57 protein-coding genes and 1 riboswitch (2 of these 58 running past the window's edge) are annotated in these 57,671 nt (G+C 33.2%); of the genes, 25 read left to right on the top strand and 32 right to left on the bottom strand.

Translation table 11 applies throughout. From position 1 onward, the window contains the following. The 3 genes from GQ47_RS14350 to GQ47_RS14340 all read right to left on the bottom strand — a co-directional run. On the bottom strand, positions 1-27 hold the beginning of the coding sequence (locus GQ47_RS14350) for a RecQ family ATP-dependent DNA helicase (RefSeq protein WP_035649764.1). The gene continues 1,869 nt to the left of window position 1, outside the view; the window shows 27 of its 1,896 coding nt (coding positions 1-27); it begins with the start codon at positions 25-27; its stop codon lies off the left edge, out of view. Positions 28-92: 65 nt separating this feature from the next. Then, complete coding sequence (locus tag GQ47_RS14345) at positions 93-626, bottom strand: AAA family ATPase (protein WP_035649762.1); 534 nt, start codon at positions 624-626, stop codon at positions 93-95. 236 nt (positions 627-862) lie between these two features. Continuing rightward, positions 863-1,780 carry an alpha/beta hydrolase family protein gene (locus GQ47_RS14340; RefSeq protein WP_035649760.1) on the bottom strand — a complete coding sequence of 306 codons (918 nt, stop codon included), beginning with the start codon at positions 1,778-1,780 and terminating at the stop codon, positions 863-865. A 286-nt stretch (positions 1,781-2,066) separates the two neighbouring features. Here GQ47_RS14340 and GQ47_RS14335 point away from each other — a divergent pair, with 286 nt between their 5' ends. From GQ47_RS14335 to GQ47_RS14320, 4 genes are all read left to right on the top strand, one after another. Next, the gene (locus GQ47_RS14335) at positions 2,067-2,363 is read left to right on the top strand and encodes a DUF493 family protein (RefSeq protein WP_035649758.1); all 297 of its coding nucleotides are present in this window, start codon (positions 2,067-2,069) and stop codon (positions 2,361-2,363) included. Positions 2,364-2,366: 3 nt separating this feature from the next. Next, positions 2,367-3,086, top strand: a complete 720-nt coding sequence (locus GQ47_RS14330) for a DUF4290 domain-containing protein (protein ID WP_035649755.1) — start codon at positions 2,367-2,369, stop codon at positions 3,084-3,086. 102 nt (positions 3,087-3,188) lie between these two features. Beyond that, a complete protein-coding gene (gene murA, locus GQ47_RS14325; protein ID WP_035649754.1) occupies positions 3,189-4,502 on the top strand; it encodes a UDP-N-acetylglucosamine 1-carboxyvinyltransferase in 1,314 nt (437 codons plus the stop codon). A gap of 90 nt (positions 4,503-4,592) precedes the next feature. Beyond that, positions 4,593-5,471, top strand: coding sequence for a cation diffusion facilitator family transporter (locus GQ47_RS14320; RefSeq protein ID WP_035649752.1), 879 nt, complete (start codon positions 4,593-4,595; stop codon positions 5,469-5,471). A gap of 145 nt (positions 5,472-5,616) precedes the next feature. Here the strand turns inward: GQ47_RS14320 and GQ47_RS14315 are convergent, their stop codons facing one another. The 3 genes from GQ47_RS14315 to GQ47_RS14305 form a co-directional block, all read right to left on the bottom strand. Then, positions 5,617-8,106, bottom strand: a complete 2,490-nt coding sequence (locus GQ47_RS14315; protein ID WP_035649749.1) for a DUF5686 and carboxypeptidase regulatory-like domain-containing protein — start codon at positions 8,104-8,106, stop codon at positions 5,617-5,619. 69 nt (positions 8,107-8,175) lie between these two features. After that, a complete protein-coding gene (aroQ, locus tag GQ47_RS14310; RefSeq protein ID WP_035649746.1) occupies positions 8,176-8,589 on the bottom strand; it encodes a type II 3-dehydroquinate dehydratase in 414 nt (137 codons plus the stop codon). A 113-nt stretch (positions 8,590-8,702) separates the two neighbouring features. After that, on the bottom strand, positions 8,703-9,263 hold the full coding sequence (locus GQ47_RS14305; protein WP_035649744.1) for a porin family protein: 561 nt from the start codon (positions 9,261-9,263) through the stop codon (positions 8,703-8,705). Positions 9,264-9,504: 241 nt separating this feature from the next. On the opposite strand from GQ47_RS14305, the gene GQ47_RS14300 reads away from it, so the two are divergent. The 5 genes from GQ47_RS14300 to GQ47_RS14280 all read left to right on the top strand — a co-directional run bounded on the left by GQ47_RS14300 (position 9,505) and on the right by GQ47_RS14280 (position 14,312). Further along, positions 9,505-10,083, top strand: coding sequence for a porin family protein (locus GQ47_RS14300; RefSeq protein WP_035649742.1), 579 nt, complete (start codon positions 9,505-9,507; stop codon positions 10,081-10,083). 313 nt (positions 10,084-10,396) lie between these two features. Further along, a complete protein-coding gene (locus GQ47_RS14295; RefSeq protein WP_035649739.1) occupies positions 10,397-10,954 on the top strand; it encodes a porin family protein in 558 nt (185 codons plus the stop codon). An 89-nt stretch (positions 10,955-11,043) separates the two neighbouring features. Beyond that, on the top strand, positions 11,044-11,667 hold the full coding sequence (locus GQ47_RS14290) for a porin family protein (RefSeq protein WP_035649737.1): 624 nt from the start codon (positions 11,044-11,046) through the stop codon (positions 11,665-11,667). Positions 11,668-11,751: 84 nt separating this feature from the next. Beyond that, a complete protein-coding gene (xerD, locus tag GQ47_RS14285) occupies positions 11,752-12,648 on the top strand; it encodes a site-specific tyrosine recombinase XerD (protein WP_035649734.1) in 897 nt (298 codons plus the stop codon). Between the two features lie 143 nt (positions 12,649-12,791). Next, complete coding sequence (locus GQ47_RS14280; protein ID WP_035649732.1) at positions 12,792-14,312, top strand: PAS domain-containing sensor histidine kinase; 1,521 nt, start codon at positions 12,792-12,794, stop codon at positions 14,310-14,312. Positions 14,313-14,390: 78 nt separating this feature from the next. Here the strand turns inward: GQ47_RS14280 and rny are convergent, their stop codons facing one another. The 3 genes from rny to GQ47_RS14265 all read right to left on the bottom strand — a co-directional run bounded on the left by rny (position 14,391) and on the right by GQ47_RS14265 (position 16,750). Then, positions 14,391-15,950, bottom strand: a complete 1,560-nt coding sequence (rny, locus tag GQ47_RS14275) for a ribonuclease Y (protein WP_035649730.1) — start codon at positions 15,948-15,950, stop codon at positions 14,391-14,393. 209 nt (positions 15,951-16,159) lie between these two features. Further along, positions 16,160-16,453, bottom strand: coding sequence for a cell division protein ZapA (locus tag GQ47_RS14270; RefSeq protein ID WP_026727597.1), 294 nt, complete (start codon positions 16,451-16,453; stop codon positions 16,160-16,162). 6 nt (positions 16,454-16,459) lie between these two features. Then, entirely contained in the window at positions 16,460-16,750 is a 291-nt protein-coding gene (locus GQ47_RS14265; protein WP_035649727.1) for a hypothetical protein, read from the bottom strand. A 179-nt stretch (positions 16,751-16,929) separates the two neighbouring features. Here GQ47_RS14265 and GQ47_RS14260 point away from each other — a divergent pair, with 179 nt between their 5' ends. Genes GQ47_RS14260 through GQ47_RS14245 form a run of 4 tightly spaced genes read left to right on the top strand, consistent with a single transcriptional unit; the run spans position 16,930 to position 22,505 of the window. Next, positions 16,930-18,612: a M23 family metallopeptidase gene (locus GQ47_RS14260; protein WP_035649726.1), complete on the top strand. Its 1,683-nt coding sequence runs from the start codon at positions 16,930-16,932 to the stop codon at positions 18,610-18,612. Between the two features lie 11 nt (positions 18,613-18,623). Next, positions 18,624-21,086, top strand: a complete 2,463-nt coding sequence (locus GQ47_RS14255) for a TonB-dependent receptor plug domain-containing protein (RefSeq protein ID WP_035649723.1) — start codon at positions 18,624-18,626, stop codon at positions 21,084-21,086. Continuing rightward, positions 21,083-21,751, top strand: a complete 669-nt coding sequence (locus tag GQ47_RS14250) for a hypothetical protein (RefSeq protein ID WP_035649722.1) — start codon at positions 21,083-21,085, stop codon at positions 21,749-21,751. Before GQ47_RS14255 ends, GQ47_RS14250 begins: the two co-directional genes overlap by 4 nt. 31 nt (positions 21,752-21,782) lie before the next feature. Beyond that, positions 21,783-22,505 (top strand): CREC-EF hand family protein, encoded by a 723-nt coding sequence (locus GQ47_RS14245; RefSeq protein WP_035649720.1) that lies wholly within the window; start codon positions 21,783-21,785, stop codon positions 22,503-22,505. A 177-nt stretch (positions 22,506-22,682) separates the two neighbouring features. On the opposite strand, the gene GQ47_RS14240 is transcribed toward GQ47_RS14245, so the two are convergent. From GQ47_RS14240 to GQ47_RS14220, 5 genes are all read right to left on the bottom strand, one after another. Next, on the bottom strand, positions 22,683-23,384 hold the full coding sequence (locus GQ47_RS14240) for a DUF2971 domain-containing protein (RefSeq protein ID WP_035649718.1): 702 nt from the start codon (positions 23,382-23,384) through the stop codon (positions 22,683-22,685). 120 nt (positions 23,385-23,504) lie between these two features. Continuing rightward, complete coding sequence (locus GQ47_RS14235) at positions 23,505-25,334, bottom strand: ABC transporter ATP-binding protein (protein ID WP_035649716.1); 1,830 nt, start codon at positions 25,332-25,334, stop codon at positions 23,505-23,507. 74 nt (positions 25,335-25,408) lie between these two features. Next, positions 25,409-27,136: a phospho-sugar mutase gene (locus tag GQ47_RS14230; RefSeq protein ID WP_035649714.1), complete on the bottom strand. Its 1,728-nt coding sequence runs from the start codon at positions 27,134-27,136 to the stop codon at positions 25,409-25,411. Positions 27,137-27,269: 133 nt separating this feature from the next. After that, positions 27,270-28,226: a glycosyltransferase family 2 protein gene (locus tag GQ47_RS14225; protein ID WP_035649713.1), complete on the bottom strand. Its 957-nt coding sequence runs from the start codon at positions 28,224-28,226 to the stop codon at positions 27,270-27,272. Positions 28,227-28,235: 9 nt separating this feature from the next. Next, complete coding sequence (locus GQ47_RS14220; protein ID WP_035649711.1) at positions 28,236-28,766, bottom strand: DUF4199 domain-containing protein; 531 nt, start codon at positions 28,764-28,766, stop codon at positions 28,236-28,238. Positions 28,767-29,016: 250 nt separating this feature from the next. Between GQ47_RS14220 and GQ47_RS14215 the strand changes: the two genes are divergently transcribed. Beyond that, a complete protein-coding gene (locus tag GQ47_RS14215) occupies positions 29,017-29,271 on the top strand; it encodes a type B 50S ribosomal protein L31 (protein ID WP_011921626.1) in 255 nt (84 codons plus the stop codon). A gap of 163 nt (positions 29,272-29,434) precedes the next feature. Next, entirely contained in the window at positions 29,435-30,610 is a 1,176-nt protein-coding gene (locus GQ47_RS14210) for a GlmU family protein (RefSeq protein WP_035649709.1), read from the top strand. Positions 30,611-30,905: 295 nt separating this feature from the next. On the opposite strand, the gene GQ47_RS14205 is transcribed toward GQ47_RS14210, so the two are convergent. Beyond that, a complete protein-coding gene (locus tag GQ47_RS14205; RefSeq protein WP_035649707.1) occupies positions 30,906-31,349 on the bottom strand; it encodes a PepSY-like domain-containing protein in 444 nt (147 codons plus the stop codon). Between the two features lie 243 nt (positions 31,350-31,592). Here GQ47_RS14205 and GQ47_RS14200 point away from each other — a divergent pair, with 243 nt between their 5' ends. The 3 genes from GQ47_RS14200 (at position 31,593) to GQ47_RS14190 (ending at position 36,053) form a co-directional block, all read left to right on the top strand. Beyond that, complete coding sequence (locus GQ47_RS14200) at positions 31,593-33,227, top strand: ABC-F family ATP-binding cassette domain-containing protein (protein WP_035649705.1); 1,635 nt, start codon at positions 31,593-31,595, stop codon at positions 33,225-33,227. A gap of 223 nt (positions 33,228-33,450) precedes the next feature. After that, positions 33,451-34,602: a porin gene (locus GQ47_RS14195; protein ID WP_051951546.1), complete on the top strand. Its 1,152-nt coding sequence runs from the start codon at positions 33,451-33,453 to the stop codon at positions 34,600-34,602. 20 nt (positions 34,603-34,622) lie between these two features. Then, positions 34,623-36,053: an anion permease gene (locus tag GQ47_RS14190; protein ID WP_035649702.1), complete on the top strand. Its 1,431-nt coding sequence runs from the start codon at positions 34,623-34,625 to the stop codon at positions 36,051-36,053. On the opposite strand, the gene GQ47_RS14185 is transcribed toward GQ47_RS14190, so the two are convergent. Continuing rightward, positions 36,050-36,355 (bottom strand): GNAT family protein, encoded by a 306-nt coding sequence (locus tag GQ47_RS14185; protein WP_193745228.1) that lies wholly within the window; start codon positions 36,353-36,355, stop codon positions 36,050-36,052. The genes GQ47_RS14190 and GQ47_RS14185 overlap by 4 nt on opposite strands. Before the next feature lie 283 nt (positions 36,356-36,638). Between GQ47_RS14185 and GQ47_RS14180 the strand changes: the two genes are divergently transcribed. After that, positions 36,639-37,298, top strand: coding sequence for an alpha/beta hydrolase family protein (locus tag GQ47_RS14180; RefSeq protein WP_035649700.1), 660 nt, complete (start codon positions 36,639-36,641; stop codon positions 37,296-37,298). A 234-nt stretch (positions 37,299-37,532) separates the two neighbouring features. On the opposite strand, the gene GQ47_RS14175 is transcribed toward GQ47_RS14180, so the two are convergent. Continuing rightward, the gene (locus GQ47_RS14175; RefSeq protein WP_035649699.1) at positions 37,533-38,048 is read right to left on the bottom strand and encodes a hypothetical protein; all 516 of its coding nucleotides are present in this window, start codon (positions 38,046-38,048) and stop codon (positions 37,533-37,535) included. Between the two features lie 168 nt (positions 38,049-38,216). On the opposite strand from GQ47_RS14175, the gene rpmH reads away from it, so the two are divergent. Together rpmH and carB are read left to right on the top strand one after the other, a co-directional pair. Then, positions 38,217-38,378 carry a 50S ribosomal protein L34 gene (gene rpmH / locus GQ47_RS14170; protein WP_008464848.1) on the top strand — a complete coding sequence of 54 codons (162 nt, stop codon included), beginning with the start codon at positions 38,217-38,219 and terminating at the stop codon, positions 38,376-38,378. Between the two features lie 146 nt (positions 38,379-38,524). Next, positions 38,525-41,380 (top strand): carbamoyl-phosphate synthase large subunit, encoded by a 2,856-nt coding sequence (gene carB / locus GQ47_RS14165; RefSeq protein ID WP_035649697.1) that lies wholly within the window; start codon positions 38,525-38,527, stop codon positions 41,378-41,380. Between the two features lie 70 nt (positions 41,381-41,450). Here carB and GQ47_RS14160 read toward each other — a convergent pair whose 3' ends face one another. The 6 genes from GQ47_RS14160 to GQ47_RS14135 all read right to left on the bottom strand — a co-directional run bounded on the left by GQ47_RS14160 (position 41,451) and on the right by GQ47_RS14135 (position 44,792). Beyond that, the gene (locus GQ47_RS14160; protein WP_035649696.1) at positions 41,451-41,999 is read right to left on the bottom strand and encodes a Riean_0653 family protein; all 549 of its coding nucleotides are present in this window, start codon (positions 41,997-41,999) and stop codon (positions 41,451-41,453) included. A gap of 129 nt (positions 42,000-42,128) precedes the next feature. Next, the gene (locus GQ47_RS14155) at positions 42,129-42,650 is read right to left on the bottom strand and encodes a hypothetical protein (RefSeq protein WP_035649695.1); all 522 of its coding nucleotides are present in this window, start codon (positions 42,648-42,650) and stop codon (positions 42,129-42,131) included. 104 nt (positions 42,651-42,754) lie between these two features. Next, on the bottom strand, positions 42,755-43,291 hold the full coding sequence (locus tag GQ47_RS14150; RefSeq protein WP_035649693.1) for a DUF4252 domain-containing protein: 537 nt from the start codon (positions 43,289-43,291) through the stop codon (positions 42,755-42,757). A 2-nt stretch (positions 43,292-43,293) separates the two neighbouring features. Beyond that, positions 43,294-43,821, bottom strand: a complete 528-nt coding sequence (locus GQ47_RS14145; protein WP_035649692.1) for a DUF4252 domain-containing protein — start codon at positions 43,819-43,821, stop codon at positions 43,294-43,296. A gap of 16 nt (positions 43,822-43,837) precedes the next feature. Then, on the bottom strand, positions 43,838-44,296 hold the full coding sequence (locus GQ47_RS14140) for a hypothetical protein (protein WP_035649690.1): 459 nt from the start codon (positions 44,294-44,296) through the stop codon (positions 43,838-43,840). Beyond that, positions 44,283-44,792, bottom strand: a complete 510-nt coding sequence (locus GQ47_RS14135) for an RNA polymerase sigma factor (RefSeq protein ID WP_035649689.1) — start codon at positions 44,790-44,792, stop codon at positions 44,283-44,285. The genes GQ47_RS14140 and GQ47_RS14135 overlap by 14 nt, the downstream gene beginning before the upstream one ends. Before the next feature lie 164 nt (positions 44,793-44,956). On the opposite strand from GQ47_RS14135, the gene GQ47_RS14130 reads away from it, so the two are divergent. Beyond that, the gene (locus GQ47_RS14130; protein ID WP_035649687.1) at positions 44,957-46,429 is read left to right on the top strand and encodes a S41 family peptidase; all 1,473 of its coding nucleotides are present in this window, start codon (positions 44,957-44,959) and stop codon (positions 46,427-46,429) included. Positions 46,430-46,501: 72 nt separating this feature from the next. On the opposite strand, the gene GQ47_RS14125 is transcribed toward GQ47_RS14130, so the two are convergent. The 8 genes from GQ47_RS14125 to GQ47_RS14090 form a co-directional block, all read right to left on the bottom strand. Next, complete coding sequence (locus GQ47_RS14125) at positions 46,502-47,533, bottom strand: DUF5074 domain-containing protein (RefSeq protein WP_035649684.1); 1,032 nt, start codon at positions 47,531-47,533, stop codon at positions 46,502-46,504. Between the two features lie 5 nt (positions 47,534-47,538). After that, positions 47,539-49,392, bottom strand: a complete 1,854-nt coding sequence (locus GQ47_RS14120) for a TonB-dependent receptor plug domain-containing protein (RefSeq protein WP_035649682.1) — start codon at positions 49,390-49,392, stop codon at positions 47,539-47,541. Positions 49,393-49,418: 26 nt separating this feature from the next. Further along, positions 49,419-49,623, bottom strand: a riboswitch (cobalamin riboswitch). Positions 49,624-49,690: 67 nt separating this feature from the next. Next, a complete protein-coding gene (gene cobC / locus GQ47_RS14115; protein ID WP_035649679.1) occupies positions 49,691-50,227 on the bottom strand; it encodes an alpha-ribazole phosphatase in 537 nt (178 codons plus the stop codon). Continuing rightward, positions 50,212-51,009: an adenosylcobinamide-GDP ribazoletransferase gene (locus tag GQ47_RS14110; RefSeq protein ID WP_035649677.1), complete on the bottom strand. Its 798-nt coding sequence runs from the start codon at positions 51,007-51,009 to the stop codon at positions 50,212-50,214. The genes cobC and GQ47_RS14110 overlap by 16 nt, the downstream gene beginning before the upstream one ends. A 180-nt stretch (positions 51,010-51,189) precedes the next feature. Then, entirely contained in the window at positions 51,190-52,869 is a 1,680-nt protein-coding gene (cobT, locus tag GQ47_RS23200) for a nicotinate-nucleotide--dimethylbenzimidazole phosphoribosyltransferase (protein WP_081909356.1), read from the bottom strand. Positions 52,870-52,964: 95 nt separating this feature from the next. Then, positions 52,965-53,489: a bifunctional adenosylcobinamide kinase/adenosylcobinamide-phosphate guanylyltransferase gene (cobU, locus tag GQ47_RS14100; protein ID WP_035649675.1), complete on the bottom strand. Its 525-nt coding sequence runs from the start codon at positions 53,487-53,489 to the stop codon at positions 52,965-52,967. 23 nt (positions 53,490-53,512) lie between these two features. Then, complete coding sequence (locus GQ47_RS14095; RefSeq protein WP_035649673.1) at positions 53,513-53,896, bottom strand: four helix bundle protein; 384 nt, start codon at positions 53,894-53,896, stop codon at positions 53,513-53,515. Between the two features lie 31 nt (positions 53,897-53,927). Beyond that, positions 53,928-54,290, bottom strand: a complete 363-nt coding sequence (locus tag GQ47_RS14090) for a DUF5522 domain-containing protein (protein WP_035649672.1) — start codon at positions 54,288-54,290, stop codon at positions 53,928-53,930. A gap of 95 nt (positions 54,291-54,385) precedes the next feature. Here GQ47_RS14090 and GQ47_RS14085 point away from each other — a divergent pair, with 95 nt between their 5' ends. The 3 genes from GQ47_RS14085 (at position 54,386) to GQ47_RS14075 (ending at position 57,420) form a co-directional block, all read left to right on the top strand. Then, the gene (locus GQ47_RS14085; RefSeq protein ID WP_035649669.1) at positions 54,386-55,528 is read left to right on the top strand and encodes an ABC transporter substrate-binding protein; all 1,143 of its coding nucleotides are present in this window, start codon (positions 54,386-54,388) and stop codon (positions 55,526-55,528) included. A 61-nt stretch (positions 55,529-55,589) separates the two neighbouring features. Then, complete coding sequence (locus GQ47_RS14080; RefSeq protein ID WP_051951595.1) at positions 55,590-56,558, top strand: iron ABC transporter permease; 969 nt, start codon at positions 55,590-55,592, stop codon at positions 56,556-56,558. A gap of 85 nt (positions 56,559-56,643) precedes the next feature. Next, positions 56,644-57,420 carry an ABC transporter ATP-binding protein gene (locus GQ47_RS14075; protein WP_035649666.1) on the top strand — a complete coding sequence of 259 codons (777 nt, stop codon included), beginning with the start codon at positions 56,644-56,646 and terminating at the stop codon, positions 57,418-57,420. Here GQ47_RS14075 and GQ47_RS14070 read toward each other — a convergent pair. After that, positions 57,417-57,671: the 3' portion of a hypothetical protein gene (locus GQ47_RS14070; RefSeq protein WP_035649663.1), read on the bottom strand. It continues 552 nt past the right edge of the window; 255 of the gene's 807 nt are visible here — the last part of the coding sequence; the start codon falls outside the window, past its right edge; the stop codon is at positions 57,417-57,419. The two genes, GQ47_RS14075 and GQ47_RS14070, sit on opposite strands and share 4 nt — an antisense overlap.

Here is a 57,671-nt window from a genome sequence, read left to right as displayed (position 1 = left end):
TAAAAGAATTTCTTGTGCTTCCTGCATGGCCAAAGTGTTAAAGTTAAAAATTTAGAAATCAGTTTCTAGTTTTGCAACTTTAAACTTACTGCCTAAATTTTATCTAAGATATAAAGAATTCTGTTTTCAACCGTATCTTTTGGAACTTCAATTAAATCGTACCCGTATTTTTTATACGTTTCAATTAAATGTTTTTGAATTTCCAATGCCTGTTCAAAATTTTCGTAACGCTCTGTGTCGCTCTGATAAATCTCTTCCCAAGGTGGTAAAATAAAAGTTTTAGAATATTTGTAATCCTCGCAAGCTTTAGTGAAGTTCTCCGGATATTCGTCGCCAATATAATCCATATAAGCTACAACATCAGGAATTCCTCGGTCAATAAAAACTACATTATCAGGTTCTTGCGCAGCGTTTTTAAATTGCTGAATACGTCCTTCTAATAACATTTCGCTAAATAATAATGGCTGTTCCAAGAACAATTGCTCGATGCCTCTTTTTTGAGCTTCGAGTGTAACTTCTCTAGAAATTTCAGGGTAACAACAGTAGCCACGAGCTACTAATTCGTTTATCAGCGTAGATTTTCCTGTACCAGGACCGCCAAGGAGAACTATGATTTCTTTTTGCACTATTCTAAAAATAAAGGGCAAATTTACCTAAACTTATTCATAATTAAAAAGAATATTTATCAGAAGCGAAAAATTTGGCATTTTGGAGGCTATTGTTTTTGGCAACTGGACTGAAGTCCAGCTCTACAATATGTGTCATTCCTGCGGAATTAAATTGTGAAAAGAGCCAAAGGCTCGGTAAATATTGTAGAGCTGGACTTCAGTCCAGTCTGTTTTAAGTTTGAGACGATTGAAGTTTATTCACAAAACAAATACTTCCCAGAATCCTTCCCTTTTTTATTAGAAGTAACAATCAAATGCGATTCAAATCTCTTTCCGTTCAAAACATCATTCACAAAATCCAAAACATATTGTTGTCCTTGATGAAAAAGATAACCAGAGAATTCATGTCCACCGCCACAGAAAGTAATTAGTTTAACATCTTTGTGTAAATCATTCATTTGATTGTAAACAGCATAAGATCCAAAAAGAATCAACCAGCCTGAAGCATTTGTTGGGCAAGAACGATGCGAACCCGCACTGTACGGAACCGTGTCGTCATTATTTCCGTGCGCCAGTAACATCGGAATTGCTTTTTCTTTTGTAATCAAATTAATATCCTGAATCGCGCCCGAACCACCAATGAAACCTTTGTATTTGAAGTTTTCCTGCAAATTGCTTTTATATAAATTCATTAATTTATAATCCCAAAACGAAGCGTGGAAACCAATTTCTGCGCCAGCACTAATTCCGGAAATAAAGATTTTTGAAGTATCAAGATTATATTTGTCAGCGTTTTCAATTAAAAAACCAGTTGCTTGCCACATATCGCTTACACCAATCTGAATTGCTTTTATCTTTTCTGTTAAAGTTCCTTTGCATCCAAAATCTTTTCCTTTCATGTATAAACTGTACGAAATGCTGGCAACCGCATAGCCATTTTGCGCCATAAACATCCCGAATTCTTTTTCGCTGGTACGTTCTCCGCCAGAAAATCCACCACCAAAAGCAAACATAATCAACGGAATTTTTTCGTTAGATTTTTTCTTTGGCAGATATAAATCTAAATCCAGTTTTAAAGTGTCATTTTGGAAATAAGTTAAGGTTTTGATTTCTTGTGCTTGACTATCGTAAAAAGTGAAAAATGTAAAAAGTAAGAAGATGATTTTTTTCATTGTGATCTGTTTTAATCTCGCAATCCCGATAATTATCGGGAGCAAATTGGCAAAGTATTTCAAATATAAACGTTTGCTACGAATTTCACGAATTTATGCGAATTTAAATTTTAGAAACAATCAGAAATTAGTGAAATTTAATGAAGAGATTTACAGCAATATAATTAGCGTTAATTAGTGAAATTCGTGGCGAAAAAACGACTATCTTTTCAATGGAAAAAATCTAAAATCTAAAATCTAAAATCTGAAATCAAAAACGTATATTTGCGTTTATTTTTAATTACGAATGGAGAACGATAAAGAAAAAAATACAGCCGAATTTTACGAAAGATTAAAATTAGAGCTTGACAACGCAAACACTTGGCCTGCAGAATATTTATATAAATTCATTGTGCCATCTGTAGCAGATAATGTAGAGCGTGTTGAAAAAGCTTTTGACAGAATGGGGGCAGTTATTAAAACAACAAAATCTAAAACAGGTAAATTTACCAGCGTTTCTGTTGATGTTACGATGCACAGCTCAGATGATGTGATTAGTAAATACAAAGAAGTTTCTACAATAGAAGGTATAGTTTCATTATAACTTATGATCGAAAAATATAAAAAAGAAGCCGCAAGTGACGTTGTTTATAATTTGGAATATAATTCTGAAAGACAACGTTTGATTATTCCGGAGTATGGTCGTCATTTACAAAAATTGATTGACCAGGCTACTGCAATTGAAGATGATGAAACGCGAAATAAAGCGGCGAAATACATCATTCAGGTTATGGGAAGCTTGAATCCGCATTTGCGTGATGTGCCGGATTTTCAGCATAAATTATGGGATCAGCTTTTTATTATGTCTGATTTCAAATTAAACGTTGAATCTCCATACCCAATTCCATCAAGAGATGTTTTGCAGTTGAAACCAGATGCATTACAGTATCCTCAAAATTTCCCGAAATACAGATTTTACGGAAACAACATCAAATACATGATTGATGTGGCTAATAAATGGGAGGAAGGCGAAATGAAAAATGCCTTGGTTTTAGTTATTGCAAACCACATGAAAAAATCGTTTTTGAGCTGGAATAAAGATACCGTAAAAGACGATGTGATTTTTGAACATTTGTATGAATTGTCAGGAGGGAAAATCAATTTATTACAAAGCACAGAAGAGCTTTTAAATACAACTGATTTAATGCGTACCAACAAACGTGTGTCAAATAAAACGACTCCGGGCGGACAACCAAAAATTCAAAGCAACAAAAACAATAATAAAGGCGGAAAAAAAACTTTTCAAAAAAACAATAATCAAAAATAGAAAAGCTACTAAGATGCTAAGCTACTAAGACACTAAGTTTTTTTTACTTAGAATCTTAGAATCTCAGAAACTTAGAAACTTTGAAGAACCTAAAAAGAATCTATGGGAATTTTTAAAATCGAAGGAGGAACTCCTTTAAAAGGAGAAATCACTCCGCAAGGAGCAAAAAATGAGGCATTACAAATTTTATGTGCCGTGCTTCTAACAGGAGATAAAGTAAAAATTAATAACATTCCTGATATTATAGACATCAATAAATTAATCACTTTGTTGGGTAATTTAGGGGTGAAAATTCAACGCAATGAGCCGGGATCAATTACATTTCAGGCAGATGAGGTTAATGTTGGATATTTAGAAACTGAAGCTTTCAAAAAAGAAGGTGGAGCGCTTCGTGGTTCTATTATGATTGTTGGGCCGCTTTTGGCTCGTTTCGGAAAAGGATATATTCCAAAACCAGGTGGAGATAAAATTGGTCGTCGTAGATTAGATACACACTTTGAAGGTTTTATCAATCTTGGAGCAAAATTCAGATACAACAGAGAAGATCACTTTTACGGAGTAGAATCTCCTGAAGAAGGATTAACTGGAACAGATATGCTTTTAGACGAAGCTTCTGTAACCGGAACTGCAAATATTGTAATGGCTGCAGTTTTAGCAAAAGGTAAAACTACAGTTTACAACGCTGCTTGCGAACCATATTTACAGCAATTGTGTAAAATGTTGAACTCTATGGGAGCAAAAATCACTGGAGTTGGTTCAAACTTATTGACTATTGAAGGTGTTGAAAGCCTTGGAGGATGCGAGCACAGAATTCTTCCTGATATGATCGAAATCGGTTCTTGGATTGGTCTTGCGGCTATGACAAAAAGCGAAATCACAATCAAAAATGTAAGCTGGGAGAACTTAGGTTTGATTCCGAATACTTTCAGAAAATTAGGTATTACAATCGAAAAACGTAACGACGATATTTACATTCCGGCTCATAAAGATGGATATGAAGTAAAAACAGATATCGACGGTTCTATTTTAACTATTGCCGATGCGCCTTGGCCAGGATTTACACCTGACTTATTAAGCATTGTTTTAGTTGTAGCAACACAAGCAAAAGGCGATGTTTTAATTCACCAAAAAATGTTTGAAAGCCGTTTGTTCTTCGTGGATAAATTAATTGATATGGGAGCAAAAATCATGTTATGTGATCCGCATAGAGCTGTGGTTATGGGGCATAATTTTGAATCTCAATTAAAAGCAACAACAATGTCTTCTCCTGATATTCGTGCAGGGATTTCATTATTGATTGCTGCTCTTTCTGCAAAAGGAACAAGTACAATTCAAAACATCGAGCAAATTGACCGTGGATATGAGCGTATCGATGAGCGTTTAAGAGCAATCGGAGCAAAAATTGTGAGAGCGTAAAAAAAAGTTAGCCACGAATTCACGAATTTAAATTTTCAAAGATTGTAAAAAAAAATTCGTGAATTCGTGGCTAAAAAAAAAATAGTCTAAATGACAAACGAACAAAAAGCTATAAAAGCTACTATCTTTAGTATAGCTGGAAATACCTGCCTGGCCCTTATAAAAGGTCTCGCAGGTTTTTTTGGCAATTCATATGCCTTGATTGCAGACGCAATCGAATCGACTACAGACATATTTTCGTCTTGCCTGGTTTTGTTTGGAATTAAATATTCTAATAAACCGGCAGATGAAAATCATCCTTATGGACACGGCCGTGCAGAACCTCTGATAACATTTTTAGTTGTCGGGTTTTTAATTACTTCAGCAACTATTATTGGGTACGAAAGTATTGCTAATATTGGCACTTCTCACGATTTGCCAAAATCTTGGACTTTATATGTTTTGGGAGCAATAATTATTTGGAAAGAATATTCGTTTCGTATCGTAATGAAGCGAAGCAAACAAACCAATAGTTCCTCTTTAGCAGCGGATGCATGGCACCATCGAAGTGATGCTATAACTTCTGTTGCAGCATTTATCGGGATTTCATTTGCCTTGATTATGGGAAAAGGTTATGAATCGGCAGATGATTGGGCAGCGCTTTTTGCAGCATTTTTCATCTTATACAACAGTTATAAAATTTTCAGACCTGCACTTGGTGAAATTATGGACGAAAATCTAAATGACGATTTAGTTGAAGAAATTCGCGTCGTTGCTTTGAAGGTTCCTGGAATTTTGGGAACAGAAAAATGTTTTATTAGAAAAGCTGGAATGCGTTATCACGTTGATCTTCACGCAATAGTTTCGGCAAGTATTTCTGTAAAAGAAGGACATGATTTATCGCATAAACTACAAGACACTTTAAAAGAACAGATTCCGCAGTTAGGAAATGTTTTGATACATATTGAACCGGATGATTATCATTCTTAGAGGTTCTAAGTTTTTTTCTTTGTCAAAGTTTTACTTTGACAAAGATTAATTAAGTAATTAAAAAGAAAAATTTAAATCTGCTAAATCTGTTTAAATCTTCGCGAAACAGAAACTTAGAACCTTAGTATCTTAGCAATTTAGCACCTTAGTCTAATACATTTAAAATTTTCAATCCAAACACGACTCCGTTTTGCTGAGCGCTGCCTTGGAAAGAATGGACATAATCAACTCGGAATAATTTAAATTTTCCGAAACCTAAATTGTCTAAACCAACTGTAAATTCAGAATATGGTTTTCGGTCCGGAATCGCTAAAGTGTGAAATCCAATATTCATTGTCGATTTTAAAAGATTAATCAACGGAATTTTATTGGTGACAAATCCCATGTCATTATGCTCCAAATGCATTTCGAAATAAGCGTCGTTTGTTGAGTTTGAATAATATGGCATTAAATTGAAAACATTCAAATAACGATCTGTTGTGCCAATGTGCGTCTGATTTCCGTTAAAATGTCTATAATCCATAAAAGCGATATTTTCGGCATTATAGAATTTTCCGGCTCTGAAATTTGTTCCGAGAATTCCCTTGTTTCCAAGTGATAAATCGTATTGAACAGAAGCTCCAATTCTTTCAAATTCATACTTTTTCTCACTTGCTGCAAAGGCTTTTTCAAAAATTAAATAAACGGTTGGGTATTTTTCGTTTCTAACATTGAATCTTCCGTCAGGTCTTGAAATGTATTTGTTTCCAAAATTGATTCTGGCACTCAAAGCAGTTTTGAATAAATGATGTGGGTCAAAAGCTGACGTTGTAAAATCATTTGGCGCCAACGGATTATTAGATGAATAAATATCGTCTTGCTTAAAGAAAGAATAATCAGTGGTATTGAAGAGCGGTTTTCGCTGCTCATAGGCAATTTTCGCATTCAGATTGATTCCGTTTGCGACATCCTGGCCGTAATTAATTTGAGCAAATTCCAAATTGTACAACTTCATGTAATTATCTTTAAAAAATAAAGAAGCTATCGAATTGACAAATTTTGTAATAGGCTCGGCTCCATTAAACTGAGCGGTTTTTGTTCCTCCCGAAGCCGAAATGTAGGCATAATTGATATTGTTGAATCTGTGACTGAAGTCTCCCGTTACACGCAAACGATCATCAGAAAAACCATAATTGAAAGTAGTGCTTATTGATGTGCTCTTTCCTTTTTCTTCGTTCCATTTTCTGAAAGAAAAACCAGAATCTAAATTGAAACCCTGAACAGTATTAAAACTTAATGAACTTATATTTAATAAACCCTTATAGTCAAAAGAATAACTTTTAAAAGTGTTTTTATAATCGTAGCCCATTAAAACATCCCAAACTTTGAATTTGTTGTTTTTTGCATCAATAGAATCGGTGTATTTTTTGGATTTTCTGATAGTTTGTAAACTGTCTTTTTTAGTGTAATCTGTACTTTCTTCAATGGTTAAAGGAATGGGACGAATTTGATTCCAGAAAGTATCATCTTTTTTATTTGCATTTGGTTCAAAAGCTACAATTTCATTACCGAAAGTTTTCTTTTCGAATGAAGTTGGAAATTCATAATTAGAATACACATAATTAAATGTTCCTGAGAATTTTATTCCGAAAACACCAGCATTAAAAGAAAGTGATTGCGCGTTTTTTGACCATATTTTGTTAGTCAAATTATAACTGAAACTCTGTTTTAAATTCATAATTTCAGTAAATTCATTTTTCATTCGGTAGCCTTTAATGTCCAAATCAATAGCGTAAATGGCAAAACTGTCATCTACAATATAAATGTAACCTTCAAAAACGGGTTCTTTATCACGTTTTGGGATTACTTTTATTTTAAAGATTTGATGTTTATTGTCATCATAAAAGCTTCCTTCAAGTTTGTATTTATAATAACTGAAAGCATTATCAGCAATAGGAGAGATGAGTTTGATATCGAAATCTAAAGTGTTATCATAAAAATCATAAGTTGATAACGCTGCAGTATTATAACTGTATCCTCGGTTGTTTCCGGAGATTTTAGAAGCGATTATTTTCTCTTTTAATTTGTCTGGTTTTTCAAAAGTAATTTTTGAAACTGTTTCAGATAAATATAAAATTCCGGTTCCGGTAGAATCTAAATTAGATGCCATATCAGCACCAAGGTCAACTTTTTTGCCTAAAATTTTCTTTGGGAGATCTTTGACTTTAAACATCCCTTTTGAGTAGAAATCGGCCGTATAGCGTCCTGTTTTGCTGGAATTGTCTTGTTTGTTTGCAATTGCACTTTTTATGATTGCATCCGCAGGATTGTTTTTTGGATCAATAATGACTTCGTTTAATGCAAAACTTTCTTCAAGCATTTTTACATCAAGAGTGATCGTTTTTGAATCTGAAGCGACAGCCAGTTTTTGAGTTTTGAAGCCTAGATACTGAAAAATGATTTTATTTTTACCGGGCTCTTTTACATTTAACTGATATTTTCCTTGTTCGTTTGAAGTTGTTCCAGTATAGGTGTTTTCTTCAAAAACGGATACAAAGGGTAACGGATTCCCTTTTTCATCGGTAATAGTTCCTTTGATTTGGGCAAAATTTGAAACTGAAAAAAATAAGAAGGCAGATAAAATAAAGTTTTTCATGTAAGTGGTTTATCTTACAAAAATAGAATAACTTGAATCTGAGCTTATTAATAATTTGTTAAAAATGTTTTACAAAAAAGATTGAATAGCTAATTCATAACTTTTAAGTCCGAATCCTAAAATAACACCTTTTGCATTTCCAGATAAATACGACTGATGTCTGAAACTTTCGCGTGCATAAGTATTCGAAATATGAACTTCGATTACAGGAGTTGTAACCGCTTTCATCGCATCGCCCAAGCCTATAGAAGTGTGCGTGTAAGCGCCAGCGTTCAGAATAATTCCATCAAATGAAAATCCAACTTCCTGAATTTTGCCAATCAATTCGCCTTCAATATTGCTTTGATAATAAGAAAGTTCAACGTTTGGAAATTTTTCTTTCAACGTTTCAAAATAATCTTCAAAAGTTTGGCTTCCATAAACTTCTGGTTCTCTTTTTCCTAAAAGATTTAAATTGGGTCCGTTGATAATGCAGATTTTCATATTTAAAATTATTTCCAATGAATATTAATATTGCAATTGAGATTGAATTTTGTAAAAATAAAAAAACCGCACTAATTAATAGAGCGGTTTTTATAAAAGTATGTGAAATATTTTTAGAACATGAATCCAGCAGAAAGCTGAAATACTGAGTTTTTAAGATCTGCGTGAGTAGAAACTTCTGTAAGTCCTAAACCATAACGCGCCTGAACAAAAAGGCCTTCAGTGATTTTTAATCCAAGTCCGGCGTTAACTGCAAAGTCAAAAGTTTTAGGATCCTGAACATCAAATTCTTTTTTATTGCTCAATAAAAATGATGCTTGCGGACCAACTTCTAAACTTAAAGATTTAGTCATGTAGAATTTAGCCATTACTGGAATAGATAAATACCCAAGTTCATTTTTAAATTCATCAACAGCATTTTTATAAGTTGCTCCTTGTGTTGAATACAAAAGCTCTGGCTGAATAGAAAATTTTTCTAACAATTTTAATTCTGCTACTAAACCTGCATGATAGCTTGTCAAGCCTTCTTTGTCAACAGAAATTCCATCAAAACTAGCATCACCATGCTGATTAGCAAAGTTAACCCCAGCTTTTACCCCGATTTTTAATAATTGTGCGTGTATTGCAGTTGATGCTGTTAATAACATTACAGCTGCTAAAAATAGTTTTTTCATAAAAATGTCTTTTAAAAATTGGTATTTATTATGTTATCTACAATTCAAAACTACATTATTTGGCTTTTATTGTTTTTACATCCTGTTTTTAAAAGTTATCAAAATTCTCACGTATATGATGTCTTTTAATTTTTTATGGTTCTAATTAAGAGTACTAATTTATTTGTTAAAAACCTATTTTATTTTTAATAGGTAAATTTTTATATTTGTGTCATTAAATTTTAACCCAAAATAAATCAGAATGAAAAAACTTATTTTATCTGCCATTGCACTAATGGCTTTTGCATTTAGTAATGCTCAGGAAACTAAATTTGGAGTAAAAGGAGGTCTTAATATCACAACTTTTGCTGGCGGAGATTATTGGGATGCCAAATCTCTAGTAGGCTTTCAGGTTGGAGGTTTTGCTGAGATTAAAATTATTGACAGATTATCTATTCAGCCAGAGGTTTTGTACTCAGCACAAGGTGCAAAAATTGAATTTGCTGGTGGCGATTCTGATATCAAATTAGGCTATATCAATGTTCCGGTTTTGGCTAAATTTTATATTACAAAACAGTTTACAGCTGAAGCAGGTCCACAACTTGGTTTCTTGGTTTCTGCCAAAAATGAAGGAGAGGATGTAAAAGATAATTTTAAATCTGTCGATACAGGATTTAACTTTGGACTTGGTTATAACTTTACTGATAATTTTTCAGCAGGAATTCGTTACACAGTTGGTTTATCAAACATTGCTGATTATGATGTTGATGATATTGATGAGTACTATGACAGTCCAAAAAACAGTGTTTTGGCATTGACTTTAGCATATAAATTCAAATAATTTTTCTAATTATATTTAAAAAGCCTCCTAATCAGGAGGCTTTTTTTATTCGTATTATATTATTTATTGTTAATTAATTTAATCAAAGAAAAAAGTCATAAGAATAAAAAAAGATGTTTTTTATATGCTTATGTAGCTGTAGCATTTGTATTTATGAATGCTTAGGAAGTTAAATTTGGAGTAAAATGAGGCTCGAATTGTAATCAAATTTTTAAAAAATCATAAAGAAATTTTGCTTTTACGCTTTTCCGTAAGGTTTTTCGTTATGGTGCTTCTATATTTGGCCCATTAATTTTAACCAAAATAAATTAGAATGAAAAAAATTATTTTATCTGCAGTTGCAGTTATGGCATTTGGTTTTGCAAATGCTCAAGATGTTAAATTTGGAGTAAAAGGAGGTTTGAACTTTGCTAGTCTTGGCGGTGATTTAGATGGCGACGGTGTAACAAGCTTTCACGTTGGCGCTTTAGCTGAAATTAAACTAAGTGACAAATTTGCAGTGCAGCCAGAGGTTTTGTTTTCTGGGCAAGGAGCAGATTTTAGTGAGGATGGTTTTGACTCTACGTTGAAACTTTCTTATTTGAATGTTCCAGTTATGGCAAAATATTACGTAATCGAAAAATTAAGCATTGAAGCTGGACCTCAAGTAGGATTTTTATTATCTGCAAAAAGTGAAGATGAAGATGTTAAAGATTCTTTTAAAAGCGTAGATTTTGGAGTTAATTTCGGAGCAGGTTACGACTTTACAGAACACTTTTTTGCTGGAGTACGTTACAATGTAGGTTTGTCAAATATTGCTGATGTTCCAGACGAAGCAGATTTCAAAACTAACAACGGTGTTTTCTCTGTATCTGTAGGATATAAATTCTAATAAAATAAAAGAAAAAAATGGCCTTTCGTTTAAATAACGGAAGGCTTTTTTTTGAAAAAAAATAATCAAAAAACAAAGAAATCAAAAAAATGAAAAAACTTATTTTATCTGCAGTTGCAGTTATGGCATTTGGTTTTGCAAATGCACAAGATGTTAAATTTGGATTAAAAGGAGGTTTCAATCTTTCGAATATTTCAGGTGATACAGAAGGTCTTAATTTTAAATCTAAAGCAGGGTTTAATGTTGGAGGATTTGCAGAAATAAAGCTTTCTGATAAGTTTGCTATCCAGCCAGAGATTCTCTATTCAACGCAAGGAGCAAAAGTAAAAAATCAAGAAGTTGAGCTTCCTAGTGGAACTTATACTACAGATGTGAATTTTAATCTTTCATACATTAACATTCCTGTGATGTTTAAATATTATGTTGCAGAACAATTTAATATTCAGGCTGGTCCTCAAATTGGGTTTTTAACTTCGGCTAAAATGAAAGCAAAAGTTGATGGTTTTAATGGTTCAAGCGAGATGGATGCTAAAGATTTTTTTGAGTCACTTGACTTTGGTTTAAACCTTGGAGCGGGTTATGATTTTACAGATCATTTTTCGGCAGATATTAGATACAATCTTGGATTAGCAAATATTGCAAAAACGCAAGATGGTGATGATTCAAAACTTCATAACGGTGTTTTCTCATTATCTGTAGGATACAAATTCTAATTTTGAAAAGAATTATATTTTTAAAACCTTCCTCTTAACTTCAGGAAGGTTTTTTTATTTCTAAAAAGTATTTACTTTGTAATTATGAATTGGGACCGATATATAAAAGATTATCAATCGTATTTGCGAATCGAAAGAGGCTTGTCTAAAAACACAATCGAAAACTATGGGTTTGATATTGAGCGGTTATGCCTTTTTTTAGAACAAAATAAAATTGAGATTTCGCCAGTAAAAATTTCAGATGAAACTTTACAGCAGTTTATTTATTCGGTTGCGAAAGAAGTAAATCCGCGCTCACAGGCCAGAATAATTTCTGGATTGAAGAGCTTTTTTAATTATTTGATTTTTGAAGATTATAGAAATGATAATCCGCTGGAATTAATCGAGAGTCCAAAAACTGGGAGAAAATTACCTGATACTTTATCTGTTGAAGAAATAGACGCTTTAATTGCAGCAATTGATCTAAGTTCGAATGAAGGAGAACGAAACCGGGCTATACTTGAAACGTTATATGGCTGCGGTCTTCGTGTTTCAGAATTAACCACATTAAAAATATCGGATTTATATTTTGATGAAGGATTTATAAAAATAACAGGAAAAGGAAATAAAGAACGTTTTGTGCCGATTGGGAAGTTAACCAAAAAATATATTGAGATTTATAAAGATGAAGTGCGCCCTAATCTGATTATCAAAAAAGGATTTGAAGATACATTGTTTTTGAACCGACGAGGAAATCAGCTTACTCGTGCAATGATCTTTACCATTATAAAAGATTTGGCTGTGAGAGTTGGTTTGCATAAAAATATTAGTCCGCATACATTGCGTCATTCCTTTGCCACACATCTTTTAGAAAATGGCGCCGACTTACGATCAATTCAATTAATGCTCGGGCACGAGTCGATTACAACAACCGAAATTTATGTGCATTTGGATCGAAGTTTTTTAAAGGAAGTAATGCATACTTTTCATCCAAGAAAGTGATTTTTTTTGCTTTAAAGCTAATTTTTATTTCAAAAATTAATATATTGTATGATAATTTCTACTAAAAGTAAATAAAATCGACGAACTGCACGTTTAATGATTTAAGAGGTAAAAACGACCCAATTTTGCATAAATGTTATTATATGGTTTTTGATTTGTATGGAAATGAAGATTGTCTGGAAGTAAATAATTTTTACAAAAAATTGTTGGCTGAAATGCCTGATTTGCTTTTTCAATTTGTAATCGATAACAATAACAACTATTCTTTTCCCCTTGTCAGCAAATCGGCTGATGATATTTTTGAGATTTCTGCAAAAGAATTTACAAACGATATTAAGTTTATTGTCTACGATAGAATTTTTCAGCAGGATCGGGATTTGTTTTTTCAGTCTTTAGTTAAAGCGCGAAAAGAAATTAAACCTTGGGAAGTTGAGTTTAGAGCAGTTTTGCCCAAAAAAGGACTTCGCTGGTTTAAAGTAGCTTCAAAAACGGAATTATCTCCAGATGGAAACGTGAGTTTTTTTGGTCATGTTTCTGATATTACAGATTTAAAAGATAAAGAAGAAAGGCTTCGAATATCCGAAGAACGTTTTCAATTTGCCTTAGACGCTTCTACAGTTGGAATTTGGGATTGGGATATGGTGACCAATCGGGTTTTTTATTCTTCGCTTTCGCTTAAAATTTTAGAAGTAGAATCGACAGATGTTTTTGATGATCCGGAACGCTGGGATAAAATTGTTCATCCTGACGATCTTCCAAAATATTATTCAGACATTCATGAGCATTTTGATAACAAAATTCCATATTACGAAAATTACCATCGTGTAATGACTTCAAGCGGGAATTATAAATGGATTCTCGATCGCGGAAAAGTGATAAAACGCGATGAAAATGGCAAGCCTTTGCGAGTAATCGGAACACATACGGATGTTTCTCAGCAAAAAGAAAAAGAGCTGGAGCTTTTAAAAACAATGAAGCTATACAGTGATCAAAATAGCCGGTTGCTAAATTTCTCGCATATTGTTTCACACAATCTAAATACTCAGGCAGGGAATATAAAATCAATTTTGGACTTTATAGATGCCGATGTTGATAAACAAACCATAAGTGAAATGCTCGTTCATTTAAGAACCGTTTCGAATGATTTGAATGACACAATTTCAAATTTAACCCAAATTGTAAAAACCCAAAGCAATATCAATATTGCAGTTGTTCCCTTGAAACTTTGTGAATATATTGAAAAAACAATTGCAGCCATAAATGGTTATGATAAGCGAAAAAATGTTACGATAGTAAACAATGTGCCCAATTATTTGACAATTAATTTTAATCCGGCGTATCTTGAAAGTGTTTTGCTGAATTTTACAACAAATGCAATTAAATATGCGCATCCTGATCGTGACCCTTTAATTGTTTTTGATTTTGCGATTGAGCCTGATGGTTATAAATCGTTGAAGATTACAGATAATGGTTTAGGAATCGATTTGGCTATTCATGGCGATCTTTTATTCGGAATGTATAAGACATTCCATAAACACGAAGATGCGCGTGGAATTGGCCTTTATATCACTCGAAATCAAATCGAAGCGATGAAAGGGAGTATTTGTGTTGAAAGTGAAGTAGGAGTTGGGACAAGTTTTAAAATTATATTTGGCGATCTGTAATTTTATTTTTTCAAATAATTATAAAATAAAAAAGGCTATCTGTTTAGATAGCCTTTTTTATTTATGTTTAAAAGAGAATTATTTCGCAATGTTAACTGCTCTTGTTTCTCTAATTACGGTTACTTTCACCTGACCTGGATAAGTCATTTCAGTTTGTATTTTTTGTGAAATCTCAAATGATAAATTTGCTGCATTGTCATCCGAAACTTTTTCGCTTTCTACAATTACACGAAGTTCTCTACCTGCCTGAATTGCATAAGCATTTTTAACTCCACTAAATCCGTAAGCCACTTCTTCAAGGTCTTTCAAACGCTGAATGTATGAATCAAGAACCTGGCGTCTTGCACCTGGTCTTGCTCCTGAAATAGCATCACAAACCTGAATAATTGGAGATAATAATGATTTCATTTCGATCTCGTCGTGGTGTGCTCCAATTGCGTTGCAAACCTCTTCTTTTTCACCATATTTTTCAGCCCATTGCATTCCTAAAAGTGCGTGAGGTAAATCACTTTCTGTATCTGGAACTTTACCAATATCATGAAGCAAACCAGCTCTTTTTGCCAGTTTTACATTTAAGCCTAATTCGGCAGCCATGATACCGCAAAGTTTAGAAACTTCTCTAGAGTGCTGTAATAAGTTTTGTCCATAAGAAGAACGGTATTTCATTCTTCCCACAACTTTAATCAATTCAGGGTGTAATCCGTGAATTCCTAAGTCGATTACAGTACGTTTACCAACTTCAATAATTTCGTCGTCGATTTGTTTTGCTGTTTTGGCAACAACTTCTTCGATTCTTGCTGGGTGAATACGTCCGTCAGTTACTAATTTGTGCAATGACAAACGAGCAATTTCTCTACGAACTGGATCAAAACAAGAAAGGATAATAGCTTCCGGAGTATCATCAACAATAATTTCTACACCTGTTGCAGATTCTAAAGCTCTAATGTTACGTCCTTCACGACCAATAATTCTACCTTTTACATCATCAGATTCAATGTTGAAAACAGAAACACAGTTTTCAACCGCCTCTTCAGTTCCAACTCTTTGAATAGTATTGATAATGATTTTTTTAGCTTCCTGTTGTGCAGTAAGTTTAGCTTCTTCAATAGTATCCTGAATATGCGACATAGCTTTGCTCTTAGCTTCAGCTTTTAAGCCTTCAACTAATTGCTCTTTTGCTTCTTCGGCAGATAATCCTGAAATTACTTCAAGCTGCTGTAATTGACTTTTGTGTAATTTGTCGACTTCAGCTTGTTTTTTGTCTAGGATCTCAATTTTATTAATGTATTCCTGAGTTTTAGCTTCAAAATCGTCGTTTACTTTTTTAGCTTTCGAAAGTTCATTTGAAACCTGAGATTCTTTATCGCGCACGCGTTTTTCTACTTCAGCAACTTTTTTGTCTCTTGCTAAAATAACTTGTTCGTGCTCAGATTTTAATTCGATAAAACGTTCTTTTGCCTGAAGGATTTTATCTTTTTTAATATTTTCAGCTTCTAAATTAGCATCTTTTAAAATGGAAGCTGCCTCTTTTTTAGCGTTTTTGATTAGATTAGAAATATTACTTTTTTCGATGATTTTAGCAATTGCAAAACCTGCTGCAATTCCTACAATACCAATAATGATCGTTATGATGTCCATGTTTGTTAGGGTTTATATATAAAAAAAGCCTACATTAATTGCTTGTATAAACTCGTAAAGACAAGTTTTGAGCTAACTCACTGTTCAAGTTTCCCAGCCAAAAGGAGGGCGTACTATAGTAGCGACGATTTGCTCATTCTAAATTGTTAGTGTTGAGTTTACCAATTGTGAACTAATGTAGGCAGTATCTTAGTTTCTGTAAAGAACGTTTATTTTTCGAGATATTGATCTAATAGCGAATTTAATTTCTTAATTCTTTCGATGGTTTCTTCTCCATCGATTGCGTTATCAATTTGTTTTTGTTCAACTTGTGATGCAAATTGCAATGCACACATAGCTAATACATCTTGTTTGTCGCGAACTGCGTAATTCTCTTCGAACTGCTTTATCATCGCATCAATTTTTTTAGAAGCACTTCTAAGTCCTTCTTCCTGAGATGGCTCAACCGTTAATGGATAAACACGATCTGCAATTGATATTTTGATTCTAAGCTTTCCGTCCATGTTTTACTAATCTGATAGTTGTGCTATACAGTAATCAATTTCGCGAATTAATGAATTTATTTTAAGCTTTGTCTCTCTCTTGTTATTGTCGCTGCCGAGCAACGAATTGGCTATTTTAAGTGTCTCATATTGCTTCTTCAAAGCTTCAATTTCTTCAGATTGTTTCTGGATGATTTGCTCAGCTTTGGCTAATTCTAATTGTAAATCCTGATTGTTTTTCTCCAAACCTTTTGATTTTTCAAAAAGCTTCTCGACTTTATATTCAAGAGTATCAATTATTTCGGCAATTACACTCATTATAAATCCTATTCATTACTTAATCATACAAAGTTAGTATTCCTTTTTATTAATGCAATTTTTTATCGATTTTTTTGTAGTTAAAATAGACAAAGTGATGAAATTCAGTTAATTGTATTTTTGTAGCCAAATCCTCGGATTTCGGTTCTTATTTTTTTATCTTAGCAAAAATGTTGCTTATGAGATTTTCGATATTGACCCTGTTATTCTGCCAATTTATTTGTGCTCAGACTCAATACCCTACAGATTATTTTCGCGCCCCGCTTGATATTCCGATGCAGCTTTCCGGAAATTTTGGAGAGTTGAGACCAAACCATTTTCATGCTGGTTTTGACTTGAAAACAAATCAAAGAGAAGGATTGAATGTTTATGCTGTGGCTGATGGTTATATTTCGAGAATCAAAATTTCTACTTTTGGCAACGGAAAATGTATTTATATCACGCATCCTAATGGTTATACTTCTGTTTATGGACATTTGCAGACTGCAATTGGGCCTGTTCAGGACTATATTCAAAAAACACATTATAAAGAAAAAGCTTTTGAGATTGAAATGTTCCCAAAGCCTGATGAATTGCCTGTAACTAAAGGTCAGTTAATTGCGCTTTCTGGTAACACGGGATCTTCTGAAGGACCGCATCTCCATTTTGAAATTCGGGATACCAAAACGGAATTTGTAATTAATCCGATATTTTTTGGGTTTGATAAAAATTTAATGGATACCAAAAAGCCATCGGTTTCGAATCTTTATGTTTATCCAATGGAAAACACAGCGGCTAATCAGTCGAAACAGCCGTTGATGCTGAATTTGTCGCTTCAAAAAGATGGTACCTATTTGGCTGGAAAAGTAAAAGCGAATGGGAAAATCGGTTTCGGAATAACAGCTGTTGATTTTGATGATGTTTCAGGAAATAAAAATGGCGTTTTTAATGTTTCAACTTTTTTAAACGGAAATCAAAATTATAATTATCAGTTCAATACTTATTCGTTTGATGAAATGCGTTACATCAATGCTTTTATTGATTATCCGAAATATAAAAAATCAGGTCAGCGCGTGCAGAAGCTTTTTATGAAAACGCCTTTTGCTTTAAGCATTATTAAAACCGATTCGTTACGTGGAATTATTCCGGTCGAGCCGAATTTAGCTTCAATGTATCGAATTGAAGTTTCGGATTTTTTTGGAAATATGACTACGATTAATGTTCCTGTTGAATATGATACTGCAACTCCTGTTGTTGCTGAAACACCTGCAACTTCGCCCTATTTTATCAAAGCAAACAGAGATGCTAATTTTGAAAAAGATAATATGTCGGTATTTTTTCCGGCTGGAACTTTTTACGATGATTTCAATCTGAATTTTGATGTAAAAAACAATAAAATTTATGTTCACGAAGATGTAATTCCGGTACATTCCAATTTTACAGTTACTATTAAAGATGATTCATATGATGAAGCTTTGCGTGATAAACTTTTTATTGGAAGAAGTGGAAGTTATAATGCAACTTCCAGAAAAGGAGATGTTTTTACAGCAAAATCAAAAACGCTGGGGCAATTTGGGTTAGTTCTCGATACAATTGCTCCGAAAATTGCGATCACTAAATCAATTCAGGATAAATGGATTAGTGATGTAAAGAAAATTCAATTAACAATTAGCGATGCTGCATCTGGAATTAAATCGTATAATGGCTATTTAAACGGAAATTGGATTTTATTTGAATATGATAATAAAACCAGAAAAATTACACATACTTTTGATGATACATTAGTGGCTGAAGGAGCAAATGATTTAAAAGTCGAAGTGACTGATAATGTTGGAAATGTCGCTGTTTTTGAAACTCATTTTTTTAGAAGCCAACAAAAATAAAATCACAACGTTTGAATACTTATAAGCTAATACTTGTTTTCTTTTTTGCATGCCTTGGCCACGCGACATTTGCTCAAAACGCTCATGTTAAAGGTGTTATTTTAGATACTGAAAATCGTCCGGTTGCCGACGTGAATGTTTCGTGTTTGGGAAATGTCGTTCAGTCTGATTCGAATGGTGTTTTTGATATTGAACTGCCTTCAAACAAAAAAGTTTCTCTGATTTTTACTCATATTTCTTTAAAAATGCTGAGTTTGTCAGTAAGTTTAAAACCTGGGGAGGTTTTTCTTTTTAATCCGGTGATGAACAATTCTGCGGAACAAATGGGGGAAGTTTTTGTTTCTTCTAAGAATAAAAAACGCGTTCAGGGAATTGTAACGGTTGAGCCGGAAACGATTAAAAAGATTCCAGGTGCAAATGCCGGAATCGAAAATATTCTAAAAACATTGCCCGGGGTAAATTCGAATAATGAATTGAGTACACAATATGCAGTTCGTGGCGGAAACTATGACGAAAATTTAGTGTATGTAAACGAAGTCGAAGTCTATCGTCCGTTTTTGATTCGTTCAGGCCAACAGGAAGGTTTGAGTTTTACCAATATTGATCTGGTTCAGAATGTCGATTTTTCGGCTGGAGGATTTCAGGCAAAATTTGGAGATAAATTATCCTCTGTTTTAGATATTACGTACCGAAAACCAACTCAATTTGGTGCAGCTTTTGAAGCTAGTTTTTTAGGTGGAAGCGCAGCTGTTGATCTCGTTTCTAAAAATAAAAAATGGTCAGCGGTCACAGGAATTCGTTATCGAAACAATAGTCTTTTGGTAAATAGCCAAGATACAGAAACGAATTATACTCCGGTTTTTGCAGACATTCAGACGAATATTAATTATGATATTTCAGAAAAATGGCAAATGAGTTTTCTTGGAAATATTTCGCAGAACAAATATTCCTACCAGCCATTAACACGTCAGACAAACTTTGGAACAATAGATCAGCCAATGGCTTTGACGGTTTATTATGAAGGTCAGGAAAAAGATAAATACGAGACTTATTTTGGTGCTTTTAAAACAACCTATAAAGCCTCGCCAAGTTTAACTTTTAAATTGATTGGTTCACTTTTTCATACCACAGAGCAGGAACATTTTGATATTTTGGCACAATATCGTTTAGGAAATGTCGATGAAGAAGGAAATATTGAAAATATCGATTTTACGCGCGGCATAGGTTCTCAGTTAAATCATGCTAGAAACGATCTTGACGCTTTAATCGCAAATGCTGAAATTAAAGGATTTAAAGAGTGGATGAATGACAGTCAGCTTGAATTTGGTTTAAAATACACAAGAGAATCGATTCGTGATCGTGTAGTAGAGTGGGAAGTGATTGATTCTGCAGGATTTTCAATTAATCCACCTTTGGTAATTTTGCCAAAAAACAATCAGCCGTATCAACCCTATACTGGTCCATTATTACCATATCAAGATATTCGGGCAACAAATTTTAACACTATAAACAGGCTAGCGGGTTATGCTCAATTTAATAAAAAAACAGCAATTGGATCAAGTCAGGTTTGGTATCATCTTGGTGCACGTTTTCAAAGTTGGAATGTTCAAGGGGCATCGGTTGAGGGGAAAAATCAAATTGTTGTGAGTCCGCGTGCGCAATTTGCTATTCAGCCCGATTGGGATATGGATATGGTTTTCAGAATTTCTGGAGGATTGTATCATCAACCGCCATTTTATAGGGAACTTCGCGATTTAGACGGAGTTGTAAATCCGAATGTCAAAGCGCAGGAATCAGTACATATCGTTTTAGGAAATGATTACAATTTTAAAATGTGGAATCGACCTTTTAAATGGGTAACGGAGGTGTATTACAAATCACTTTCAGATGTAAATGTGTATTCGATTGATAATGTTAGAATTCGATATATCGCCAATAATAATGCGAAAGCTTACGCTCAAGGTTTTGATTTCAGATTAAACGGAGAATTTGTTCCAGGAACCGAATCGTGGGTGAGTTTTGGATATATGAAAACGGAAGAAAATTACGAAAACAAAGGATATATTGCCAGGCCAACAGATCAGCGCTTAAAATTTGCCATGTTGTTTCAGGATTATATGCCCAATATTCCAAGTGTAAAATTGTATCTAAATCTGGTTTATAACACAGGTTTACCTGGCGGTGCTCCGGCATATTCAGATCCTTATTTATATCAAAACAGATTGAATGATTACAGAAGGGCAGATGTAGGCTTTGCTAAAGTTTTTGTGGACAGCAGTACAAAAGTTGCTAAAGCGAAATGGCTGAAGGATTTTAAAGAATTATCAGTTGGATTGGAAATTTTTAATCTTTTCAATAATCAAAATGCAATTACAAATACTTGGGTTCGCGATGTATATTCTAAAAACCAATATGCGATTCCAAATTACATGACTTCGAGAGTTTTTAACATTAAGTTAAATGCAAGATTATGATCGAGAAACGTGAAAAAAGAAAAAGAATTTTTTACGTTCCGGGAATGATTTCCTTGGTTTTTATTCCGTTATTCTGTTTTTATCATTTTTATAAAGTTGATGCTTTTAGGGTTTATAATGCTATAGGATTAGGAATGCCTAATAAAAATGATTTTGAAAAGTATAAGGTTGCTACTTTACGGAATTATAAAGTGTTTCGTTTTGATGGAAGTAATCTAGATGGAAATACAAAATTAAATGAAGTGAAGCTTTATCTTAGAAAGCTGGCAGTTGATAAAGATACTGTAAATGGAGTGAAAATACATTTTGGACCAAAAACATATTATGAAACTTTTATTAGAATTATAGATATTATTTATGAGGAGAAGGCTCCAACTTGGACTATAAATAATAATGATATTTATATTTTAGCAAGCAGTAATAGTTCTAAAAAAGTTAAAGACACTACTAAGTATCATAGAATGAATTGTGATACCGGAGCTATTATGGCACAACAAAGACTCTGGATGCGAAAAAATGAAAGAGAAGAACAAGAACGTAATTTTCAAGTTTCTTTTTTTAAACAAAAATGGAGATCACTTTCTTTAGGTTATTTAGGACTTGTGATTTTAAATATCATCGTTTTAGTTAAATTGAATAAAACCAAAATTTACAATCAAAAATAGTATATTTGATATTCTAATATAATTGCCGTAAATGAAAAATTATCTAAAATATATCGCCTTAGTAATTATCGGAACTACAGTGAGTTGTAAGGACGAAGTGCAGAAGCCGAAAGTAATTTATGATGCTTCAAACAAAACAAGTGTAGTAGCCAAAACAGATTCTACGCAGATTGAGATTGCCGATCTTCCTATACAGATGGAAGGAACGAATTATTTAATTCACCCAGTTGGCGATCTGCGAGTATATGAAAGAGGTTCAAAAGCGCGCTATGGTTCTTCAAGTGTAAATGATGTTAGTTTTACGATTTCTAATTTGGGCGAATATGAAATCACTGGTTATTTGCAAAATTTAAAATTCCAGAAAGTTGATTCAGATTCTATCCGACCTTTATCGGATAAACCAGTTTTGATTTTAACAGCAACCTATTTAAAAACGGTTGCAGATAAAACACAAAATAAAGTAATGGTATATACTTTAACAGATTCGGATACTAATAAAGATGGGAAAATTGATACCGGAGATATTAAAACGTTGTATTTGAGTGATATTAGTGGAGAAAACTTCACGAAAATTTCTCCAGATCTTCAGGAATTAGTAGACTGGAGTTTAATCGAATCAAAAAATCGAATTTACTTCAGAACAATTGAAGATACCAACCAAAATGGTCAATTCGATAAAAACGATGTTCTTCATTATAATTATATTGATTTAGCTTCTAAAAAATGGGAAGTTAAGGCTTATAAACCTATTTAAAGTTGATAAGATTCTAAGATGCTAAGCTTCTAAGGTTTTTAATCTTCGACATAAAGAAAGCCTGTTAAATTTTTTTTTTAACAGGCTTTCTTTATAATGACATTGTAATAAAATCCTTTTAATCTGCGCAATCTGTGGAAAAAACTTAGAACCTTAGAATCTTAGAGTCTTAGAGTCTTAGATTAAAATATCACTTTCTAAATCTGATTTTTCAATTTCAAAACCAAAATCCAGACGTTCAACCAATTCGATTACCAATTTTTTATACCAGTTTTCAGATTTTGGATGAATGTAAATTTTCTCAATCAGTTGATTGATATCGACATTGATTTTTAAACCATCATTTAATTTTATTGTGCTTTTTGAAGTATCGGTAATAATGCGGACTTCGCGTTCATATTGAAAGCTTTTTCTTTTAAATAAAAACGGAAAGAACAAATCATCAAACGGAATATATTCTTTTTTGTAATCGATATAATTTACTTCGCCTATATATTGATCAAAATTGTTTTCAGGATTCAAAGCTTTTTGCAATCTTCCAATTGTAGATTGAATAGCAAGACCTTCACTGTTTTGAGTGAAAATCTGCCACATTGCAAACGATTCATATTCATTGATATGCCAACTGCTTATGGCAACTTGTTCACGATGTGTTTTGTAATAATTCAAAAAGTCAGGGTTATCAACGGCCAGTTTTTTGATTTCTTCGTAAGTAGGTTCGCTAAAAGTACCCTCGTATTGATCTTCAAATTTATCTGAACGCGACATAAATAATTTCTTCGAAAGTAATAAATCCAAGAATTTAGATAAGTCCAGATATTTCCAAACTATAGTTTCGGGATCTTCGGGCAGTTTTATATTCGGGTTATTAAGGTACATTTTTAGGGGATTAGTCAAAAGCTACCTAAAGTTATAAAAATAAAAACAGATTAAAGAAATTAAATATAGATTTAATATTTCTTTAATCTGTAATAAATTAATCTGGTTTTAAGCTTGATCTTAAGACTCGAAAGATTGCATGGTTACCAGTTTGTTGTAAGTTCCGTCAAGAGCAATTAATTCTTCATGCGTTCCTTGTTCTACAATTCTTCCTTTTTGCATCACAATAATGACATCTGCTTTTTGAATAGTTGAAAGTCTGTGTGCAATTACTATTGAAGTTCTGTTCTGCATCATATTTTCAAGAGCAACCTGAACGAATTTTTCGCTTTCAGTATCCAATGCTGATGTTGCTTCATCCAAAATCATAATCGGAGGGTTTTTCAAAACAGCTCTTGCTATCGATAAACGCTGTTTTTGTCCGCCTGAAAGTTTGTTTCCACTATCTCCAATATTAGTATAAATTCCTTGTGGAAGATCTTTTACAAATTCATATGCGTTGGCAATTTTTAATGCTTCTATAATTTCATCGTCAGTTGCATCAAGTTTTCCTAATGAAATGTTTGCTTTGATTGTATCATTGAATAAAATACTGTCCTGAGTAACCAATCCCATCAAACTACGAAGCGATTGTAGATTCATGTCTTTAATATCAATTCCATCAATCGAAATCGTTCCGTCATTAACATCATAAAAACGAGTTAGCAAGTTGGCAATTGTACTTTTTCCGCTTCCAGACTGACCAACAAGTGCAACAGTTTGGCCTTTTTTAATTTGAAGAGAAAAGTCTTTTAAAACCGTTTCACTTTCATATTTAAAGTTAATGTTTTGAATGTTGATGTTGCTGTCAAAAGTTGTTTTTTCAATGGCATTTTCTTTAGAAACAATAGTGTTTTCTTGCTCTAAAATTTCAAGAACACGCTCAGCTGCAGCATTTCCTCTTTTTACTCCGTATGAAGCTTTAGAGATGGCTTTTGCTGGCGTAAGAATGTTATAGGCTAGTCCCATGTAGGCAATAAATGTAGCCCCTTCTAATTTTTTATCGATTAAACCCTTTTGACCGCCATACCAAAGTAAAATGGCAATTACAGTAATTCCCATAAACTCACTTGCAGGTGAAGCTAAGTTTTGACGGTTCCCAATGCTGTTTGATAAATTAAAGAAACGTTGAGTAGAGTTCTGAAAAACAGTATTGAAATAGTTTTCAGAATTATATCCTTTTACTACTTTCAAACCACCAATAGTTTCTTCAATAGTAGATAAAAAAGCACCTTGTTCCTGTTGTGCTTTTGAAGATTGTTTTTTAAGCTGTTTTCCAATTAACGAAATGATATATCCTGAAATCGGAATGAAAATAAAAACAAATATGGTTAGTTTTGCGCTTAAAATCAGCATCATAATTATAGTGAAAATTATCGTAAGAGGTTCTTTTACGATAAGTTCCAGTATAGCTAAAAATGAGTTTTGTACCTCGTTCACATCGGCAGATATTCTTGAGATAACATCTCCTTTTCTTTTTTCAGAATAAAAGGCCAAAGGCAATTCTAGTGTTTTTTTGTATAATGCATTTCGCATATCTCTTAAAACACCATTTCTTAAAAAGTTAATAAAAAACATTGCCAGATAATCGGATAGGTTTTTTAATAAAAAGATCGAAATAATTATGGCAACCATTACAAATAAAATAAAACCAGGGTCATGGTTTCCTTTTGATGTAGTGATATAATAGCTTAAATAATCTTCTCCATATTTTTGGAGTTTTAAAATGCCATGATATACGGGTTCTGTTTTAATCTCTTTTGTTTTGTCAAATAAAACCTGAAGCATCGGAATTAGAGCAACAAATGAAAGCGTGCTAAAAAGCGCATACAAAATATTGAAAAAGATATTTAAGAATGCGTATTTTTTGTACGGATATATAAAAGGAATTATTTTTTTGAAATTACTCATTTAGGTGTTTTTTACCATTAAAACCCGATAGCTTAAAAGTTATCGGGTTTTTAAAAAATGTGTTTGTATTTTAATTATTTCAATTGCATGTCAGCAATGATATTCTGTATTTTCTCGTCTAAGAATTTTTCGGCTTCCTCAAAATCAGAAACCGATTCGATTTCTGCATTTACGCTGATATAGAATTTGATTTTTGGCTCAGTTCCACTTGGTCTTGCGCAAATTTTAGATCCGTCTTCTGTGTAATAAATCAATACATTTGATTTTGGAATATCCATTGTAGATTCTTCGCCGGTTAATAAATTTAAAGCAATTGATGAATCGTAATCTTCAACCATAATCACTCTTTGTCCGTTGATTTCTTTCAAAGGATTCTGACGTAAATTGATCATCATTTGGTTGATTTCTTCTAAACCTTCCATTCCTTTTTTAGTTAAAGAAACCAAATATTCTTTGTAAAAACCATTTTCAACATAAAGTTGTAAAAGTTCTTTGTAAACAGAAGATCCTGCAGCTTTCGCCTGTGCGGCAACTTCACATATTAATAGGGTTGCAGCAACGGCATCTTTATCTCTAACAGCGTCACCAACCATGAAACCAAAGCTTTCTTCACCACCTCCAATAAATTGAAGCTCTGGAAAATCTTTGATCATTTTTGCAATCCATTTAAAACCAGTCAATCCAACTTTGCATTCAACACCATAGCTTGTTGCTAATTCCATCATCATTGGAGTTGAAACAATTGTAGAGCCTACGAATTGTTTTCCGTTGATTTTTCCAGCTTTTTTCCATTGTTTCAATAAGAAAGAAGTCATCAAAATCATCGTTTGATTTCCGTTCAATAAAATCATTTTACCGTCGTTATTGCGAACAGCAACACCTAAACGGTCACAATCTGGATCTGTTCCAACAACAATATCAGAATTTGTTTTGTCTGCCAAAGCTAAAGCCATTGTTAAAGCTTCAGGTTCTTCAGGATTTGGAGATTTTACTGTTGGAAAATCCCCATCAGGAATTGCTTGTTCCGGAACAATGTGAACATTTTTGTAACCTGCCTGTGATAAAGTGTCAGGGACCGATTTTATAGAAGTTCCGTGCAATGAAGTGAACACAATTTGTAAGTTGTCTTTGGCTTCAGCTGGAGTATTAAAACTTGCATTTTCGATAGACGATTTTACAAAAGCTTTGTCAATATCAGTGTCTATATATTTAATCAAGCTTTCGTTTGCGTCAAATTTAATTTTGTCGTAGCCTAAATTTTCAATTACATTGATAATGGCTTTGTCTTGCGGAGGAACAATTTGCCCGCCATCTTGCCAGTATACTTTGTAACCGTTATATTCTGGTGGATTGTGAGAAGCAGTCAAAACAATTCCGCATTGACATCCTAAATATTTAAGTGCAAAAGATAATTCTGGAGTTGGTCTTAGGTCTGAGAATAGATAAACCTGAATTCCGTTTGCAGAGAAAACATCAGCAACCACTTTTGCTAAAGTGTTGCTATTATGACGGCAGTCATAAGCAATAACCACTTTTAAAGGTTCATTTGGGAAAACTTCATGTAAATAATCAGATAATCCCTGAGTGTTTTTTCCAAGTGTATATTTATTGATTCTGTTGTCTCCAACTCCCATTACACCGCGCATTCCGCCAGTTCCAAATTCCAGATTTTTATAAAAACTTTCCTCAAGTTCTTTTGGAGAAGTTGTCATTAATTCCTTAACTGCTGCTTGCGTTTCCTTGTCAAATGTTGGTGTTAACCATTCATTTACTGCGCTTAATATATTAGGTGCTATATTCATGTCAATATTTTTTATGTAAATTTTAATTTAAAGATAAGTTTTTTCAGGAGCTGATTCCTGCTGTCCACTATATCTTTTGTGTTGAACCCCAACACAAAAGGATGCCGTTCCAATCAGGGCTAGGGCTTTTACGTTAAAAATTAACTTCTCGGGCTACTTTATAACGTGCTTCGTTACTTTTGGTTCTTAAGATAATTTCGCCTAAGAATCCTGCCAGGAATAATTGAGTTCCCAAAATCATCGTGGTCAAGGCAATGTAAAACCAAGGATTGTTTGTAACTAAGCTATATTTCATTCCGGTATACATATGGTACAGTTTCGAAACTCCAATGTATCCCGCAGATAAAAATCCAATAATAAACATCAAAGAGCCAATCGCTCCAAATAAGTGCATTGGTCTTTTTCCGAATCTTGACAAAAACCAAATCGTAATCAAATCCAGAAAACCGTTTATAAAACGTTCCATTCCAAATTTAGTTTCACCATATTTTCTAGCTTGGTGAATTACTACTTTTTCGCCAATTTTATTGAAACCTGCATTTTTTGCCAAAACCGGAATGTATCGGTGCATTTCGCCAGATACTTCGATATTCTTAACAACAGTATTTTTGTATGCTTTTAATCCGCAGTTAAAATCATTTAATTCAACGCCCGAAGTTTTTCTGGCCGCCCAGTTAAATAATTTTGAAGGCAGATTTTTTGCTACAACTGAGTCATAGCGTTTCTTTTTCCAACCAGAAACCAAATCGTATTTCTGAGCTGTGATCATTTCGTATAAACCTGGAATTTCATCGGGACTGTCTTGCAAATCAGCATCCATTGTAATGATGACATCACCCTGAGCTTTTGCAAAACCAGCATGCAGCGCCTGAGATTTTCCGAAGTTTTTCATGAAACGAATTCCTTTTACATTAGGATTTTCATTTGAAAAGCTTTCAATAATATTCCAAGAATCATCTGTACTTCCATCATCTACAAAAATGATTTCATAAGAGTAATTGTTAGATTGCATCACTTTAATAATCCACGAATAGAGTTCTTTAAGCGATTCCTCCTCGTTTAGAAGCGGTATAAGTATAGATAAATTCATTTATATTTTTTATTCTTGAGTAGTTTTGCTTTTGAAAAATGCTGCGAAAATTAATCCAAAAATGGCACTGATTACTATTGCAAAAGCAGATCCTTTTAATAATTCGAAAGTCGAGTATGGACTGCTTGCTTTCATTTTTTCAATTGCTTCATTGATAGACGAAGCCGGAGCTCCAAATTTCTGCATCATGTTTGCAGTATATTTGATCATTATTTCGTTTAAAGTGTCTTTTGCACCTGGATCAATAACGTTAAATAAAAGAATGTTAAAAGTTGTAGAAATCACAACGCCAATCACGGCAGCTATAAAATAAGTGGTAAAAGCATCTTTAAACGGAAAAACACCTTTTAATTCTTTCTTAGTTTTAGAAAGCAAAATAATACTTATCGTAATACTTATTGCTATACCTATTATACCCATCCACCATGCAGTGAATAAATTTAAATCAACAGCATAGATAGTTGCAGTGAATAATGCAGATGCAATTCCAATCATTACACCATAAGTAATACCATTCTTTTTTATAACTTCATTAATCATATTTCTATATGTTTTAAAATTAATCCACAAATATAGTAATTCCCACTATAATCGTAGATAAAAAAAGCTTTTCGAAATAAACTAAAAAAAAGTGAGTTAAGTATTTGTTTATTAAAAAAGAATTGTAAATTTGCACACTCAAAAATAATTAAATTTTTAAACAAAAAAGAGTGTCGCTTGTTTATACCTTTTTCTAACCATGAAAAAGCTTCAAAATAAAGAATGCTCCAAACAATAAATAAAAAGAAAGATGAAAAAAGGAATTCACCCAGAAAATTACAGATTAGTTGCATTTAAAGACATGTCAAATGATGACGTTTTTATCACTAAATCTACTGCAGATACAAAAGAAACAATTGAAGTTGACGGAGTTGAGTATCCAGTTGTAAAAATGGAGATTTCTAGAACATCTCACCCTTTTTATACTGGTAAATCTAAACTTATCGATACTGCAGGACGTATTGATAAATTCAAAACTAAATATGCTAAACACGCTAAAAAATAATAGCTGTTTTAAATTATACAAAAGCCTTCCAATCGGGAGGCTTTTTTTATGCGTTAAATTATGCTTATCATTAAAATGGCTTTTTATGAAACCAGATAAATATTTGTAACTTTGATCCCGATAACCAAATCAAAATTTTAACAAGTACCAAATTTTTTTATTTATGAATTACATTCTTTTTGACGGTCCCGTTCGGAATGCTTTATTACCTTTTACTTTTACAAGGCCTGTGGCTGATATTCTTATCGGAATTACGACAATTCGTCAAAAATGGGAAATGCGCCTTGGTTCAACTATAACAACAATTACTGAAGAATATTTATCTGAAAAATTTCCCATGGTGGAAATGGAGGAAAACGTAATGATCAACGCCGCTTATTTGCCAAATGATAAGCTTGCTGAAATGGTTTCTGATTTAAAGGCAAATCAAGCCATTTTTAAAGGTGATGATGTAATTGCTTTTTTTGCTTCAGAAAATCAAGAAGAAGTTGATTTTGATTCGTATGAAATCATTCAGTATAACGAAGATTGTTTGACAGTTGAACATACCTGGGATATTTTTTCAAAAAATGACGCAGCAATTCGCGCCGATTTTGCTTTTTTGACCGAAGACAGAAAATCACAGCCAATTCCTAAAAGTGTAAATGTTATTGCGCCTGAAAATATTTTTATCGAAGAAGGTGCAAAATTAGAGTTTGTGACTTTAAACGCTTCGACAGGACCAATATATATAGGTAAGAATGCCGAAATTATGGAAGGAACTGTAATTCGCGGACCTTTTGCTTTATGCGAAAATGCAATGGTGAAAATGTCAGCAAAGGTTTATGGCGCAACAACTGTAGGGCCTGGATCTCGAATAGGTGGTGAGGTTAAGAACTCAGTTCTTTTTGCTAATTCAAATAAAGGTCATGAGGGGTTTTTAGGTGATTCGGTTTTAGGTGAATGGTGTAATATTGGCGCGGATTCAAATAATTCAAACCTAAAAAACAATTACGAAGAAGTGAAATTATGGAGCTACGAAACAGAAGGTTTTGCAAAAACAGGACTTCAATTTTGCGGCTTAATGATGGGAGATCACAGTAAATGCGGAATCAATACCATGTTTAATACCGGAACTGTAGTTGGTGTAAGTGCCAATATTTTTGGTTCTGGCTTTCCTCGTAATTTTGTGCCAAGTTTTTCTTGGGGCGGTGCTGCTGGATTTACAACTTATGTAACTAAAAAAGCTTTTGAAACGGCTAAATTGGTTATGGGAAGAAGAAATATTGAATTCGACGAAGTTGAAGCTTCAATCTTAGAACACATTTTTGAGGAAACAAAAAAATGGAGAAAAGATTAATTAGATAATTAGTCAATTTGAAAATTAGATAATTTTTACAAACCCGACAGGTTTTAAAACCTGTCGGGTTTTGTTTTGTTGTATGTTTGCATGTTAAACTGGACTGAAGTCCAGCTCTACAACATAGCCCGAGCCCATAGGCTCTCTTGTTGTTCTGCAGGAACCTATTATATTGTAGGGCTGGACTTCAGTCCAGTTTAGGGACAGAGTGTAGTTTTTTAGGATTTAGAAATTATCTAATTGGCACATTTTCAAAATTATCTAATTATCTAATTGACACATTTTTAAATTTAACTTATTTGTCAATCTTAATAAAATCTTCTTTTAAGTTGAATTTTAATTCTAAGCCGTTGGTTAGTTTTGTTTCATAACCTGAAGATCCGATTTCTATTTTGGTTACTTTTTCCTTAGGAAAATTTGTTTTTATGTAAGAAGCAATTTTTTTCGGAATAATAGATTTTGGAATTTTATCATTTTTACCATCAACTTCTTTCCAGTTTCCTTTTTTGTCAAATTCAATTTCGAGTTGTTTGTCAAATTGAACTTTATATTCTGTAGAGAGTATTTCTTTGTCTTGTAATATATAACTTGGCTTTTTAGATCCAAAATGTGTTTTTAAAAATGTTTGTGCATTTGCCGGTAACGCTTCTTTTTTAATTACCGTTTTTTGCGCATTTGCAGAAAATCCAAATAATAATCCTGCAATCAGATAAGCCGTCAGTTTTAATTTCGTTCTCATATTTTACTGATTTTTAAATTCTTATACAAGATAAGGTTAAAATTTTGAAATATGAAAAGACTATTAAGCTTTCGTTTGTTACAGTTTAAGCATTATTCAATTAGAATATTGTCTAATTGGCACATTTTCAAAATTATCTAATTATCAAATTGGCACATTATCTAATTAAATCTATCTTTGCACCACGAAAAAAATGGGTAGTCAAATAAACGATTAACCGATTAAACAAATTAACAAAGACAAATGATTACAGTTAACGATATTTCGGTTCAGTTTGGCGGAACTACACTTTTTAGCGATGTTTCTTTTGCTATAAATGAAAATGATAAAATTGCCCTTATGGGTAAAAATGGTGCGGGAAAATCGACACTTTTAAAAATTATTGCAGGAGAAAACAAACCTTCAACTGGAAGTATTTCAACTCCAAAAGATGCTGTTGTGGCTTATTTACCTCAGCATTTATTGACTAAAGATGGTTCGACTGTAATGGAAGAAGCTTCAAAAGCTTTTGGCGAAATTTTCAAAATGAAAGCCGAAATTGATGAAATCAATGAGCAATTGACTGTTCGTACTGATTATGAAAGTGATGAGTATATGAAATTGATTGAAAGAGTTTCGGACTTAAGCGAGAAATTTTATGCAATTGAAGAAATAAATTACGAAGCTGAAGTTGAAAAGATTTTAGTTGGTTTAGGTTTTGAGCGTGAAGATTTTGGACGTCAGACTTCTGAATTTTCTGGAGGATGGAGAATGCGTATCGAGCTTGCAAAGATTTTATTGCAAAAACCAGATTTGATTTTGTTAGATGAGCCAACAAACCATATGGATATCGAAAGTATTCAGTGGTTAGAAGAGTTTTTATTGACTTCTGCGAAAGCAGTTGTGGTAATTTCGCACGATAGAGCGTTTGTAGATAATATTACAAACAGAACTATCGAAGTAACAATGGGAAGAATTTACGACTATAAAGCTAAATATTCTCATTATTTAGAATTGAGAAAAGACCGTCGTATTCATCAGCAAAAGGCATATGACGAGCAACAAAAAATGATTGCTGATAACAGAGCTTTCATCGATCGTTTTAAGGGAACTTTCTCTAAAACAGATGCTGTTCAGTCACGTGTAAAAATGCTTGAAAAATTGGAAATCGTTCAAGTTGATGAAGTGGATACATCTGCTTTGCGTTTGAAATTTCCTCCAGCACCGCGTTCAGGACAATATCCTGTTATTGTAAAAGAAATGTCTAAATCATATGGTGATCATGTGGTTTTCAAAGATGCCAATATTGTAATCGAAAGAGGTCAAAAGGTTGCTTTTGTTGGGAAAAATGGAGAAGGAAAATCAACAATGATTAAAGCGATTATGAAAGAAATCGGCGTTGATGAAGGAAGTGTTGAAATTGGTCATAATTCTCAAATTGGATATTTTGCTCAAAATCAGGCTTCTTTATTAGATGAAAATGCTACGATTTTTGAAACTATCGATAATATTGCAGTTGGCGATATCAGAACTCAGATCAAAAATATTCTTGGAGCGTTTATGTTTCAAGGTGATGATATTACTAAAAAAGTAAAAGTGCTTTCTGGAGGAGAAAAAACACGTTTGGCAATGATTAAATTATTGCTTGAACCAGTTAATTTGCTGATTCTGGATGAGCCTTCGAATCACTTGGATATGAAAACTAAAGACATTATCAAAGATGCTTTACGTGATTTTGATGGTACTTTAATCTTGGTTTCTCACGATCGTGATTTCCTTGACGGATTAGCAACGAAGGTGTTTGAATTCGGAAATAAAAGAGTTAAAGAGCATTTTGAAGATGTTGCTGGTTTCTTGGCACATAAAAAAATGGATTCGATGAGAGAAATCGAAAAGTAAAAATCTTATAAAATAGTAAAAAGGCGCAAGTTAATTCTTGCGCCTTTTTTATTTTGTTAAAATTGATAATCAAATTTTAATGCAACTATTTTTACAAGTTATTGATTTTTTATTATATTTATAACTGTTTTTACGTTGATTCATAAGTGTTTGCGTTTTTTTATATGCCCCAAATATGAAAAAATAATTCTGAACCTTTTATAAAAGTTTAATTTATATGCCTATGAAAAAGACTTTACTTCTTCAAATTATTCTTGTTTTATTTCTAATGCCGTTGTTTTCGATTGCGCAAACTGCACAAACTCAACCTGCGACTGATTCTGAAAGTGATATCAAATATCCAACATTTCAGTTTAAAGGACTTATACAAGCCAGATATTTGGAAAGCTTTGAGGATAATGTCGATGTTTTGGGAGCGCATCATTCAACAGGAAATGTCACTCAGAGTTCATTTGATATTAAAAGAATGCGTGTTGGACTTAATACAAAGCTTAGTAAAGAAACCGAAGTTGTAATATTAGTAAACTTAGCCGATTTTAAATCAGATACTAAAGGCAAAGTTCTTGAAAATGCCTACGGAAAATATACTTTTAATAAATATATAGCGTTAACCGGCGGGCAGTTCAGACCAGCTTTTGGTATTGAGGAATTGGTTCCGGTAGATATCATTAAATCGTTCGATTTTTCTAATCAATATTATGAATTTGGAAAAAATGGCTGGACAAGTTTTCAAATTGGAGCCTCGGCAACGGGTGCTTTTGATATTGGAAAAATACCTGTTGACTATGCTTTTTCTGTTTTGAATGGAAACGGAAAAAATGCCGAGATGGATAAAGATAACGGCAAACAATTTTCAACAAGATGGGTTTTGGGATTGTCGAAAAAACACGAAATTAATTTAGGGTTAAACGGAGGTTTTGGAAAAGTTTTTAAAGAAGATGTTTTTGCAATTGGCGCCGATATCACAAGTGATTTTAAACTGACCGACAAATTGAGTTTTGATTTGCAAATTGAATACAAGCAGGGGACAAATCATAATTTGTATTTTTCTCTGCCAGTTGCTTCAAGAACTCCAGATGTTGCAGATTATCAAATGCGCGGAATTTATTTTTTGCCTAATTTCAGATATGTTGTCGATTATAATAAATTAACCTCATTAGAGATTTCGTGTCGTTATGAAAGATTTGATCCGAGTTATAAGATTGATTCAAACTTAAGACAAACATACACGCCAATGGTGAGTCTTGAATTCGGGAAAGCATATAGAGGTCGAATTGAAGCAGGATTTCAAATTGACAGATTTGATCAAAATGTTCCAGATACAACGACATACGATAATAACCTGTTCTTAATACAGCTCCAGCTTAGACTTTAATTAATTTAAATCTTGTTTTTATGAAAGAAGTACAAATTCCCCAAACTATAATCACACTTGCTGTGGGAGTTGCAATTTGGTTAATTCCTGCTCCAAACGGTGTTGTTGTCGAAGCATGGCATTTGTTCGCCATTTTTGTTGCTACTATTTTAGGAATTATTCTAAAAGCAGCTCCAATGGGAACTATGTGTATGATTGCTATTGCATTAACAGCTTTTTCACAGGTTTTGGCGCCTGGTGATGCTGGGAAATCTATAACATTGGCACTGAAAGGTTTTGGCGATAAAGTAATCTGGCTTATCGGGATTTCATTTTTTATTGCGAGAGGATTTATAAAAACAGGTTTAGGAAACCGAATTGCTTTTTTATTTATTCGAATATTTGGCAAAAGTTCGCTCGGACTTGCTTATGGTTTAGGACTTGCTGATTTGGTTTTGGCTCCTGCAGTTCCAAGTAATACAGCTCGTGGAGGTGGAATTATTTATCCGATTATGAAGTCTATGTCAATGAGTTTTGGTTCGATGCCAGATAAGCCAGAAACGCATCGAAAATTAGGAGCATATCTAACCTTGAATAGTTATAATGCAAATTTAATAGCTTCGTCTATGTTTTTGACTGGAACGGCAAGCAATCCGATGTGTCAAAAATTTGCATTAAATCTCGGAATTAAAATCAGCTGGATTTCTTGGGCAACTGCAGCCATTGTTCCTGGTTTGGTTTCGTTTTTTGTAATTCCGTTTGTGCTTTATAAAATTTATCCGCCAGAATTGAAGAAAACAGGAGATGCGCCTCAAATTGCAGCTCAAAAACTTAAAGAAATGGGAGCAATTACTCGTAACGAATGGATGATGTTGTTGACTTTTTTTATTTTGCTGTTTTTATGGATGACAGGGGATTTGTTTTCAATAGATGCTACAACAACAGCGTTTATTGGTTTGGTGATTTTGCTATTGACTTCAGTTTTAACTTGGGATGATGTAAAAGCCGAAAAAGGCGCTTGGGATACCATTGTTTGGTTTTCAGTTTTAGTAATGATGGCAAGTTCATTAAATGAGTTAGGCTTTATTGCATGGTTTAGTGATTTGGTAAAAGCCGAAATTGGAGGGTTGAGCTGGCAAATGGCTTTTCCTATCATTGTATTGGTGTACTTTTTTAGCCACTATCTTTTTGCAAGCGCAACAGCGCACGTTGCGGCAATGTATGCAGCTTTATTAGGAGTTGGAGTTTCACTTGGAATTCCGGGCTTGCTTCTTGCTTTTATGCTTGGTTTTGTGGGATCGATATACGGAACTTTAACGCATTACGGACATGGACCGGCACCAGTCTTTTTCGGAAGTGGTTATGTCGACCTAAAAAGCTGGTGGGTCAAAGGCCTGATAACTGGATTAGTTATGCTTTTTATTTATATGGTAATAGGAGGTTTGTGGCTCCGATTAATTGGTGATTTTTAAATCCTTATTCCTGGAGGAAGCAATTCTTTGTATTTTGGATTTTTTTTGAAAAAAGTAACAATCTTTGGGTGAATAGGAACAACTCTGAATTTTTTCTCTGTATTTAATTCCATGATGTTTTTCAGCATGTTGTCAAGTACGGCTTGATTATCATAGCCTTCAGGTGTGTTGATTTTGGTTAGGAAAATTTTCTTTTCTTGAAATGAATATTCAACAGTAAGCATTCCTTCTGGAGCTAAAGTTTCAAATTGTCTCGCAAAAGTGTTGTCTTTAATTGCCAATGTAGTTTCAATAGATTCCATAATTTGTCATTTTTTAGCAGGTTTAAAATATAAAATAGATTTAGGGCGTTATTCTGTTTAAATACTTATGCAAGAATGTTAAACATGAATGATTTGGAAATACAAAGTTAATCATTTGATTTTCAATATGAAATTATTTTTTTAGAACGCCTTTTTTTTTGAATATTTTGTAATTTTATTTGTTTTAATATGGATTATGGTGCAAGATTTGCTGTGCATATTGTTAAAAAAAGTAAATTTATCTTGAAATTGAGATTTGTAATTAAAATACCTTTTTTGACAAATGAGTAAAATTCCTGTTTATTTTATGCCTGGCTTGGCGGCTAGTCCTGCTATTTTTGAAAGAATAAAGTTAGATGAATCTGTTTTTGAAACTCATTTGCTTGAATGGGAGATTCCGAAGCCGAAAGAATCTTTATCTGATTATGCAGTTCGAATTGCAAAGAATATCAAACATGAAAATCCGGTTTTGATTGGCGTTTCTTTTGGAGGTATTTTGGTTCAGGAGATTTCAAAACATATTAAGGCTCAAAAGGTAATTATTATTTCAAGTGTCAGAAGCAATGTTGAATTTCCGAGAAGAATGAAAATTGGAAAAACAACAAAAGCCTACAAATTAATTCCGATGAAGCTGATTTTGAATATCGAAAATCTGGCTAAATACTCTTTCGGAGAAAAAGTAAATAAACGCATTAAATTATACGAGAAATTTTTAGCTGTACGAGACCTTAATTATCTGCAGTGGGCTGTAGAATCAGTTATTTTATGGGATCGAAATGAAGTTGATGATAACGTAATTCATATTCACGGCGATCAGGATGATGTTTTTCCTATAAAATATATCAATAAATGTATTGTCGTAAAAGGCGGAACACATATTATGATTCTCAATAAATATAAATGGCTGAATGAGAATTTGCCTTCGATTATATTGGAGGATTAAATATTTTAAATTCCAATTTTTTGAGCGTGTAGTTTGTCATCCTGAGGAACGAAGGATCACACTCGTAACTCGACAAAGATTGGCGAAATACTGTATGGAATTTCTAGTGTGATCCTTCGTTCCTCAGGATGACAAAACTATCCGGAAAATCTGCGGACAGAAAAAATCTAAAATAAAAAAAATCCCAAACTCTTTTTTAGAATTTGGGATTTTAAATATTATGATTTGAAAAAATTAGATTTTCTTCATTTGTTCTTTCATCATAGAAATCTGTTCTTTCAGCATTCCTTGTTTGTCTAGTTTTTTAGCTTCAGCTAATAAATTTGTAGCTTCCAATTTTCTTCTTCTTGACATTGCAACTCCCGCAAGGTTTAATTTTGCTACTGCCAAATCCATATCCATAGATAAACCAAGTTCAATTGCTTTTTTGAAATGTTTCTCAGCCTGAATAAGATTGGTTTGAGATAACATGATTCCGTGTAGGTAATTAAAATAACCTTGCTGTTTTCTTACTAATGCCGCTTCAGGATTTTTGATATATGCCAACCAGCTTTTAGCACCTTCGAAGTCTTGTTTTCTTAATTTAAGGAAGGCTAAAAGGATAAATTCATTTTTAAAGTAAAGAAAAATTGGAATTGCAGTCAATAATATAAGAAAGATTCCATTTCCGATATTACTTTCTGTAAATTGCCAAATGCCAGCTACAACAAGAAGTCCGGCTAAAATTAGTTTAATATTTTTGTGAAACATAATTAATGTAAATTTGTGATTGCAAATATAGTAAAATGAATTAAAAATATTTTTATTAAAGTGCTTGCCAGAAAAAAAAGTCTTTGTATATTTGCACTCGGTTTTTGAGCAACGATATTCAAAACCAAGAACGAGTTAATTAGATACCATTTTTAAAGATACAAAGCAATGAGCAAAAGAACATTTCAACCATCGAAAAGAAAAAGAAGAAATAAGCACGGATTTATGGACAGAATGGCTTCTGCGAATGGAAGAAAAGTTCTAGCGCGTAGAAGAGCAAAAGGAAGACATAAATTAACTGTTTCTAGCGAGCCTAGACACAAAAAATAATGTTTGTATAAACATACATAAGGCGATTACTTTTTTAGTATCGCCTTTTTTTATACCTTGTCGGTAAAAATTTTCTCAACTTTCTAGTTTTTAGCATACTAGAAAAGTTTTTTAAAGTACTTATATAACTACACAATACATACAAAATGCCTAAAGACACATCAATAAAATCAGTTTTAATAATAGGTTCAGGACCTATTGTTATTGGTCAAGCTTGCGAATTCGATTATGCAGGATCACAATCTGCACGTTCGATTCGTGAAGAAGGAATTGAAGTTATCTTGATTAACTCGAACCCAGCAACGATTATGACCGACCCATCGATGGCCGATCATATTTATTTGAAACCTTTAACTACGAAATCGATTATTGAAATTCTGAAGGAACATCCACAAATTGATGCTGTTTTGCCAACTATGGGAGGACAAACAGCCTTAAACTTGTGTTTGGAAGCTGAGGAAAAAGGAATCTGGCAGGATTTCGGAGTAAGATTAATCGGAGTTGACGTAAACGCAATTAATATTACAGAAGACAGAGAGCAGTTTAAACAGCTTTTAGAAAGAATAAATGTACCAACTGCACCTGCAAAAACGGCTACTTCATATTTAGAAGGAAAAGAAATCGCTCAGGAATTTGGTTTCCCACTTGTAATTCGTCCTTCGTTTACACTTGGAGGAACTGGAGCAGCAGTTGTTTACAAAAAAGAAGATTTTGATGAGCTTTTAACTCGCGGACTTGAAGCTTCTCCAATTCACGAAGTTTTGATCGACAAAGCTTTGATGGGATGGAAAGAATATGAGTTAGAACTTTTAAGAGATAAAAATGACAATGTTGTAATTATCTGTTCAATTGAAAACATGGATCCAATGGGAATCCACACTGGAGATTCGATTACAGTTGCTCCGGCAATGACATTATCGGATACAACTTTCCAAAAATTACGTGACTACGCTATCTTAATGATGAGAAGTATCGGAAATTTTGCTGGAGGATGTAACGTACAATTCGCAGTTTCTCCAGATGAAAAAGAAGATATCGTAGCAATCGAGATCAACCCTCGTGTATCTCGTTCTTCTGCTTTAGCATCAAAAGCGACTGGTTATCCAATTGCAAAAATCGCTTCTAAACTAGCTTTAGGATATAACTTAGATGAATTACAAAACCAAATTACAAAATCGACTTCGGCTCTTTTTGAACCAACTTTAGATTATGTAATCGTAAAAATCCCACGTTGGAACTTCGATAAATTTGAAGGATCAGACAGAACTTTAGGTCTTCAGATGAAATCTGTAGGTGAGGTTATGGGAATTGGACGTTCTTTCCAGGAAGCACTTCACAAAGCAACTCAATCTTTAGAGATTAAGAGAAACGGAATTGGTGCTGACGGAAAAGGATACAAAAACTACGAACAAATTATCGAGAAACTGACTTACGCAAGTTGGGATCGTGTTTTTGTAATTTATGATGCAATCGCAATGGGAATTCCGTTGAGCCGTATTCATGAAATTACAAGAATCGATATGTGGTTCTTAAAACAATACGAAGAACTTTATACTTTAGAAAAAGAAATTTCTAACTATAAGGTTTCAAATCTTCCAAAAGAATTATTGCTTGAAGCGAAACAAAAAGGTTTTGCTGACAGACAATTAGCTCACATGATGAATTGTCTGGAAAGCGAAGTGCATGCTTTGCGTATGGATCAAAATATTAACCGTGTGTTTAAACTGGTTGATACTTGTGCGGCAGAATTCAAAGCAAAGACTCCTTATTACTACTCGACTTTTGAAGCTGAAATTGAAAAAGCAGATGGTAAGCGTTATGTAGATAATGAAAGTGTTGTAACGGAGAAAAAGAAAATCATCGTTTTAGGTTCAGGACCAAACAGAATTGGTCAGGGAATTGAGTTTGATTATTCTTGTGTACACGGAGTTTTGGCAGCAAAAGAATGTGGTTACGAAACGATCATGATTAACTGTAATCCAGAAACGGTTTCGACTGATTTTGATACAGCTGATAAATTATATTTTGAACCAGTTTTCTGGGAGCATATTTATGACATCATTCAGCATGAAAAACCTGAAGGTGTAATTGTACAGCTTGGTGGTCAGACAGCATTGAAATTGGCTGATAAACTTTCTAAATACGGAGTGAAAATCATCGGAACTAGTTTTGATGCACTTGATTTAGCGGAAGACAGAGGGCGTTTCTCAGATTTATTGACTGAATTACATATTCCTTTCCCTAAATTCGGAATTGCTGAAACTGCTGATGAAGCTTCTGCACTTGCAGATACATTAGATTTTCCATTATTGATTCGTCCTTCTTATGTATTAGGGGGTCAGGGAATGAAAATTGTAATTAACAAAAAAGAATTAGAGGAGCATGTTATCAATTTATTGAAAACGATTCCAGGAAATAAATTGCTTTTAGATCACTATTTAGCTGGAGCAATCGAAGCTGAGGCTGATGCAATCTGTGACGCTGATGGAAATGTTTACATCATCGGAATTATGGAGCATATCGAGCCTTGTGGAGTTCACTCTGGAGATAGTAATGCTACTTTGCCTCCTTTCAACTTAGGAGAGTTTGTAATGCAGCAAATTAAAGATCATACGCACAAAATTGCAAGAGCTTTAAAAACGATTGGTTTAATCAATATTCAGTTTGCAATTAAAGATGATACAGTTTACATCATCGAGGCAAACCCAAGAGCTTCAAGAACGGTTCCGTTTATTGCAAAAGCTTACGGAGAGCCTTATGTAAACTACGCTACAAAAGTAATGTTAGGTCATAATAAAGTAACTGACTTTGATTTCAATCCGCAATTAAAAGGATACGCAATCAAACAGCCGGTTTTCTCTTTTAGCAAATTCCCGAACGTAAACAAAGCGTTAGGACCAGAGATGAAATCAACAGGAGAAAGCATCTTGTTTATTGATGATTTAAAAGACGATCAATTCTACGAATTGTACTCTAGAAGAAAAATGTATTTGAGTAAATAATCTCAGATTTTATTATAAAAGAAAAGCTCCAATGAAAATTGGAGCTTTTTTATATAGAAATACATCAGAATTATTTCCCTGCTACATCATATCTGTAATTAAAAGTACCTTCTGTTACTTTTGTTGTAATAGGATTAGTTGCGCTAATTGGTTTAGCGTCATCATCTACACAATTAAATGAAAATGTTCCAGTTACTTTTTTAGCACTTAAGTCAATTGCTGTAATTGATACTGAACCATTAACAGGATATTGACTTTTTCCTTTAGTATTGAATGAGATTTCAACTTGTGTTTTAGATGCATCAAAAGTATTTTTTGTTATAGGATAGGTTCCAACTTTTAGATCGCTTCTCTTAATGTAAAGTCTGATTTCATCTACAAAATTACTGTTTCTTCCTTGTAAAAGAATATATTGTTCTGCTGGATACATATCAAATAATGTTTTTGTAGCATAATCTGAACCAAACGGATTTTGCATTTCCCATAATGTACCATCAACTTTTGCTGTCATTGCGAATGTTGATGTTGGCGTAGTTTCGTCTGGAGTTGAGTTGTCGCTTGAACAGCTGTTTAAAGCAAGAATTAGAGAAAGAAAAAGGAAAATTTTTGGTGTTTTCATTAGGTTGATTTTTGGATTAAAATCCAAAAGTAGTTAAACGATTGTAATCTATTTTACGGTAAAACGTAATGGGTATAAAAAAAGCTCCAAATAACTTTGGGGCTTTTTTTGTTTAATGGATTTTAAAAATTAGATGATATTTTCGTTATACACTTCTTTGGCATTATTGTAATTAAAATATCTCTTTTCATTTGCGATCCATGAAAAATTTAAGCCGATGATATTATTGTATTTTTCTCGATTATTATAATTTTCAATATATTTATCATCTTCAAGTACAATCGAATCTTTTTTTATTTCTCCATTTATGATTGCAATATAAAAATCATCGTCAGGAATATCTGCCCATTCTGTATAATATCGAATTGAAAAGTTTTTTAATTCATAAGTTTCAATAATATTAACTACTGATGTAATATTATGATCATAATCGGTTGAATATGTTTGAGTGTCGTAAATTGGAAGTGTCTTTAAATATTGTAAATATTCTTTTATAGTATTAAAATTATCAGCTTCTTTAATGAAATATTCAATTGTACTTCCGTTCAAATCTAAAGGTATAATTACTATATTCTCTTCAAAAAAATGAACTAACTCTTTGTCGTATTGACACTTTTTATCAGTTATAATTGCGCAAATTTTTTGTCCCATGAATTTTTACTTATTTAAATTAAGTATTGATTTTGTAGTTGCAATATAAAAAAAGCTCCGAACAATTTCGGAGCTTTTTCTGATTATAAAAGTAAGATTGATGATTATTTGATCAATTGCTGCAAAGGCTTCAATTGTTCCATATCGATTTTTGATTTTTGCAGAACCGACATAATTGTCATAATGTTATTCGGATTCATGTTTTTTCCTAAAACGCGGACAACAGCAAAACCATTTTCTTTTCTGTTGGCAAAAACTACAAATTCTTCGATGTTTTCATCTGTGCCAACATAGCTTATTGAAGCGCCGTCTTTGCCAGAACCCACTTTCATCAATTGCTGATACTTTGGATTTTTTAAAATGGCATTTACTTTTGTGCGTTCTGTTTCAAATTCGGCTTGATTTTTATCTGTCGCTTTGAAAGCTAGAATGTTCATTTTGTCAAATGACTTTAAGGCTTCTGCTTGCTCGGCTGATAATTTGGCTTTGTCTATATTTAAAATATTAGACGAAACATCAATTGCAATAAAGTCCTTTTTCTCATTATTTTCGACAAAATACTTTTGCAATGAAGGTTCAGAATTGCAGCTTATCAAAGTTAGCAATGCTATAAGGGCTGAGGTAAAAACACGACTTTTCATGATTATTTTTTGCCTTTAGAGGCTTTTTTTAAGTCAGTTCCACCAGGAAGCTGCATTTTGTCTGTCAATACTGAAATTTCATTTAAGTCAAAATTACCTGTTAGCGATAATAAAACAGTTTCGTCATTTTTTGCACCGTCAACAAACATCAGTAATTCTTTGATTTGTGTGTCGCTTGCTCCGGATTTTACCATTATTTTGACATTTTTTCCGCTATCGTTTACACGCATTAATTCTTCAAGACCTGCAGTTTTGATGTATTTGTCTGCAGAAGCTTTCATATCGGCTTCGATTTTAGGATTTTTTGTTGTAAACACTTTTAGGTAATCTAATTTTTTAATCAGATTGATGTATTGCTGCGTTTCTTTATCAGAAGCATCAACTTTTACCTTGCTCATTAAATCGAACATTTTTTTGTTTACAATTACTGATGTTACATCGTCTTGACCATCAAATTTGTCAAAAGCGCCTTGTGCGTAGAATGAATGTGTGAAAAAGGCGAAAACTAGAGTTATAATAAGATTTTTCATTTTTGATTGAATTTAATTACTGTTTAAAAATTTTGTTTTTTGATTGTTCATATTCGTTAATGTATTGCACACTTTCAATACCTACATTAACATTGTTTGATAATAGTGCCAAAGCTTTTTGCGTTGCTGCGAGAGCTTCTTCTGGATTATCATAGGTTCCTAATTCTGACTGCGCTACAGCTGGAGCTGTATCTTTTTCGCTTGCAAAGAAATAAGTCCCAATTCCGAGTAAAACAACCGCCGACGCTGCAATCGATAACCACGCCACATTTCGTTTCTTAGTTTGTAGTGGAATCTCCTGCGTTGATTTTTGTTGTTTTACCTGAGAGAAATATCCAAACATTGGCTGATATTGCTCTAAATGCTGCGCAACATTTGGAGACGAAAAATAGTCTTTTAATTCTTTTTCTTCAGCAATAGTAGTTTCTCCCTGAAAGTATTTTTCTAATATATTTTCTATTCTATCTAATTCCATAACTGTGTGTGTTAACCATTGATTCTCTAATTTTTTTTCTCGCTCTCGAAAGGGCTACTCTAATAGCCGTTTCATTCATGTTGACAATTTTCGCAATTTCATCAAATTCATATTGTTCAACATCGCGAAGCTGAATTAATATTTGGAGCTGCTCTGGCAGCTGATTTATAATTTTTTCGACCCATTCCAAACTGTCAGAATCTTCTAATTTTTTGTCCAATTGAGGTTCCCGGTCTGTAAAATTGTTGTGCACAATTTTTAGATTTCCGGCTCTTTTAGATTTTAATTGATCCAGACAATAATTTTTTGTCATTGTCATGGCTACTGCTTCGATATTATTATAGGAATCCAAATTGTCTTTTTTGTTCCATAATTTTACCATCACTTCCTGAGTGGCATCTTCAGCCTCTTCAGTACTTGTTAGCAATCTTTTTGCCAGACGAAAAACTTTGTCTTTAAAAGGATTAATTAATTCTATAAACACATTCTGATTCATAAAATTTGGTTGGTTATTCGTTAGCTTATATAGTCAAGACGAGGCACTATTATTTTTGTTACAGCCACTTTTAAAAAAAAAATGATGAAAAAATGAAATAAACTTGATAGAGTTAAAACTAAAGGTAGTATTTTTACGTTAATAGATTACCAAGAACATTTTTTATGAAAACAATATTAAAGAGTTTACTACTAATTTTTTTGCTTGCCTTTACTTTACAGTCCTGTGAAGATCAGGATGATGTAGAAGCTCCGGCAACTTTACAAGTAAATGATTTTATCTGGAAAGGATTAAATGAAGTTTATTTGTGGCAGGCTGATGTGCCAAATTTAGCTGATGATAGATTTAGCAGTCAAGCAGAATTAAACTCGTATTTATCTGGATATTCAGATCCAAAAGAATTGTTTCAAGATTTATTAAATAAGCCAATCAGTAAATATCCTGCTACAGCAATTGACCGTTTTAGCTGGATTGTTGATGATTATACGGTATTGGAACAAGAACTTAACGGAATCACAAAAAATAATGGCGTAGATTTTAAACTCTCGAGAGTTGCTGACGGCTCAAATGATGTGGTTGGTTATGTTCGTTATATTATTCCAAATTCTGATGCTTCAACTAAAGCCATAAAAAGAGGCGATTTATTTACGGCAGTGAATGGTACAAAACTTACAGTTTCTAATTATCAGTCATTGTTGTTAGCTCCAGATAGTTATACTTTAAATCTTGCCGATTATAATGGTTCTGCTTTTGTTTTGAATGGAAAAACAGTTGCTTTGACTAAAACAGTTTTAGAAGAAAATCCAATTTTAATTAATAAAGTAATTACATCTGGTGGTCGTAAAATTGGCTATTTAATGTACAATGGTTTTTATTCGGATTATGATGTTAAACTGAATCAGGCTTTTGGCGAATTAAAAGCACAGGGTGTTACAGATTTAGTTTTGGATTTGAGATATAACGGAGGCGGTTCTGTACGTACATCAACTCGTTTAGCGAGCATGATAACAGGGCAATTTAACGGAAAAATATTTTCGAAACAGCAATATAACTTGAAATTAATGGCTACAATGACTACAGATGATCTGGAGACTTTGAACCAAAGATTTGTCAATAATATTGACGGTACGGCTTTAAACAGTTTGAATTTATCAAAGGTTTATATTTTAACAACTTCGAGCACGGCATCGGCAAGTGAATTAGTTATTAATGGTTTAAAGCCTTATATTGATGTTGTTCAAATTGGAGAAACAACCATTGGAAAAAATGTTGGTTCATTTACCGTTTATGATTCACCGACTTTCACGAAATCTAATGTAAATCCAAATCATAAATATGCAATGCAGCCGTTGGTTTTTAAAATTACCAATGCTCAGGATTTTGGAGATTATACTTCTGGTTTAGTGCCTACATATGTACAGTTAGAATATGTGAGCAGTTACGGAGTACTTGGAGATCCAGCGGAACCATTATTAAATTTGGCAATTTCTAAAATTACCGGAGCAACAGCTAAAAAGCTTCAAACCGACAAAAGCCTTATTTTGCCTTATATAGACGATTCGAAAAAAATAAACGGATTACGAAATGATATGTATTTAGAAACTGTTCCAAAAGGGTTTTCAAAATCATTAAAATAAAAAAAAGGCTTTCAGAAATGAAAGCCTTTTTTTCAAAAAAAATCCAAAAACTAATTTAAAAATAAAGGTATATTAATTGTTGAAGTAAAAACCATTTGGTCCAACTCCTACAGTTAATTCTTTTTGTGATACACCACTTAAGTTGTAGATATAAGCTTTGCTGTTTGATCCGAAATCACCACCATCAGCAATATAAATTTTATCATTGTTTACGGCAAATCCATAAATATAACCGTCTTTTGACAATGTTGTTGTTACGATTGGAGTGGTTGCAGCTGCTGTCGCATTAGTATTGATTGCATATGTTGAAGCGTTTACAGTGTAGTAGATTTTATCATTGTACACATCTAAGTAACCTGCACTTCCTTGAGCTTGTGGAATTGTAATTTTTGAAGTTGATTTATCAGCAAGTTTCACTTTTATAATTTCGCTGCTTGCTGCTGAAGGATTTCTTAAGATATACAATATTCCATCTTTTGCTTCCATAGTATCAGCATTATATCCAATAGTTAAAGGTGCTTCCAACGCTTTTGTAGTTGGATTTACGACTAATAATTTATCGTTTGAATATGGCTCAGTAACGTATAATTTACCATTTTCCAACAAAATTCTGTTTGCCGTTGCATTCAATTCAATTTTAGATTCAAATTTGTTTGTTGCTAAATCAATTACTGCAATATAATCGTCAGTAATGCTAGAAAAACTATTTGCATTAGTTACATATGCTTTTCCGTCTTTTACAACGCCATATCTTGGGTTTGCAAGGCCACTATCAATTTTTGCAACTAATTTAAAAGTGTAACGGTTTACCACGTTAATTACTTTTGATCCACCAGCAATTATATAAGCGTTGTCTCCGTCAAAAAAGATATTTTGAAGATATACTCCAGCGAAATCTCCAGCATTTGCAGTTTTGTAAACATCAGCTGTAAAATTGGCTAAATCATCACTTGCAAAAGAAACTGATCCACCACCAGAATTTCCTTCGTTTAAGATGAAAAATCCTTTATCATAAACTCCCTTTGGGTCATTATCATCATCGTTAGAACAAGAAACAAAAAGCGATGCGCTTATTGCTAATAAAAATAATCTAGTTAGTTTCATTATATTTAAAATTTAAGGTTTATGTACAAATTAAAATTTCTTCCGGGCATTGGTCTATTTTCAAGGCTTTCATAATTTTCGTTCCAAAGATTTAACACTTGAAATCCAAGTTTGAAAGAACTCAAAAATTTAAAATCATAATCGATTCCGATATTTGAAACCGTATAAGCATCAACTATTTCATTCGGATCATTATCTGCCTGCGTATAAACAAAACCATTGTAAAGGAATTGGTAGTAAGCTGAAATTCGGTTTCTTGAATACGACACAGCGGCCGTTACTTTATTAAATGGAACAAAAAACAACTGTTTGTCAGTTTCTGTGTTTTCTGATACCGTATAGGCGTAAGTGGCATTCGCTCCAAAGTAATTTTTACCATATTGTTTTTTCCAACTTAACAAAGTTTCAGCGCCATAACTGTTTACTTTGTCTGTGTTTTCTGGTCTCCAGATGCCCCCGCTTCCTGGAACCCATCGTAATAAATCGGTAATTTTGATATAGTAAACTGTTTGCGTAAGCGAAATGTTTTTGAAAGTAAAAACATTTCCAATTTCCGCCTGATATGAACTTTCTGGTTTCAAATCTGGATTTCCACCTTCTTCCCAATATAAATCGTTGAAAGTTGGGATTCTGAAATTTCGAGACAAATTCAATTTTAAATTATACAGTTTTCCAAATTGATAAGAAGAACCTAAATTGAATAAAACTGGCGATTTATAATTGTCTGTGAATTCTTTTCGAATACCAAATTCATTTTTCCAGTCTTTCGAAAAATCTTGTTTTACTAATAATGCCGCAGAACTGATTTCTCTTGTATTATCTCCAAAATCGCTTCCATAGCCTTTGGTTCGGTTATAATCTAAAATTCCGTTTATCTGTGTTGATTTGAAAATTGTATATCCCAAATCAGCCTTTGTAATAAGACTTTCTGTTTTTCCGTAAGTATACTGATTAAGAGAGTTGTCAGGATAATATTGGTAGTTTTCAAAAATGTATGCCGTTTTGAAATTGGCTTTAAACTTGCCAAAATCACCATCATATTCCAGTAAGTTTCTATTGAAACCGTTTATGTATTTGCTTGGAGTTTCCGTCTCAGTTATTAAAGAAGTATTTCGGTCAGTGTTTGAAGTCTGAGTATATAATTTCAAACTGTTTTTTGCATCAAATTTATAACCCAAATTGGCGCTCATTGTGATAATGTCGTATTGTCCGTTTTGGTTCCAGCGTTGTTCGCCTTTCCAAGTATATCGGTTCAAATATTTATAATCGTTTGTTGAGCTGTTTTTTGAGAAACCAATTTGTGCGCTCCATTTTTCGTTCGAAATATTGGTTTTATAATTAATTCCAATTGTATTGAAACTTCCGTAATCAAGTTTTAAATTATTCTCAAAACGATTATAAAATGCCAAATCGTTGTTTAAATGAACAGTTCCTCCTACGGCACCGCTTCCATAAATAACACTTCCGCCACCCGCTTTTACACTAATAGAGTTATAATCAGAACCAGAAATAGTGTTGAAATCTGTACTTCCATTCATTTGCGAATTGATATTGATTCCATTCCAAATCACTGCTGTTTGTGACGAAGTTGTTCCTCTAAAAGCAACTGTCGAAAGCATTCCACGACCATATTCTTTAAAATAAATAGTGGAATTGAAATTCAATAAATCAGTCAATAAAGCTTCATTTTTATTGATAACAGAATCATTGAGTTTTAAAACTGATTGCGAAGCAGAGTATTTTTTAAGATTTGAATCGGAAACCAAAACTTCTTTCAGACTGGTAATAGAATCTTTCTGCGCCCAAATAAATTGGCACAACAACAATAAACTAAAAGCGAAATATTTTTTTAAAGTCATAATTTCTACACTCTTTTTCCCGAGAGTTCGATCTTTGTTTCAAAGGCAGGTCTCCTGGCTTGCGTCTTGTTGTTTGCCTTCCCATCACGCAAGGCGTGACAGTGGTTTGTAGATAACAACAAGCATTCTTTTCAGAATTAAGCTTACAGTTGCGGGTACAGCTCAAGATTTTACTTGATTCCCTTTTAATGTGTTTTTTATTAAAACACAACCTTAATTTTGCGCAAAGATAAAGTTAAAATTATTGAATTTTCAAATTTGTTTTACCTTTTCTGATAAATTCTGAACAAAAGCGTTGTCAAAGCTCAATTTTAATGACTTGACCAAAATCAACTTTATTTTGAAAAGCTTCTTTCAAAGGCAATGAAGTTTGATGACATAAGATACTTCTGATGATTCCGGCATGTGCAACAATAATAATGGGATGTTTTATGTTCTTCGAAATTTCGTTCAACAAAAAGTCGCCAACCCGATCATGCAATTCCACAAAAGATTCTCCGTTTGAAACCTTGATATTCACGAAATCTTCCATCCAGGGATTGAGTTGTTCAGACGGAATTTCGTTCCAGTTTTTGAGTTCCCAATCGCCAAAGTTCATCTCTTTTAATCGGTCATCTTCGTGATAGGAAATGCTTTTGATGTTATTTTGAATGTGTTTTGCCAAAGTCGCACAACGCTTTAACGGACTAGAATAAATAATTGCTTCAGAAGGCAATTGTGAAACAATTTCATCAAAAATGATATTAAAAGGAGCTGCAATATCAACATCTGATTGTCCGTAGCAAATTCCTTTTTCACAAACTGTTTCGGTGTGGCGAACTAGATAAATTTCCATATAAAAAGAAGACTTAAATAAAAAATAACTTCGCAGACTTGTTGTGTTGCGCCAAGACAATCGCCCGTATAGCCATCAATCCATTTTTGAAAATATCTTGCTAAAAAATATCTAGTCAAAAAAACAGGAATTAAAATCAAAATTGTTTTTATCTCAAAAGAGAAATAGGAGAGTGCCAGCAACGGAAGCAATCCGAAGAAAAAAGATCCAAAAATTTCTTTCCAAGTATGTTGTTTTGCAATCGGTTTACTTTTGCTTGAAGCATCATCTCTTGAATATTCATGAGTAAAAATAATACTGATTGCAGCCAAACGGCTTAAAGAATGAGCTGAAATAAATAACAAGAATAGTAGAAAATAGTTATTGTCATTTTTGAAAATTAGAAGAGATTCTGAAAGCAATTTGAATTTGGCCAAAAACAATAAAACAAGTCCAATTGCTCCATAAGCTCCAATTGCACTGTCTTTCATAATCATCAGGATTTTTTCCTTGGTCCAGCCGCCGCCAAAACCATCACAAACATCTGCAAAACCATCTTCATGAAATGCTCCGGTTGTTAGAATAGACGCGATAATTGCAAAAATTACAGCGGTTTCTATAGAAAGAAATAACGAAAAAAGGTAAAAAGCCAGAAATGAGATGCTTCCGACAATCCAACCGATAAAAGGAAAATATCGTGTGGCTTTGTTTAAATAATCAGGATGATGCGTAATGTTTTTTGGACATGGAATTCGGGTGTAAAACATTAAACAGGTAAAGAAGATGTGGAGTTCTTTTTTCATTAATTATTGTTTTTCTATTTAGTATGTCATTTCGACGAAGGAGAAATCTCCGCGAGTAGCTCGACAAAGATTGGCGATATGCATTGAGGAGTTACTTGTGGAGATTTCTCCTTCGTCGAAATGACAAAAATGAGAATAAATCATCATTAAAGCAGCATAATTATTTTATAAAACAGAATATTATTTGCGACTAACCCCAGCGCTTTCAAAACTAGCCATTTCATTCAAAAAAGCCTCTGCTGATTTTAAAATTGGAAAAGCAATTGCACAGCCGGTTCCTTCTCCCAAACGCAAATCCAGATTTAAAATAGGTTTTGCATTCAAGTATTGAAGCAATTTTTGATGCGCATTCTCAGCAGAGCAATGACAAAAAACGGCATTTTGTATAATTTCAGGATTCATTTTGGTTGCAATTAAAAATGCGGTACTGCAAATAAACCCGTCAACTAGAATCAGCATTTTATTTTCGAAGGCAGTCAGCATTCCGCTTGCCATTTGTAGAATTTCGAAACCGCCAAAGAAAGCCAATTGTTCTTTCAATTCGGCTTGACCGGAATAATTTTCAATTGCTTTTTTTAGAAGATTTTGTTTCTGAATTAATTTTTCATCGACAACTCCTGTGCCTTTTCCAACACATTCCTCAATAGGAAAACCGGTCAAAAGACTCATTAAAACCGAAGCTGTTGAAGTGTTTCCAATTCCCATTTCACCAAAACCAATGCAGTTTGAACCTGTTTTGGCAATTTCTTCAACGATTGATTTTCCTTTCTCAAAACACAATTGAAGTTCCGTTTGGCTCATGGCGGGTACATGCAGGAAAGATTGTGTTCCTTTAGCAATTTTAGCGTCAATCAGTTTTGCATTTGTTGGGAAATCATAATTGACACCAGCATCTACAATTGATAATTGAATATTGTTTTGTTTGCAAAAAACATTTATTGCCGCGCCTCCGTCTAGAAAATTATTCACCATTTGTCGTGTCACATCTTGCGGATAAGCGCTTACGCCATGATTAGCAATTCCGTGATCAGCGGCAAAAACAACCATATTTGGATTTGTGATTTTCGGAGTTAAAGTTTCAAAAACTGTCGCTATTTGAAAAGCGAGTGTTTCTAAAGTTCCTAAAGCGCCAATTGGTTTTGTTTTCGAATCTATCTTTTCTTGAAGAAGTTTATCAAAATCGGTTGCAATTTTATTTTTTGATGTGAAATTAGTTGTGATTTCTGAAACAGAACTTTCGTTTATATTTTGAATTTCTGTACAAATTGGCGTTTCCGATTTTTGTTTCCAATGCAACTGCTGTAACATTGGCTGATTGTTATAATTTGTTGCCGGTTTTCCAACACAGAAATAACCAAGAGGCTCAATATTTTCGGGTAAATCAAGAATTTTTTTAAACTGATAATAGTTTAAAATAGAAACCCAGCCCATGCCATAACCCTGTTCTGTAAGCGAAAGCCAAATATTCTGTGCCGCGCAAACCGAACTAAATTTCACCGCTTCATTGCTGCCAACAGTTCCAATTGTAAATTGATTCAAAACCGAACGATCATAAGCAATGATAAGTCCGATTGGAGCTTCTTCAATTGCTTCCAGTTTTAGGGATCTGTAAAGTTCTTTTTGTTCTGGATTATCGGTAAGTTCTTCGGCTTTTTTATTGTAATTTAAAAACAGATTTTTAATAGCTGTTTTGACTTCAGAAGATTTTATGAGATAATATCTGGTAGCATCCGTTAACCCAACAGAAGGTGCCCAATGTCCTGCCTGCAAAGCTTTTTGGATTACTTCGTCAGGAACTTCATCGGCTGTAAAATGTCGTGTGTCGCGGCGTGATTTTAAGATATCATCTAAACTAGTCATAAATTCCAATTTTTTTAAATCCCCAATTCCAAATTCATTGTGAATGTGATTATCCTTTTTTTGTAAAGGTACTTTAGTATATTGGAATTTGGAATTTAAAATTTGGAATTTTCCCCTTTGATTTTAACCGGAATTCCAGAAATCATCAAGAAAACTTCATCAGCATTTGAGGCTAAAAACTGATTCATCCAACCTTGGAGTTCTGTAAATTTTCTGCCAATGTGAGTATCGGCATGAACACCCATTCCAATTTCGTTGGTCACAATTATTAATGTGGCATTTTCCTGATTGGCAATCGAAAGAAATTCTTTTTTGGCTTCTTCTAAAGACAAAGAAACATCATTTTTAGTATCAACAAAAAAGTTAGTCAGCCAGAGCGTGACGCAATCAATAAGTGCCACTTTTCCTGAAAAATCAATTTCGCTTAAATATTTTTCCTTTTCAATATTGGTCCAGCGCCCGTCACGTTCTTGCTGATGACGATCAATACGATTCTGAAAATCGGAATCCCATTTTCTCGCTGTTGCAACATAAAGAGGCGAATCAGAAAGTTGTAAAGCTAAGTTTTGTGCATAATGGCTTTTTCCTGATCTTTCACCACCAGTAATTAAATAAATCATTTATAATGGTTAATTATTAATTGTTAATTGTTAATTTTTTGGGTTTGTTTTGCTACTAATTGGTTTTTTGAAGTCTTCAAAATACTTGTTGTTAATTTTAAAATTCCAATCGCATCGCGATGAATGTTATCAAATTCTTTTTCGTTAAGATAATCTGTTGCTTTTAATAACTCCAACCAGTAAACGGTTTCATTAGCTTCTTTTTGTGCTATTGCAAATTTATGAATAAAATCGCTTTTACTTTCTGCATGTTCAGCTTCCCGAATCATTGCGCCAACACTTGTTCCAGATCTTAAAAGTTGTTTAGAAAGAGTAAATTCTTTTCTGTTGTTGTTTAGATGTTGATTTAATTTGACAATACGAATTGCGAAATCAAAGCTTTTATTTTTAACGACATTGTTTTTCATAATTAACAACTAACAATTTATAATTAATAATTTAATAGGGGCAATGTCTGCAACCGTTTCCACAACATTTGCCTCTTTTGAGATGATACCAGGTTTTAAAAACCATATTGCCATTTTCCATGTAATAGTCAATGCCTTCGATAAGTTTTTCTGTTTTAGGCAACAATGCGGCTTTGTTTTTTAAAGCTTTTTCAGGAGTTATTGTTTCTATATAAGCGTCAATTTTATCTTCGCAGGCTTCTTTGAAACAGGCTGGACACAAACAGTCGCCTCCTTCTGAAAGATTAAAAATAGGTGGATAATCATTGCACCAGCATTTGTTTTCAACTGAAATATCTCCACAGCTGAAAGAAGTTTCACAGCTTGAGCAAATTTTTGTTTTTGTGGTATTCATAATGTAAAGATACAATTTGTTGAATTTTGTAAGAATAAAAGTAAACAAAAAAATCAGAAAATGATTTACCTTTGTCCCTATCCAAAACGTTAAATATGAAATTTTATTTACCTAAGTTAGTATTTTTTCTTTCTTTTTTTATTCTTACAAGTTGTAAAAAAAGTGAGAATATTGAAACCGTAAAATCAGAAACTGCAAAAAATAGCATCGAATTCGCTTCAGGGCTTTCTATCGTAAAACAAGAAGGATATTCTGTAGTTACAATCTCAAATCCCTGGCCTAATGCAAATAAGGATTTTAAATATGTTTTAAAAGAGAAAGATGCTAAAGTTCCAGACAGCCTTCAAACTTATACAACAATAAAAGTGCCATTAGAATCAGTAGTGGTTACTTCGACAACAAATATTCCGTTTTTGGAAATGTTGGAAGTTGAAGATAAATTGGTTGGTTTTCCACACACCGATTATATTTCGTCTGAAAAAACAAGAGCACTTATTGATAAAGGTTCAGTGAAAAATGTTGGACAAAATGAAAAATTAAATATTGAGCAACTTATTGAATTATCACCAGATTTGATTGTGACTTTTGGAGTTGACAACAATAATCCGATGTTGGATAATTTGAAAAAAAGCGGTTTGAATGTTTTGATTCAGGGCGATTGGATGGAGCAGTCTCCACTTGGAAAAGCCGAATGGATTAAGCTTTACGGAACTTTATTTGGAAAAGAAGACAAAGCCAAAGAATTGTTTGATAAAATTGTTGAAAGTTATAATCAAGCCATAAAATTAGTAGCAGATAAACCGGCAACAACAAAAGTTTTATACGGTTCTATGTATGAAGATGTTTGGTATGTAGCCAAAGGAAACAGCTGGGTTGCGCAATTTATGAAAGATGCAAAAGCTGATTATTTATGGAGCAATTTAAAAGGAACCGGAAGTGAAGGTTTGTCTTTTGAAAAAGTGCTGGATAAAGCAAAAGGTGCAAATGTTTGGGTGGTTTCAGGTTCTTTTAAAACTTTAGAAGAATTGCAGAAAGCGAATCCGCATTATGGTGAATTTGATGCTTTTAAAAATAAAACGGTTTATTCGTTAGAAAGTAAATTTGGTGCAACTGGCGGAACGATTTTTTATGAATTATCACCAAGTCGACCGGATTTGGTTTTAAAAGATTATATCAAGATTTTTCATCCGGATTTATTGACGGGTTATGAATTTACTTTTGCATCAAAACTGAATTAAATTGGCAAACAAAAAACGAAATACCATTTTATTTGTCGTTTTGTCTTTGGGACTTTTACTTATGTTTTTTGCGAGCATTAGTTTAGGATCTGTTACAATTCCGCTAAAAGATGTTTTTGCGAGCTTAACAGGTGGACAAGCGACAAAATCGACTTGGGAATATATTATTATCAATTATCGTTTGCCAAAAGCAATTACGGCGGTTTTAGTTGGAACAGGACTTTCAATCAGCGGACTTTTGATGCAGACTTTATTTAGAAATCCGTTAGCCGGACCTTATGTTTTAGGACTGAGTTCAGGTGCAAGTTTGGGTGTTGCTTTTGTGATTCTTGGAGCAGGATTTTTGCCTTCTTTTTTACAGGTAATAGCATTGTCATCTTACGGAATTGTGATTGCATCTACTTTTGGAAGTACATTAGTTTTGCTTTTGGTTTTAGTAGTTTCACAAAGATTACGCGACACAATGGCAATCTTGATTGTGGGCTTGATGTTTGGAAGTTTTACATCGGCAATTGTGAGTGTCCTGACGTATTTTAGTACAGCAGAACAACTTCAAAAATTTACTTTTTGGTCAATGGGAAGTCTTGGAAATCTTTCTTGGGGAACTATCGTAATTTTGACAGTTTGCGTCGGAATTGGTTTGATTTTAAGTGCAAGTAGTATAAAACCTTTAAATGCATTGCTTTTGGGTGAAAATTACGCAAAAAGCATGGGGCTGAACTTTAAAAAAGCAAGGTTGATCATCATATTTGCTACGAGTATTTTATCAGGAAGTATTACGGCTTTTGCAGGACCAATTGCTTTTATCGGACTTGCAGTGCCGCATATTGCAAAACTGGTTTTTCAAACAAGCAATCATACAATATTGTTTTGGAGTACATTATTTTTTGGATCTATAATAATGCTATTTTGTGATATCGTTTCACAAATGCCAGGATTTGATGTGACGCTTCCAATAAATGCAATAACTTCTATAATTGGTGCGCCAGTTGTAATTTGGCTTTTAGTCCGAAAAAGAAATTTTCAGTAATTTTTTTAGCCACAGATTGCACAGATTAAACGGATTATTTTTAAACTTAGAAGCTTAGGATCTTAGTAACTCAGAATCTTTAAAAATGAAAAACATTTTAACTACTTCAAATTTAAATATTGGGTACAAATCCAAGAAAGGAGTTACGACCATTGCTGAGCATCTAAATCTAAATTTAGCATCAGGAAAACTCATTACTTTGATTGGAGCAAACGGAATTGGAAAATCGACTTTACTTCGTACAATTACCGGAATCCAAAAACCATTGTCTGGAAATGTTTATTTGAATGAAAAAAATATCTCGGCATACAAACCTTTAGAATTAGCGCAGAATTTAAGTTTGGTTTTAACTGAAAAATTGCCGCCAAGTAATCTTTCTGTTTTTGAATTGGTTGCGTTGGGACGTCAGCCCTATACGAATTGGATAGGAACTTTAAATCCTGAAGATGTTGTAAAAGTAAATGAAGCTTTAGCCTTAACTCAAATTACGCATTTAGCAAAAAAGAAGCATTTTGAAATAAGCGATGGACAATTGCAGAAAGTTTTAATTGCAAGAGCACTTGCGCAGGATACACCATTAATCATTTTGGATGAACCAACAACCCATCTGGATTTGCTTCATAAAGTTTCATTATTCAAACTATTGAAAAAACTGACGCAGGAAACAGAAAAATGCATTTTGTTTTCTACCCACGATATTGATCTTGCAATTCAGTTAAGTGATGAAATGATTGTCATGACGCCTGAAAACATAGTTCAAGATCAGCCATGTAATTTAATTTCGAATGGAAGTTTTGCTTCTTTATTCAAAGATGAACATATTATTTTTGATTCAGAAAAAGGAAAATTTATTGTGACCTAAAGAGTGTTTTCATTACGGACACGATACACATGAAGCATTTTTTCTAAGTCCTTAGTTTTTATGTCCAATTCTCCAATATCAATCTTTTCATGATTAAATGCCAAATAGGTTGTGGAATTTTTCCCTCTTATTTCTGTATAAACTCTGTCATTTCGGATGTTATTCCATTTAACAAGTTTTTCATCTTTAAGTTTTATTCCTTCGGCATTAATTATAATTTGAGGACTTTTGTCTCTTAATTTTTTAACATT

Source organism: Flavobacterium sp. ASV13, from assembly GCF_000745775.1.
In the GTDB taxonomy this organism is placed as follows: Bacteria; Bacteroidota; Bacteroidia; order Flavobacteriales; family Flavobacteriaceae; genus Flavobacterium.
The sequence above is the reverse complement of the archived record's forward strand: the minus strand, read 5'-3'. Positions and strand labels throughout refer to the sequence as shown.

Bases quoted from the DNA above. Each gene is read 5' to 3' on its own strand.
- GQ47_RS14190 (WP_035649702.1), top strand. From the start codon at position 34,623: ATGAAAGAAGTACAAATTCCCCAAACTATAATCACACTTGCTGTGGGA.
- GQ47_RS14135 (WP_035649689.1), bottom strand. From the start codon at position 44,792: ATGAATCAGAATGTGTTTATAGAATTAATTAATCCTTTTAAAGACAAA.
- GQ47_RS14265 (WP_035649727.1), bottom strand. From the start codon at position 16,750: ATGAGTGTAATTGCCGAAATAATTGATACTCTTGAATATAAAGTCGAG.
- GQ47_RS14195 (WP_051951546.1), top strand. From the start codon at position 33,451: ATGAAAAAGACTTTACTTCTTCAAATTATTCTTGTTTTATTTCTAATG.
- GQ47_RS14320 (WP_035649752.1), top strand. From the start codon at position 4,593: ATGACAAACGAACAAAAAGCTATAAAAGCTACTATCTTTAGTATAGCT.
- carB (WP_035649697.1), top strand. From the start codon at position 38,525: ATGCCTAAAGACACATCAATAAAATCAGTTTTAATAATAGGTTCAGGA.
- GQ47_RS14260 (WP_035649726.1), top strand. From the start codon at position 16,930: ATGAGATTTTCGATATTGACCCTGTTATTCTGCCAATTTATTTGTGCT.
- GQ47_RS14205 (WP_035649707.1), bottom strand. From the start codon at position 31,349: ATGAGAACGAAATTAAAACTGACGGCTTATCTGATTGCAGGATTATTA.
- cobT (WP_081909356.1), bottom strand. From the start codon at position 52,869: ATGACTAGTTTAGATGATATCTTAAAATCACGCCGCGACACACGACAT.
- xerD (WP_035649734.1), top strand. From the start codon at position 11,752: ATGAATTGGGACCGATATATAAAAGATTATCAATCGTATTTGCGAATC.
- GQ47_RS14075 (WP_035649666.1), top strand. From the start codon at position 56,644: ATGAAAAACATTTTAACTACTTCAAATTTAAATATTGGGTACAAATCC.
- GQ47_RS14335 (WP_035649758.1), top strand. From the start codon at position 2,067: ATGGAGAACGATAAAGAAAAAAATACAGCCGAATTTTACGAAAGATTA.
- GQ47_RS14220 (WP_035649711.1), bottom strand. From the start codon at position 28,766: ATGATTAATGAAGTTATAAAAAAGAATGGTATTACTTATGGTGTAATG.
- GQ47_RS14250 (WP_035649722.1), top strand. From the start codon at position 21,083: ATGATCGAGAAACGTGAAAAAAGAAAAAGAATTTTTTACGTTCCGGGA.
- GQ47_RS14230 (WP_035649714.1), bottom strand. From the start codon at position 27,136: ATGAATATAGCACCTAATATATTAAGCGCAGTAAATGAATGGTTAACA.
- GQ47_RS14130 (WP_035649687.1), top strand. From the start codon at position 44,957: ATGAAAACAATATTAAAGAGTTTACTACTAATTTTTTTGCTTGCCTTT.
- rpmH (WP_008464848.1), top strand. From the start codon at position 38,217: ATGAGCAAAAGAACATTTCAACCATCGAAAAGAAAAAGAAGAAATAAG.
- GQ47_RS14245 (WP_035649720.1), top strand. From the start codon at position 21,783: ATGAAAAATTATCTAAAATATATCGCCTTAGTAATTATCGGAACTACA.
- GQ47_RS14095 (WP_035649673.1), bottom strand. From the start codon at position 53,896: ATGAAAAACAATGTCGTTAAAAATAAAAGCTTTGATTTCGCAATTCGT.
- GQ47_RS14110 (WP_035649677.1), bottom strand. From the start codon at position 51,009: ATGAAAAAAGAACTCCACATCTTCTTTACCTGTTTAATGTTTTACACC.
- GQ47_RS14140 (WP_035649690.1), bottom strand. From the start codon at position 44,296: ATGGAATTAGATAGAATAGAAAATATATTAGAAAAATACTTTCAGGGA.
- GQ47_RS14200 (WP_035649705.1), top strand. From the start codon at position 31,593: ATGATTACAGTTAACGATATTTCGGTTCAGTTTGGCGGAACTACACTT.
- GQ47_RS14315 (WP_035649749.1), bottom strand. From the start codon at position 8,106: ATGAAAAACTTTATTTTATCTGCCTTCTTATTTTTTTCAGTTTCAAAT.
- GQ47_RS14290 (WP_035649737.1), top strand. From the start codon at position 11,044: ATGAAAAAACTTATTTTATCTGCAGTTGCAGTTATGGCATTTGGTTTT.
- GQ47_RS14305 (WP_035649744.1), bottom strand. From the start codon at position 9,263: ATGAAAAAACTATTTTTAGCAGCTGTAATGTTATTAACAGCATCAACT.
- GQ47_RS14155 (WP_035649695.1), bottom strand. From the start codon at position 42,650: ATGGGACAAAAAATTTGCGCAATTATAACTGATAAAAAGTGTCAATAC.
- GQ47_RS14225 (WP_035649713.1), bottom strand. From the start codon at position 28,226: ATGAATTTATCTATACTTATACCGCTTCTAAACGAGGAGGAATCGCTT.
- GQ47_RS14080 (WP_051951595.1), top strand. From the start codon at position 55,590: ATGTTTTTTGCGAGCATTAGTTTAGGATCTGTTACAATTCCGCTAAAA.
- aroQ (WP_035649746.1), bottom strand. From the start codon at position 8,589: ATGAAAATCTGCATTATCAACGGACCCAATTTAAATCTTTTAGGAAAA.
- GQ47_RS14330 (WP_035649755.1), top strand. From the start codon at position 2,367: ATGATCGAAAAATATAAAAAAGAAGCCGCAAGTGACGTTGTTTATAAT.
- GQ47_RS14235 (WP_035649716.1), bottom strand. From the start codon at position 25,334: ATGAGTAATTTCAAAAAAATAATTCCTTTTATATATCCGTACAAAAAA.
- GQ47_RS14215 (WP_011921626.1), top strand. From the start codon at position 29,017: ATGAAAAAAGGAATTCACCCAGAAAATTACAGATTAGTTGCATTTAAA.
- GQ47_RS14125 (WP_035649684.1), bottom strand. From the start codon at position 47,533: ATGAAACTAACTAGATTATTTTTATTAGCAATAAGCGCATCGCTTTTT.
- GQ47_RS14300 (WP_035649742.1), top strand. From the start codon at position 9,505: ATGAAAAAACTTATTTTATCTGCCATTGCACTAATGGCTTTTGCATTT.
- GQ47_RS14240 (WP_035649718.1), bottom strand. From the start codon at position 23,384: ATGTACCTTAATAACCCGAATATAAAACTGCCCGAAGATCCCGAAACT.
- GQ47_RS14160 (WP_035649696.1), bottom strand. From the start codon at position 41,999: ATGAAAACACCAAAAATTTTCCTTTTTCTTTCTCTAATTCTTGCTTTA.
- GQ47_RS14210 (WP_035649709.1), top strand. From the start codon at position 29,435: ATGAATTACATTCTTTTTGACGGTCCCGTTCGGAATGCTTTATTACCT.
- cobU (WP_035649675.1), bottom strand. From the start codon at position 53,489: ATGATTTATTTAATTACTGGTGGTGAAAGATCAGGAAAAAGCCATTAT.
- GQ47_RS14175 (WP_035649699.1), bottom strand. From the start codon at position 38,048: ATGTTTCACAAAAATATTAAACTAATTTTAGCCGGACTTCTTGTTGTA.
- GQ47_RS14295 (WP_035649739.1), top strand. From the start codon at position 10,397: ATGAAAAAAATTATTTTATCTGCAGTTGCAGTTATGGCATTTGGTTTT.
- murA (WP_035649754.1), top strand. From the start codon at position 3,189: ATGGGAATTTTTAAAATCGAAGGAGGAACTCCTTTAAAAGGAGAAATC.
- GQ47_RS14280 (WP_035649732.1), top strand. From the start codon at position 12,792: ATGGTTTTTGATTTGTATGGAAATGAAGATTGTCTGGAAGTAAATAAT.
- GQ47_RS14145 (WP_035649692.1), bottom strand. From the start codon at position 43,821: ATGAAAAATCTTATTATAACTCTAGTTTTCGCCTTTTTCACACATTCA.
- GQ47_RS14270 (WP_026727597.1), bottom strand. From the start codon at position 16,453: ATGGACGGAAAGCTTAGAATCAAAATATCAATTGCAGATCGTGTTTAT.
- GQ47_RS14340 (WP_035649760.1), bottom strand. From the start codon at position 1,780: ATGAAAAAAATCATCTTCTTACTTTTTACATTTTTCACTTTTTACGAT.
- GQ47_RS14180 (WP_035649700.1), top strand. From the start codon at position 36,639: ATGAGTAAAATTCCTGTTTATTTTATGCCTGGCTTGGCGGCTAGTCCT.
- GQ47_RS14150 (WP_035649693.1), bottom strand. From the start codon at position 43,291: ATGAAAAGTCGTGTTTTTACCTCAGCCCTTATAGCATTGCTAACTTTG.
- GQ47_RS14085 (WP_035649669.1), top strand. From the start codon at position 54,386: ATGAAATTTTATTTACCTAAGTTAGTATTTTTTCTTTCTTTTTTTATT.
- GQ47_RS14185 (WP_193745228.1), bottom strand. From the start codon at position 36,355: ATGGAATCTATTGAAACTACATTGGCAATTAAAGACAACACTTTTGCG.
- rny (WP_035649730.1), bottom strand. From the start codon at position 15,950: ATGGACATCATAACGATCATTATTGGTATTGTAGGAATTGCAGCAGGT.
- cobC (WP_035649679.1), bottom strand. From the start codon at position 50,227: ATGGAAATTTATCTAGTTCGCCACACCGAAACAGTTTGTGAAAAAGGA.
- GQ47_RS14090 (WP_035649672.1), bottom strand. From the start codon at position 54,290: ATGAATACCACAAAAACAAAAATTTGCTCAAGCTGTGAAACTTCTTTC.
- GQ47_RS14120 (WP_035649682.1), bottom strand. From the start codon at position 49,392: ATGACTTTAAAAAAATATTTCGCTTTTAGTTTATTGTTGTTGTGCCAA.